Here is a 56,831-nt window from a genome sequence, read left to right as displayed (position 1 = left end):
GGAGTTCGACCGCGAAGAGGGCATTCTGGACGCAGGCCGTCTTGCGCGAGTGGTGGCCAACCCGACCACGCCGCTGAGCTTCAAGGTCGAAAAGGACACCGAATTCCGCGATACGGTGGTGACGCTGCTGCTGGATAACTCCGGCTCGATGCGGGGCCGTCCGATCTCGATCGCGGCGATCTGCGCCGATGTTCTGGCCCGGACACTGGAGCGCTGCAATGTGAAGGTCGAGATTCTGGGCTTCACCACGCGGGCATGGAAAGGCGGGCAAGCGCGTGAGGCGTGGCTGAATGATGGCCGCCCGCAACAGCCCGGACGGCTGAACGACCTGCGCCATATCATCTACAAGTCGGCGGATGCGCCCTGGCGGCGGACGCGGCCCAATCTGGGGCTGATGATGAAAGAGGGGCTACTGAAAGAGAACATCGACGGTGAAGCGCTAGAATGGGCGCATCGGCGGATGGTAGCACGCCATGAGGTGCGCAAGATCCTGATGGTGATCTCGGACGGCGCCCCGGTGGATGATTCCACGCTCAGCGTGAACCCGGCAAATTACCTGGAGAAGCACCTGCGCGACGTGATCGCGATGGTCGAGAAACGCAAACAGGTGGAGTTGCTGGCGATCGGGATCGGTCATGATGTGACGCGCTACTACGACCGCGCGGTAACGATCACCGATGTGGAGCAACTGGCGGGCGCGATGACCGAACAACTTGCCGCGCTCTTCGACAGCGACCCACGCGCCCGCGCGCGGGTGATGGGGATCAAAAGGGCGAGTTGATTCAGCAGCATCGGCAGCAAGAACGGGCACAAAACCGTTCTGTCTCTTGTGCTTGGCGGGGTCTTCTGATGTCTTGGAAATACGGGCGTACCTATCATTTACCGATGTCGCCCGGCGCGACGAGTGACGACAAGATCATGCGGGATGCTGCCACTCTCCAGGCCATGCCCGAGATCATCGCCACGGAAAAGATGGATGGTGAAAACACCACCATCTTCAGCGGCGGTTGCCATCCCCGTAGCCTTGATGCCCGCTATCATCCGTCGCGAGATTGGATCAAAGCCTTGGCGGCGGGCATTTCACCTCAACTGGCATCCAATGAGCGGATTGTCGGTGAGTATCTGTTTGCTCAACACTCGGTCATCTATGATGCCCTTCCATCCTATTTCCTTGGCTTCGCCTGGATCGTTGATGGCGTGGTGCAAGGGTGGGACGAGACACAGCAGCGCTTTGGTGAACTTGGCATCCATAGCGTATCGATTCTGTACCGGGGACCCTATTCCGATGACGCCATCGACACGCTGATATCGAGGCCTGATTGCGCGAAACAGGAAGGCTTTGTCGTTCGCAGTGCTGGTCGTGTCGACGAGGATGAGATGCACGCGCATCTGGCGAAATACGTGCGCGCGGATCATGTGCAAAGCGATACGCACTGGATGAATGCGCAGGTCGGAAAAACGGACTGGCTTAACGACCGGGTTCTTCCGTAAACGACCCATTGGAGCATATCAGGCCATGTGGTGCCGCCTATTTGGCGCCATCGATCAGCTGTTTGAATGGCTTGTAGTCCGCTCCGTAACAAGGGGAGTTCAGACCGGTGACGTCGCGTGTACCCACAACCTCTTGCCCGTCTTCATCCAGAGTGACCTCCCAATAATCGCGACCGATATAGGTGCCTGACGAGTTGTATGCATCCGTCGTGGCACACATCTTGTACCCGCCCTTGACCGGGTAGAGCGGCGAGATTTCCGCCTCGCCCGGTCGATTGGGGTCCTGCATATCCTTCAGCACAGCCTCGGCCGACAGGGCTTCCGCCCGTTGGTCTAAAGGCAGATCGCCCAGTTCTTCCTGCGCAAAAAGCGGTGTCGCCAACAGGGTAGCCGCAAGCAAAAAACATATCCTCATGACACCATGATAGCGGGCCCACCGTGCTTGCCAAGATGCACCGCGCGGTCTGGACATTTTTGATTGCCGCGCTCACCTTCGGGCCACAGTCAAGAGAGCGAGGCGCAGATGTTCCAGAATTTCGAAGTCACCGCCCGGCCGGAGCAAGGCCCGCCGCGTCTGGCATCTCTGCGCGGTGAATTGGACCGCGCCGGCCTGGACGGTTTTCTGATCCCGCGCGCGGATGCCCATCAGGGCGAATATGTCGCCCCCAGCGACGAAAGGTTGGCCTGGCTGACCGGCTTCACCGGCTCGGCGGGGTTCTGCGTGGTGCTGGAAAGCACTGCTGGTGTCTTTGTCGACGGGCGCTATCGCACTCAGGTCAAGGCGCAGGTGGCGGCAGATTTCACACCGGTGCCCTGGCCTGAAATCAAGCTGACCGACTGGCTGAAAGAACACCTGCCCGAGGGTGGCAAGATCGGGTTCGATCCCTGGCTGCATGCCGCGGGGCAGATCAGCAAGGCACAGAAAGACCTCAAGGGCACGGGGATCGAACTGCTGCGCAGTGACAATCTGGTGGACCGGGTCTGGCCCGACCAGCCCGCGCGCCCGATGCAGCCCGTCAAAGCGCACGCGTTGGAATTTTCCGGTGAAAGTGCAGACAGCAAATGCGCGCGGCTGGCTGAGGGTCTGCGCAACACCGGCCAAAAAGCAGCGGTGATTACATTGCCCGATTCGATCATGTGGCTGCTGAACCTGCGGGGCTCGGACATTGCGCGCAATCCTGTGGCACATGGCTTTGCGATCCTGCATGACGACGCGCGGGTCGACCTGTTCATGGCCGCTGCCAAGCTGGACGAGGTGCGCGACCACTTGGGCGACGGAATTACGCAGCATGAACCAGGGGCTTTTCTGGATGCGGTGGCGGAGCTCGACGGGCCCGTAGCCGCCGATCTCAACACCGTGCCGCAGATCGTGGCCGACGCGTTGAGTGACAAACTGGTCGAAGGCGGCGATCCCTGCGCCTTGCCCAAGGCCCGCAAGAACGCCGCCGAAATCAAGGGCAGCGCCGAGGCACATCTGCGCGATGCGGCAGCGGTCGTGGATCTGCTGGCATGGCTGGACGATCAGACCCCAGGAACCGTGACCGAGACGCAGGTAGTGACTCGGCTTGAGGGTGAGCGGCGCAAGGACAACGCGCTGCGCGATATCAGCTTCGATACCATCGCGGGCACCGGACCCAATGGCGCGATCATGCATTATCGGGTGACCGAGGAAAGCGACAGCCTATTACAAGACGGCCATATGCTGGTGCTGGACAGCGGCGGGCAGTATCTGGACGGCACCACCGACATCACCCGCACCATTGCCGTTGGCACGGTAGGTGACGAGGAGAAAGCCTGTTTTACCCGCGTTCTGCGCGGCATGATCGCAATGTCGATGCTGCGCTGGCCGGTGGGTCTGGCCGGGCGTGACATCGAATGCGTCGCGCGCCTGCCGCTCTGGCTGGCGGGGCAGGATTTCAACCACGGGGTCGGGCATGGCGTCGGCGCCTATCTGAGCGTGCATGAAGGACCGCAGCGGTTGGCCCGCACCAGCCATGTGCCGTTCGAACCGGGTATGATCCTATCCAACGAGCCGGGTTACTACCGCGAGGGCGCTTTCGGCATTCGCATCGAGAACCTGGTGGTTGTGGAAAAGGCCCCGCAACTGTCCGGCGGTGACGCGGACCGCGCGATGTTGTGCTGGCGCACGTTGACCTATGTGCCCATCGACCGGCGGCTGATACTGCCCGCGATGATGACAGCTGAAGAAATCGCCTGGCTCGACGCGTATCACCTCGACGTCGCGACAAAGATCGGTCCCAGACTAGGCAGCGCCGCCCGCATGTGGTTGGATGCCGCAACCCGCCCGCTATGAGATCTGCGTGTCACAAGTTAGGTGTCATCTGCTCGCGCAGAAAAGGGGCATGTTGTATGCAACCAGATGCTACTCGGCCCGCGCGACCATGCTATGTCAGGCGACAAGCAGCCCCGCATGACGCGTTAGGGACATATGTAAGATGAAAAACAAGACTCGATAGAAGGAAGAGAATATGGCTGGACCGATCACGATCCGCAAAGCACCCGGCAAGTGGACCGTCCGCTCGGGCGGTGCAATCTTGGGTGAATCGGTGAATGCGCTGGAACTGAGCGAGGGTGATCTGGCCCCGGTGATCTATTTCCCGCGCGAGGATATCGCGATGGCTTTCCTTGACACCTCTGACAAGCGGACCCATTGCGCGGACAAAGGCGAGGCCAGCTATTTCTCGATCGTCAACCGTTCATCGGTGACCGAAAACGCTGTCTGGAGCTATGAGAACCCGACCAAAGCGGTCGCTCAGATCCGCGACCACCTTGCCTTTGTGCTGAGCGATACGGTCAAGGTTGAACAAATCTGAGACCAGGCGACCGGGTAGCTACGTCATTGAAGCCCCCTAAAACGAAATCCAAACGAAGCCCCGGATGCCCCTTTTTGACAGATAGAGGCTTCCTAGCGAGCGCTGGTCTGAAAACGACCATTCGTCCAAATCAAGCCCTGCGACGGCAAAGCGGGCAAAGCACCATTTTGCTGCCGCTGCCCCAAAGTCCGATTCAGTCATATTGCAAACGCAGTAAAAAAGCCTCGAACCCGGAACTTGAACAAGACGACCACACGCACGTGCACCGGTTCGTGAGAGTTTGGGGTGGACGCAAGAAAAGCAATGACATCATAGTTTGCTCCATGATCTTTGAGTTCCACCATGTCGCAATCATCGTCAGTGACTACCAAGTTTCCAAGCAGTTCTATACTGAAACTCTTGGTCTCGCGGTGATCCTCGAAACATATCGGGAAGAACGCCAGTCTTGGAAGCTCGATCTGAAAATCCAAGGCGGCGGTCAACTAGAGATATTCAGCTTCCCGAACACCCCAGACAGGCCGTCCCGTCCCGAGGCCTGCGGTTTAAGGCACCTCGCATTTCGGGTTGTCGATCTTGATGAGACGGTGCGCCAACTGGTGTCCAAGAATGTTTCGGTGGAGCCTGTCAGAATCGATCTGAACACAGGCGCAAGATTCACGTTCTTTGCCGACCCAGACGATCTTCCGATTGAGATTTACGAAGTTAGCAAGTCTTAAGGCGCTGAAATATAGCCCCTAAACCTTCCGACTAAATTACCTCTTGTAGTATTTGGAACGTTCCAGTATCCAAATATGGAACGTTCCAATTCTTTGCGCTTGTAGAGAGGGACACTTGGGGAGGCGCAAATGAGCAAGATCGTTCCAGTCGATGAAGCTGTCAGCCGCATTCAGGACGGTGCCGTTGTGTCTGTGTCCTCGTCGTCGACACTCGGATGCCCCGACGCGGTTCTCAAGGCGATTGGAGCCCGGTTTGAACAAGAAGGCCACCCACGCGACATCACGTCGTTGCATCCTATCGCAGCCGGCGACGTCTACGGCGTCAAAGGAATGGACCATATTGCCAAAGACGGATTGCTGTTCCGTGTACTGGCGGGCTCTTACCCTTCAGGACCGTCCAGCGTTAAGATGCCCGAGATCTGGAAGATGATCGTTGAGGACCGTGTTGCTGCCTACAATGTCCCGTCAGGCATTATGTTCGATATGCACCGGGAAGCTGCTGCGCATCGTCCAGGAGTGCTGACGAAAGTTGGTCTGGATACGTTCGTGGACCCCGTCCAGCAAGGCTGCGCGATGAATGAGGCAGGGGCTTCGGCGCCCATCGTGTCCCGCATTGAATTTGCAGGCGAAACATGGCTTCACTTTCCCAACGTTGTACCAAATGTCGCCATTATACGGGCAACAACGGCGGACGAGCGCGGCAACCTGACCTACGAGCATGAGGGCGCCTATCTAGGTGGCCTTGAGCAGGCGATCTGCGTGCGCAACAATGGCGGCATCGTCATTGCCCAGGTGAAACGGGTCACCGCGGCGGGCAGCTTGCGGCCCCATGATGTCCGCGTTCCCGGCCATCTGGTGGATTGCGTCGTGGTGGACCCCGATCAAAAACAAACAACCGAGACGCTTTTCGATCCGGCGATTTCTGGCCAGGTCATGCGCCCTTGGGACAGTTTTGGGCTGGCCGAACATGGGGTCGAAAAGGTCATTGCGCGCCGGGCTGCGCAAGAGCTGAGCCAAGGCATGACTGCCAATCTGGGATTTGGCATCAGCGCCATGATCCCGCGTATCTTGCTCGAAGAAGGCCATCCGGAAGCGATCACATGGGCCATTGAACAAGGTGCCGTGGGCGGTGTTCCATTAACCGGATTTGCCTTTGGCTGCGCCTCCAACGCGGATGCTTTCATACCGTCGCCACAGCAATTTATCTACTTTCAGGGGGGCGGCTTTGACGTGTCCTTCCTGTCGTTCCTCGAGGTCGATGTCGAAGGCAATGTAAACGTGTCCAAACTGGGCAAGAAGCCCTACCTGACCGCAGGGTGCGGCGGGTTCGTCGACATCACAGCGCGGGCGAAGAACATCGTGTTCTCCGGCTGGTTTGAGGCAGGTGCCAAGATCAACCTCACAGAGGACGGTATCGACATTGAGGCCGGCGGCAAATTCACCAAGATGGTGGATGAGGTGGAGCATGTCACCTTCTCCGGCCGTCGTGCGCGGGAGCAGGGGCAAAACGTCATCTACGTGACAGAGCGTTGCGTGATCCACCTGACGGACAACGGATTGCTCGCGACCGAGATCATGCCGGGCATTGACCCGCAAAAGCACATCGTCGGTCCCTCGCAAGGCCGGGTGCAAGTGGCGGAAAACGCGACTATCATGCCAAAATCGCTTCTGTCCAAAGCTGCGATGGGGTTGGCCCTGTGAGCGCGGTCACCTGCACTTATGAGGGCGGAGTGGCTGTCCTGACGCTCAGCAATGAGGCGAAGCTGAATGCGTTGACGACAGACATGCTGCACCAGCTTGAGACGCATTTGATCGAGCTCGACCGCGCGACAGATGTGCGCGCTGTGATCGTGACTGGGGCAGGTGCCAAGGCCTTTTGTTGTGGTGCCGACATTGTCGAATGGGGGCCGCTTGCCCCAGCCGAATTCGCCCGCAATTGGGTGCGCGATGGCCACCGGGTGTTTGACCGGCTGGCACGGCTATCCAAGCCGACAATCGGGGCCCTGAACGGCCACGCCTTTGGCGGTGGACTTGAGCTTGCAGCCTGCTGCGACATTCGGGTGATGACCGCACGTGCGCTGCTGGCCCTGCCAGAGGCGAAGGTCGGCATTGTGCCGGGCTGGTCTGGAACCCAGCGTTTGGCGCGCCTGATGTCTGAGCCTGTCGTAAAAGAAATGGCGCTGTTTGGCCGTCGTATCTCGGCCGAGCGCGCATCGACTTTGGGCTTTGCAGCGGAGCTCGCCGAGGACGCCCTTGCCGCTGCACATGACGTCGCCGCATCGCTTGTCGATGTGTCCCCGCGTGCCAACGAGCTGGCCAAAGCGATGATCCATGGCGCTGTCGGTGAAGACCGCGCCGCAGCCATTGAAACCTTGGGCAGCGCCGCTGCTGCCGCAAGCGATGACCGAGGTGAAGGCGTACACGCCTTCCTCGAAAAGCGATCCCCGAAATTCAACGGAACTTAGCCCCATGAAAGACCTTACCATCAACGACGCCATCGAGTTCGACCTTCCAGCTCCCTTCAAGGGGCGGCACATGATTGCTGGGGAATGGGTCGAGGGCGCGGAGACGTTTGAGCGCGTGTCGCCCTCCCACGGCACCGTGGTTAGCGTCTCCGCGAAAGGCGGCGAGGTTGAAACGGAACGCGCGATCCGCGCCGCCAAAGACACATTCGACGCGGGGGTCTGGAGCCGTATCTCGGGCAAGGAACGTGCCACTGTCCTGCTGCGAGTTGCCGACCTGATCGAGGCGAATGTGGATCGTATCGCGGTTCAGGAAACGCTGGAAAGCGGCAAGCCGATTTCGCAATCGCGTGGTGAAGCCGGTGGTGCGGCGGACCTTTGGCGCTACGCGGCCTCGCTGGCGCGCAGCGTTCACGGGGACAGTCACAACACGCTTGGCGAGGATATGCTGGGCGTTGTGCTTAAGGACCCGATCGGCGTTGTGTCTATCATCACGCCTTGGAATTTTCCATTCTGGATTCTGTCGCAAAAGCTGCCTTTCGCACTTGCCGCTGGGTGCACGGCCGTTGTCAAACCATCCGAGATGACACCGTCATCGACCGTCATGATGGGCGAGCTTTTGATCGAGGCCGGGTTGCCTGCGGGGGCTTGCAACATCGTTCTAGGCTATGGCCAGCCGGTGGGCAGCCTTTTGTCGACCCATAAAGACATCAACATGGTGACCTTCACCGGATCGACCGCCGTCGGCAAGCTGATCACGCAGGCCTCATCAGGCACGCTTAAGAAAGTTGCGTTGGAGTTGGGCGGCAAGAACCCGCAAGTCATCTGCCCGGACGCCGATCTGGAAAGTGCGGCCGATGCGGTCACCTTCGGAGTCTATTTCAACGTCGGCCAGTGCTGCAATTCATCCAGCCGGATCATTGTGCAGGAGGATATTGCTGAAGAGTTTGTGGCCCGTGTTGTCGCCTTGTCCCGCATGGTCAAATTCGGCGACCCACTGGACCCGGACACACAGGTCGGCGCGATTGTCACCGCAGAACATAACGTCAAGATCGACGGTTATGTCCAAGACGCGATCGCTGACGGCGCAAAGCTTGAGCTTGGCGGAAAGGCACTTCCCGTCTTAGGTTTAGGCGAGCAATTCTACCAGCCAACGGTCGTCAGCAATGTAAGCCCGAACATGGCCATTGCTCGTGAAGAGGTATTTGGACCGGTACTGGTTGTCCTGACCTACCGCACGCTTGATGAGGCGATCGCGCTGGTCAATGACAGTGACTACGGGTTGTCGGCAGGCATTTGGAGCGAGAATGTCCACACTTGCATTGAATTTGCGCGTCGCGCGGAGGCCGGGACCGTTTGGACCAACACATGGATGGATGGCTACCCAGAGCTTGCCTTTGGCGGGGTCAAACAATCGGGGCAGGGCCGCGAGATCGGCCGATATGGATTTGAAGAATTTCTTGAGGTGAAATCATTGGTAATGCGCGTCGGGCGCAACCGGGCACCTTGGGTACAAAGCGACGCTTAAAGAAAGCGTCGAAACGCGACACGCAAACTGGGAGGATACCATGCGTTCATTACTTAAAATGAAGACGGCGATTGCACTTGCGCTGACAGTGACGGCGGGCTCTGCCGTAGCTGAAGGTGACGGAGGTGTGGAAGTACTGCACTGGTGGACATCGGGTGGAGAAGCCGCCGCGCTGAACGTTCTGAAAGACGACCTTGAAGGTCAGGGTATCGGCTGGACCGACATGCCCGTCGCCGGCGGTGGCGGTGAGCAGGCCATGACGGTTCTGCGCGCTCGCGTTACCGCAGGCAACGCACCGACTGCCGTTCAGGGCCTAGGCTTTGACATCATCGACTGGGCCGATCAGGGCGCTTTGGCCAACCTGAACGACGTTGCCGCGGCGGAAGGTTGGGATGACGTCATTCCGGCGGCCTTGCAGCGGTTTGCCAAAGTGAACGGCGAGTGGGTTTCGGCCCCAGTGAACGTGCATTCCACCAACTGGGTCTGGGCCAACAAAGCGGTTCTGGATGCCAACGGAATTGCCGCGCCAGAGACCTGGGAAGACTTCGTCGCGGCGATGGACAAGCTGTCTGCCGCTGGCATCACGCCCATCGCACATGGCGGCCAAGCCTGGCAGGAAGCCACCGTGTTTGATAGCGTCGCAATGTCGGTTCTTGGGCCAGACGGTTACAAGGCAGCCTTCATTGATCTTGACGCTGAAGTCTTGGGCGGCGAGGGCATGAAAGAAGCATTCGAACGCATGGCCACAATCCGCGCCAACGTGGACGACAACTTTTCAGGCCGCGATTGGAACCTGGCAACAGCCATGGTCATCAACGGCGAGGCCGGCTTCCAGATGATGGGTGACTGGGCAAAAGGTGAGTTCATAAACGCGGGCAAAGTGCCTGGCGAGGATTTCTTGTGTTTCCGCTTCCCTGGCACATCTGCTCAAGTCACATTTAACGCCGACCAGTTCATGATGTTTGACCAAGGTGGCGACGTGTCGTCTGAACAGGCAGCGCTGGCGACCGCGATCCTGTCACCTTCGTTCCAGTCCGCGTTCAACGTCGTCAAGGGCTCGGTTCCGGCGCGTACAGATGTCTCGGACGAGGCGTTTGATGCCTGCGGCAAGAAAGGCATGGCAGATCTTGCGGCGGCTGCATCTTCCGGCAACCTGTTTGGATCCATGGCACATGGCCACGCAAACCCGGCGTCGGTCAAGAACGCAATCTACGACGTGGTGACAGCCCATTTCAACGGCGAATATGACAGCGAAACAGCTGTAGTTGAACTCGTCGATGCGGTTGAAATCGCTAAGTAAACCTTTCGGGAAGCGGCAGATTTTGCCGCTCCCCCACCTCTAATTTGCCCCGTCAGATCAGCCCAAGGAGGGTGCGTGATGGCTTTGACCGCCGCCGCAGATTTCAAAACCCGGCTTCAGACATGGCTGCCGAAACTGGTTCTCTCGCCATCGCTGGCCCTGGTGCTGGTGTTTGTCTACGGCTTTATCCTCTTCTCGGTTTATTTGTCGTTTACCGACAGCCGATTGCTGCCGTCATTTGGTTGGGTTGGATGGGAGAACTATTCCAAGCTTTGGCGTCTGAGCCATTGGGAAATCTCGCTCAAGAACATGGGTATATTTGCAGCCCTTTATATTGGGATTTGCACAATGCTCGGCCTTGGCCTTGCGATCTTTCTTGACCAGAAGATCCGCGGCGAAGGCATGATCCGCATGATCTACCTTTACCCGATGGCCTTGAGCTTTATCGTGACGGGCACCGCATGGAAGTGGTTCCTTGATCCCGGGATTGGGCTTGAGAACGTCATGCAAAGCTGGGGCTGGACCAGTTTTGAGTTTGACTGGATCAAGGATCGCGACTTTGCGATTTACACCGTCGTCCTGGCCGCCGTTTGGCAAACCAGCGGGTTTGTCATGGCGATGTTTCTGGCGGGCTTGCGCGGCATCGACAACGAAATCCTGAAGGCGGCCCAGATGGATGGCGCGTCGAACTGGAACCTCTATCGCCGCATCATCATCCCACAACTGCGCCCGGCGTTCCTGTCAGCCTTTGTGATCCTGAGCCATCTGGCGATCAAGACTTTCGATCTGGTCATCGCCCTGACGGGCGGGGGGCCGGGACGGGCCACCGAGCTGCCTGCGACCTTCATGTATTCCTACACATTCTCGCGCAACCAAATGGGCATCGGCGCGGCCTCGGCCACAATCATGCTGATGACCATTGCTGCGATCATGATCCCTTATCTTTACGCCGAACTGCGGGAGAAGAAGTGATGTCAGTCGCAACTCAAGATACTGCCATCCGCACCGGTCGCGTCATGCGCATGCTGATCTACCTCGTGCTGCTGTTATTTGCCCTGTTCTACATGCTGCCGCTTTATGTGATGGTCGTGAACTCGGTCAAACCGCTCGACGAGATCACGGGCGGGGGCATGATGAACCTGCCGCAGGTCTTCACACTGGAGCCTTGGGCCAAGGCGTGGTCCTCCGCCCAGATCGGGGTCGAGCCCACGGGCCTGTCTCCCTATTTCTGGAACTCGATCAAGATGGTGGTGCCGGCGGTGGCCGTCTCTACCGTACTGGGCGCGCTAAATGGTTATGTGCTGACCAAGTGGCGGTTCAAATACGACACTATCGTGTTCGCGCTGATCCTATTTGCCTGCTTTATCCCCTTCCAGATTGTGCTGATTCCCATGGCAAAGATGCTTGGGTTGATGGGGCTTGCTGGGACCACCTGGGGTTTGGTGCTGGTTCATGTGGTCTACGGCGTGGGCTTCACAACGCTATATTTTCGCAATTATTACGCCGTTTTCCCGACCGAGCTGATCCGCGCGGCCCAGATAGACGGCGCCGGGTTCTTCCAGATCTTTTGGCGTATCCTGCTGCCGTCCTCCGGGCCGATCGCGGTCGTTTCGATCATCTGGCAGTTCACCAATATCTGGAATGACTTCTTGTTTGGGGCCTCGTTCGCGGGGGCCGACAGTCAGCCGATGACCGTGGCATTGAACAATCTGGTGCAGGCCAGCCATGGCGTGAAGGAGTACAATGTTCACTTCGCCGGCGCGATCCTTGCCGCACTTCCAACACTTCTCGTCTACATCGTTGCGGGCCGCTATTTTGTGCGTGGCCTGATGGCGGGATCAGTCAAAGGATGAGACCCATGGGTTTTCTCGATATCGACAACACAACCAAGTCCTATGGAACTGTCGAGGTGCTGCATAAGGTCGACATTTCCGTCGAGGAGGGCGAATTTCTTGTCCTTGTTGGCCCGTCCGGCTGCGGCAAGTCCACGCTTTTGAATATGATCGCGGGACTGGAAGAAATCACCAGTGGCGAGATCCGGATCAAAGACGGTGTCATGAATGGGGTCCACCCGTCCAAGCGCAACATCGCGATGGTGTTCCAGTCCTACGCGCTCTACCCCAATATGACCGTGGGCCAGAACATTACCTTTGGTCTGGAGATGCACGGCATCCCCAAGCCCGAACGCGAAAAAGCGATGACAGAAGTTGCTCAGCTGCTCCAGATCGAGCCTTTGCTGGATCGCAAGCCCGGGGCCTTATCCGGCGGGCAGCGTCAGAGGGTTGCGATGGGGCGTGCGCTGGTTCGCAATCCCGATGTCTTTTTGTTTGATGAGCCGCTTTCGAACCTTGATGCCAAACTGCGCGTTGACATGCGCACCGAGATCAAAAAGCTGCACCAGAAGCTCGGCACCACCATCGTCTATGTGACCCATGACCAGATCGAGGCCATGACCCTGTCCACCCGCATTGCGGTCATGAACGGCGGCTATGTCCAGCAATTGGGCACGCCGCAGGAGATTTATGACACACCCGCCAATATCTTCGTGGCGACCTTCATGGGTTCGCCCGCAATGAACGTGGTCCCTGCCAATGTCGCCATGGAAAACGGCCGACCAGTGGCGCAGGTTGCAGTTCACGACGGCACGTCATGCGCACTGCCCTTTAGCCAAGACAATATGGCTGGGTGGGAAGGCAAGGACATCCTGCTTGGCATCCGACCTGAGACGATCACGGATGAGGACGCGGCAGATCGCAAATCCGCCAACATCGCGCAAATGACCAACCGGATCGTGGTCACTGAACCAGCTGGGTCTGATACATTCGTGACGATGACCCTTGGCGGCAAGGACGTGATTGCGCGCATGCGCTCTGACGCCGAAGTGAACCCGGGCGCGGACTTCACCTTTGCGGTGAACATGGAAAAGGCCGTGGCCTTCGACCCCAAGACCGAGACCCGGATTGCACCCTGATGTACCCAGACGTCATCATTATTGGATCTGGCATGGGAGGGGCGACGCTGGCGGCAGCACTTGCCCCCTCTGGACGCCGGATCCTCATCCTTGAACGAGGAGAACAATTGCGCCCATCCCAACATGACCGGGATGCCGCCGCGATTTTTGGGGATGGCGTGTTTCGCTCTGATGAGACGTGGCTTGATGGGACGGATACCGCATTCAGCCCGGGCAATTACTATAACGTCGGCGGCAACTCGAAGTTTTATGGTGCAGCCTTGATCCGGTACCGCGAAGCTGATTTTGAGCCGACCCAGCATGACGGTGGCACGACGCCGGGTTGGCCCATAGCCTACGCGGATCTTGAACCGGACTATCAGGCAGCGGAGCAGCTATACGCGGTCCGTGGTGAGTTGGGCGAGGACCCGTCGGAGCCTGCGCATTCCGGCAGTTATCCATACGGAGCCGTCCCCGACGAGCAAGACATCGCGGACCTCCGCGAGCGACTGAAAGCCGCTGGCCTGCACCCGTCTTCCATCCCATTGGGTGTGAACCTCGCAGATTGGCTGGCGGGGGGACAGACGACTTGGGATGCCTACCCCAACACCTGCGGCGGCAAAATGGACGCCGAAACCTGCGGTCTAAAACTGGCATTGGCGCATCCCAATGTAGAGCTTCGCACAGGCTGTCGCGTCACCGCGCTTACGACCGGGGCTGGGGACCGCATCGACAGCGTTGTCATGCAGACAGAGGGTAAGTCGGAGACCATGACGGCCCCAATCATTGTGGTCGCTACGGGGGCGGTGCAAACGGCGGCACTGTTGCTGGCATCAGCAAATGACAACTGGCCCGCGGGGTTGGCGAACGGTTCAGATCAGGTCGGACGAAATTTCATGAACCACAATTGCTCGGCGGTTCTGGCTTTGCACCCTTTCCGCCGTAACCGCGCCGTCTATCAAAAGACGCTGATGTTCAACGATTATTACCTGGGCTCCGATGGTCAGCCGCCATTGGGGAATGTTCAGATGCTAGGCAAGATCACCGCGCCTATCCTCGCGGCCAATTCGAAGTTGCCTGTATGGGTGGCGGGTTGGGTCGCTGCGCGCGGATTTGATTTTTACGCAATGTCTGAAGACCTGCCGAACCCCGATAGCCGGGTCACGCTGATGGACGGGCAGATCAAGCTTGATTGGAAACGCTCCAATTGGGTGGCGCATCAGCACCTTGTGGCGCAGCTCAAAAAGGTGCTGCGCCGCGCGGGATTTCCGATCGTCCTCTCGCAACCCTTCGACCGGCGGACCCCGTCGCATCAATGCGGCACGGCGCGGATGGGGGCCGACCCAAAGGCAAGCGTCGTTGATACGTTCTGCCGAAGCCACGACCACAAGAACCTGTTCATTGTCGATGCGTCCGTTTTGCCCACATCGGCAGCTGTAAACCCGGCACTTACCATCGCGGCGCTCGCGCTTCGGGCAGGGCGGCACATATTGGAAACGGAGCTTGCTCCGTGACTGACAAAGGATACGATTTCATAGTGATTGGGGGCGGTTCAGCTGGATCGGTGATCGCCGCCCGGTTGTCTGAAAATCCCGATGCGCGCGTGTTGCTGCTTGAGGCGGGTGGCAGTGACCGACATCCGTTTTTCCACTTTCCTGCAGGTTTTGCGAAAATGACCAAGGGGATTGGGTCATGGGGCTGGTCGACCACGCCGCAACGCGCGATGCAGGACAAGGTTTTCAATTATACACAAGCCAAAGTGATTGGTGGCGGGTCTGCGATTAATGCGCAAATCTATACGCGAGGGGCAGCGCAGGACTACGACGAGTGGCGGCAAATGGGCTGTAACGGCTGGAGCTACGCGGACGTTCTGCCCTACTTCAAAAAGTCTGAGGATAACGACACCTACGATGGCGAATTTCACGGCAAAGGCGGGCCGATGGGCGTGTCGCAGCCCGCTGCGCCGTTGCCTATCTGTGACGCGTTTATCGCCGCGGCAGGGCAGGTCGGCATACCTGAGACGAAAGACGTAAACGGTGCCAAACAGGACGGCGCGGGGTATTACCAACTAACCCAACGCAATGCGCGCAGATCTTCGGCGGCAATGGCGTTTCTGTCCCCTGCCAGATCGCGCGCGAACCTGACCATACATATGCAGGCACAAGTGCGTCGGGTCACGGTCGAAAATGGCCGGGCCACTGGGGTCGAAATGGCTGATGGCACCAAGATAACCGCTGATCGCGAGGTGATTTTGTCATCGGGCGCCATTGGGTCACCGCGGCTGCTGCTCCTGTCTGGCATAGGCCCCGCGGATGAGTTGAAGGCGCTTGGCATCAAGGTGGAATTTGACCATGCGGGAGTGGGGGCCAACCTGCAGGACCACCTCGACCTCTATGCAATTTGCGAAGTCACTGGTCCGCACACTTATGACCGCTTTGCCAAACTGCATTTATCAGCCATTGCCGGACTGCAATATCTGTTCACGCGCAAAGGCCCCGTAGCGTCGAGCCTGTTTGAGACGGGCGGGTTTTGGTACGCGGATGAAAACGCACGCTCCCCTGATATTCAATTGCATCTGGGTCTTGGAACTGGGATCGAAGCTGGCGTAGAGGCCATGCCAAATGGCGGGGTGACGCTGAACGCGTGTCATTTGCGCCCACGCTCACGAGGGTCTGTGCGCCTGCAAAGCGATAACCCTGCGGATATGCCGCTGATCGACCCCAACTACCTGTCCGACCCCTACGACAGACAGATGTCGATCAGAGGTTTGAAACTGGTGCAAAACATCCTGAGCCAAGACGCGTTGAAACCCTACGTTTTGGCGGAACGCTTGCCCGGGCCGGACGTGCGCACGGATGAAGACTATTTCAACTTCATCTGCGTTCACTCCAAGACTTCGCACCATTGCGCCGGCACCTGCCGAATGGGCAGCGATGCCGACGCGGTGCTCGATCCACGTTTGCGGTTCAGGGGTATCAACGGCCTTCGGGTCGCTGACGCCTCGATCATGCCGAAGGTAAATTCATCGAACACCAATGCACCGTCGATCATGATTGGCGAAAAAGCGGCCGACATGATCAAACAAGATCAAGGAATGACACTATGATCCGCCATATCGTCCTGACTAAATTCAATTCCGAGACGCCCGAAGACAAGATCGCCTCCATCTATGCGGGGTTGTCGGCACTGGCTGACAAGTTGCCCGGTGCGCAGAGTTTTGTTGGCGGGCGCTCGGAAAGCCCGGAACAGATTGAGCGCGGTTATATGCATGGCTTCGTCATCGATTTTGACAGCTGGGACGCGTTAAAAGGTTACGCCGAGAACGAAGAACACCAAGCCTTGGGTGGCCAGCTTGTAGCCAATGCCATCGGCGGGATAGACGGAATTCTGGTGCTTGATCTGGACGTCTAGAGGCAACCCTGCCTACCAGAGCCGAACGTAATAAGAGGACATGGTGGCGAAATGAAAGATCGACCCACAATCCTGGATGTTGCGAAACAGGCAGGTGTGTCAAAATCGACCGTCAGCCTTGTGTTGCAAGGGTCACCTGCCGTGAAGGAGGCCACCCGCATCTCCGTTCGCGAGGCTATGGCCGAGATAGGCTATGTCTATAACCGCTCCGCGGCGACGTTGCGGTCGTCGTCCTCTGGCTTGATCGGGTTGGTCATCAATGATCTGCGAAATCCGTTCTTCACCGAATTTGCAACGCTCTTTCAAATGGAGCTTGCCCGCAATGGCTTTGCGACTGTGTTAGCTAATTCCGACGAAGATCCGGAGCTGCAATCGCGCATGATATCATCGCTGGTGGAACATGGTGTATCCGGCTTCATTATATCGCCCAGCTATGGCGGCGAGCAGGAGGCGCTTGCGGTATTGAGCGCCTCCAATACGCCGACGCTGCAAGTGTTCCGCTCCTTGAAATCGGGTGATCCCCAATTTCCATTTGTCGCACCCGATTATGATCGGGGCGGGCGACTCGCAGCCGAGCACCTTCTGGAGATGGGATGCAAGCGGATCGCGTTTCTGGGCGGGCTTGAGGGCCGCGCCGTGACCGAGGAACGCATGAGCGGATATCTATGCGTGCTGGCAGAAACTGGGATGGAACCCATTATCCTGACCGGGCAAGCGACACGCGCGTTTGGCAAGGCCACGACAGCCAAGCTGCGGTCGGAATATCCGGAGGTGGATGGGGTGATTTGCTTTAACGATCTTGTTGCCTTGGGCGTGTTGTCAGCCGGTTCGGAACTTGGCGTCAAGATTGGCACGGACCTGCGTGTTGTGGGCTTTGACGACATCGAAGACTGCCAAGACTGCCACCCACCTCTGACCTCTGTCAGCTGCAATATTCCCGACTTTGCGAAATCAACGGCGGAGCAGATTTTGGCTTGGGTCAAAGACGGCAAAGTCCCAAATGTGACCGAGCGCAGCCCGGTTGCACTTATGAGGCGGGCGTCGAGCGGCGCCTGAGTCTTTGGATATGGAAGCTGGGACAGATAGTAGGTTTTTGTGGCCACAAAAAATGGAACGTTCCAAGCGGGCGCGGATGATAGGAGACGGACTATGACAGAAGTAAGGGTTGCAGTTTTGGGCGCATCTGGCTGGATGGGCAGGGTGCACACGATGGCCTACCAGACTTTTCCCCATTTCTTTGGTGACGGTGGCGGAACCGCTCGGGTAGTTGCACTAGTCTCCGCCAATCCGCAGGCTGCACAGGAACTGTCCTTCCGTGCCCCCGGCGCGAAACTCCTGCCTACGTGGCAGGACGCCGTAGCCGACCCTGACGTGGATCTGATCGACATCTGCTTGCCGGACAATCTGCATTACGAAGTGGCGAAAGCGGCGTTACTCGCTGGAAAACATGTCTTTTGCGAGAAGCCCTTGGCGGACACTGCTGCGCAGGCGCGAGAATTGGCTGATATCGCCCATGAAAAGGGGCTGATCACCCGCGTCGGTCATGCCTTCCCGCGCAATCCGGTCCATGACCTCGCAAAGGAGATCATTGATGCTGGCGAAATAGGTGAGATCAAACTGTTCAAGGGCTGCCAACATGTGGACATGTATGGCGACCCGCTGGCCCCGTATATGTGGCGCGCCAATGGCGATCTCGCGCCCACAGGCATTATCGGTGACACCGGCAGCCATGTGTTCAGCTTCATGGAGTTCTTAGTCGGCAAAGTGAGTTCACTGATCGCAGACAACTTCATCGTTACCGAAAAGCGCCCGGTGGTGGATGGTGTCGGCTACGGCGGAGAAACGGCGCTGACAGGTGACGAGCAATGGTCCGATGTGACCAATCCCGACGGGTCCAACATCCTGTGCCACTTTGCTAATGGCGCACGCGGTCTAATTGATTTCAGCCGGGTCGCCACCGGGCGCAAATTCATGCAGACCTATGAGGTCTACGGCACCAAGGGCAGTCTGGCTTACACCTATGACGAGGTAAACAGGCTGCGCTTCTATTCCAACGATGACGAAGTTGGCCGGCGCGGATACCGTGAGATAGACGTGGGCCCCGAACACGAGACCTATCGCGCGTTTCTTCCGCTTCCGAATTTTTCGCTTGGCTACAATGAAAGCAAGATCATCGAGGTGGCCGAGGTGGTGAAATCAATCGTCTCGAACCAGCCGATGTGGCCGACATTTGAGACAGGCCATCACATTTGCCAAATCGTGGATGCCTGTATGGACTCTTCCCGTCAGAGAGCCTGGGTCGAGATCACATGACCCGTAGTTCAGTCGCAAAGAAGATTGACCGATGAGTCTGTCAGTTCCCCAACATATTCTTGACGCGTTGACCGATGTGACCATGCCGCGTCTACCGAGTGAGCCCGCCGCTGTGGATCATCAAGAGGTCGCAGGCTTTGACATCCCGGTGTTCCGCTGTGGGAGTCTGGTCATCGGTAGCGGGGCCGCCGGTTTGCGCGCTGCCGTAGAGATGAAGCGTCGCGGCGTTGATGTCGCCATCATCAGCCAAAGCGCCTGGGGCGGCACTTCAGCGTGTTCGGGGTCGGACAAGCAGACGTTACACACGGCCAATACCAAGGATCGAGGTGACAACTTCCAGGCCATGGCAGCCTCGATCCGGGCGGGCGGGGCCATGGACGAAGACACCGCCTATATCGAAGCCGTCGGTTCCATCCGGGCTATGGCAACCTTGCAATATCTGGGCCTGCCGCTGCCGCAAGACGAACTGGGAGGCACGCTGCGTTATCAGACGGACCATGACGAGGTCGGGCGAGCCACGTCCTGCGGGCCGCGCACCTCGCGTCTGATGGTCAAAGTTCTGGCCGAGGAAGCACTGCGTCTGGACATCCCATTCTATAACCACACGACCGCAGTCAAAGTGCTGACCGAGGGGCAGGGCGATCAGGCTCGCGTTGTCGGGGTGCTAACGATCCGGCCCAAGACGAGCACCAAGGCGAACCCTTACGGTTTGGCGTTGTACCAGTGCGCCGCACTCGTATTTGCCGCCGGCGGCCCCGGCGAGCTTTATCGCGACAGTGTTTTTCCGAACGGTTGTTTCGGTACCTTGGGGCTTGCGCTTGAAACAGGTCTTGAACTGGTCAACATCACCGAAAGCCAGTTTGGCATCGGCACACGGCGCGAGGGGTTCCCTTGGAATCTTTCGGGCACCTATGTGCAGGTGATCCCGCATATTTATTCGCTCGACTCAGATGGCAATGAGCACCATTTCCTCGCGGACTATTATCGCACCACGCAGGAGATGGCATCGAATGTCTTCCGCAAGGGATATCAATGGCCCTTCCACGCGAGCCGCATGCTGGAATACCAATCCAGTCTGATGGATCTGGCGATTTTCCGCGAAAGCCAAAAGGGGCGGCGGGTCTATCTGGATTTTGACCGCAACCTTTTGCCTGTTCCCGAGGATAAGCCGTTTAGTCTGGATCGCTTGGATGACGACGTGGCGGATTATCTGAAGACAGCCGGTGCAGACCACGACCTGCCTATCGACCGATTGCGCCACATGAACCCGCTCGCGATTGAAATCTACAAACGCTACAAGGTTGATATCACTTCAGATCCGCTTGAGTTTGCAGTGAACAATCAGCACATGAATGGTGGCATCGCGATCGACACTTGGGGTCGCTCGAATATCGCCGGGATCTATGCGGTCGGTGAAGCAGCAGGCACCCATGGCGCAACCCGCCCGGGAGGGTCTGCGTTGAATGCAGGTCAGGTTTTTGGCACACGCGTCGCCGAACATGTCGCGGCCAGTGGTCGCGCAAATGCGCCATCAACCACAGATACTGCCGCACAATCGCTGTCAGCAGTTCGCGAAATCAGCGCCGCGCTGAACGTTCAAAGCCAACAAACTATCAAGGATATCCGCGCAGAGGTGCAAACTCGGATGAGCGACCATGCTGGAATCCTGTGTACGGCCAAGGACGTGGGGCAGGCGTATGTAGAGGCCCAGCGGCTTAATGCGGCGATCCGCCAAGACGGCATATCGCTCGCGCGCAATAGTGAAGCGGGCCGCGTCTTGCAATGGCAGCAAATGGCGCTGGCCTCGGAAGCAGTGCTTGCGGCGTTGGATTTCTATATCTCTGCCGGCGGCGGCAGCCGCGGTGCCCGCGCCATTTGCGATCCTGAAGGGACATCCTTGCCAGAGGCGCGGACGGGGTTCCTGCCAGAGGTTCGTTTCCGCCCCGAACGCGACGAGGATAAAGGCTCTCAAATTCTTGTGCGGTTGGATGGTGATGAACTGGTCATAACCACCCGCGCGATCCGGTCGTTCGACGAGGATGCCAAGTCCTTTTTCGAGCGCGACTGGCCTGCGTGGCTGACAGGCGGAATCTTTGATCTGGCTGATACCGACGACCAGCCGTGCTGACGTTTCAGTAAAAAAGAACTTCGCTACCGGTGAGGTGATGATCGAGATGGTAATCATCGGGGATGACACCTAACGCACCAAGCCGTTCGGGTCAGGTTAATTGTCGAAATGCCCTGGATGTCTTGTTCTCGTGGGGAAACACCTACGTGCCTCCTCGGGTGCGCGTTGAGAGCAGACCTTTAGCAGAACTCCACATTCTTCGGTTAACCAGTCCGGATGTGTGCGTCTTCATTGCGGTCACCCAACGGCCGCCAGTGCGATACGAGACCAGCAGAAGCTGAACGGATCCCGAGTGCATTCGACTTGTCGCGCAGAATTGTGGCACCTTTGAAACCTGGATCAGCAAACGCAAACTTCGTACGCGTTTTGATCGAGGGTTTGGGATGGATGAAATTTGACCAAGCATCCCATGCCAGCAAAAAGAGAGCCAGTGTAGCTGAAAACGACCGACAAACAGCGCTCAGTCAGCCGTTGTCCATACACTACTCGACAGTATCACCCCAAACTCGCACTCGCCGCACTTTCAGGCAGTTCCTCGTCAAAGCAGCGCTGGTAGAACTCGGCTACGGTCTGACGCTCCAACTCGTCGCATTTGTTCAGGAAGGACAGCCGGAACGCATAGCCGACATCTCGGAATATCTCGGCATTTTGGGCCCAGTTGATCACGGTCCGGGGGCTCATCACCGTTGACAGGTCACCATTCATGAAGGCAGTCCGGGTCAGGTCCGCCACTGTCACCATCTGGCTAACGATCTTGCGGCCCTTCTCGGTGTTGTAATGCGGCGCTTTCGACAGGACGATCATCGTTTCGGCGTCATGGCTGAGATAGTTCAGCGTTGCCACCAGCGACCAGCGGTCCATCTGCGCCTGGTTGATCTGTTGGGTGCCGTGATAGAGCCCCGTGGTGTCTCCCAGACCGACGGTATTCGCAGTCGCAAACAGGCGGAAATTGGGGTGCGGCGTAATGATCTCGTTCTGGTCCAGCAGGGTCAGCTTGCCGTCATGTTCCAGCACCCGCTGAATGACGAACATCACATCTGCGCGGCCGGCATCATATTCGTCGAACACGATGGCGACGGGGTTGCGCAGTGCCCAAGGCAGGATGCCCTCGTGGAACTCGGTCACCTGCTTGCCGTCGCGCAGCTTGATGGCGTCCTTGCCGATCAGGTCGATCCGGCTGATATGGCTGTCGAGGTTGACCCGCACAGCAGGCCAGTTCAGACGCGCGGCAACCTGTTCGATATGGGTCGATTTACCGGTGCCGTGATAACCCTGGATCATCACCCGGCGGTTATGGGCAAAGCCCGCGAGGATCGCCAGCGTGGTGTCGGGGTCGAACTTGTAGGTGGGGTCGATCACCGGCACCCGGTCGCTGCGTTCGGCAAAGCCTTTCACAACCATCGGCGTGTCGATGCCGAACACCTCACGGACCGAGATTTCTTCGGTTGGTCTTGCGTTGATGTCGATTGCGCCGTCAGCCATGCCCGTGGTCCTTATCCTCTGCCCCGCTCCGGGGTCCGAACCCGCCTGTCGTGCAACATAATGCAGACAAGGGCAAGGGGCAGCGGCGGTCAATTTCCGCCGCCGCCGCTTTCAACTGGTGCTATCGGCGGTAACCCTGCCATTGCGCCGATCACGGTACGCGCGGTGGGTCCTGTGGTTGCAGGCGGCCCTGCAGGAAGGCCTCCATTCTGTGCAGGGCAGACAGGACCGCATCAAACGAATACCCGAACAGGAAGCAGGCCAGAAAGATCAAGGTTGGATTGCTCTGCTCGTTGATGGAGAACACGTTTGCCGGGATAAACAGCATCGAAAGGGTCATCGCCGCAAAGGCCCCGAACAGGATGCGCAGGAAAGCGCGGGCCGGGCCCAGATCGGACAGCGCAGGTGTCAGCACACGCACCAGACAGAACAGCGCTGCCCCGAGCGAGCCATAGATCATCGGCAAGGCAAAGCGATTTGCCTGCGATATCTTGGATTTCAGTTTTTCAGCTGCTTGCAGCAATTCGAGACTGGAAACGATGTGATCGCCAGGGTTCGATAGCGGATTGCGACCGGTCTTTGTCGATATCTGGCGTACGATTTTCAAGAACCCGTCATGTTGCGCCAGCGCAATCTCGACCAGCGGCCGCCGCTTCTCGGTTTCGGCCAATGGGGCGATACTGACCTGGCTCGGGTCAGATGATGCATTGACGTTGACAGTCTCCGCATATGCGGTGACCTCTTCTGTAGCACGTTCGACCTTAATGGTGGTTTCCACGACTTCATCCGTCGAAACCTCTGATTGTGATGCAGCCTCGAAATCGACAGGGTTGACCTCGATCTGTTTCGCGTTGATCGCTTCAGTGCCGGTTGTGGGTTGTCTGGTCCGGTTCTGCGCGCCAGAAGAGCCGGACAGAAATAGCTTGGCGGGAAGCCCGGTGAACACTTCGCGCGTTGAGATCAGTATATCGAAACGCTGCAGCGCCCCGGCGCTTTCCTTGCGCAGCGAATTCTCCTGATAATGATAGGCCTTGAGCCGGCTCATTGTCTCGTTGAACAGTTTCTGCGCGGGCGCGTTTGAGCCGGGGTTTGAGGTTTGTTCGCCATTGGATTCGATGGCTCTTGCAACCACAATAAGATCGCGCACCTCTTCGTGGATATCGGTTGCGATGTGGTCTCCGAGGCGCGCCAGCAATTGATTGGCGGTGAATGTCCAGTGGGTGTAATGCATCGCGAAGATGAACAGTAAAATCGCGATCCCCGGCAGGACCCAGCGTTGCCAAAACCACGGCCAACTTCGCCTTAACCGACCATACAGGTTGGGCAGCCAGGCCGTCCAATGTGTGTCAGGTTCTTCCTCGTTACTAGGGCGACGATACCGGGATGAAGCACCGCTGATACGGACGGGTGGGTCGCCGTCAAGGATCCGGGTCAGCGTGTAGTCATCGATATCGCGGCAGCTATCGCGCATCGCTTTGCGGAGCTCTACAAGATGAGCGGCCTTGACCTGACTGGGATTGCCGTCAAACGGCGCAAGCGCATCAATGAGCTTGTCAGATTTGTCGCCTCCGCGCCCGGTCAACATGCAATAAGTGCGGGTCGCGCGCGCCGCTGTCAAAAGATCGCGAACCTCGGGTTTTTCCGTCAAATTCATGAAAACCTCCGCTCAGTTCTGGACACCCTCCACCCAGCCGTCGTCGGTCAGGCACCAGCAAGGGTCTCCGGGCCATCCGGTATCCTGAGGCAGGCACCATTGGTCAGTCGGCAAGATACAGGCACCGATCGGATAGGACTGGGCAAGAACTGGCGTACTGCCAGCGGCTATTGAGCCAAGAAAAATGGCCAGATACAAAACATGTTTCATCAGGGAACCCCTGGTAAAAGTATCTTCAAAATATGCGTTAAGCTACCGTACGTTGCGATTTTTTGCAAGTTGCCACCTAAATGCGAACCCGTGCGACCCCGAGCAACCAGTATGCCGCAACGCCCGATGAGTCCCCTGAACGGCGTCAATTGCTCGCGCCGGTCGCCCTTGATCTGGTCGCGCGCTCAAAGAAATCGTTGCCTGTGTTTTCTCCGAAAGCAGTGACGGTAATTATCTCTGCCAGCATCAGAACTTTGCCGATTCTGATCAGGCCCGCGCGGCATAGGTCTCGATGACACTCGCCACCGCAATCGCCTTTTCCGCAAGCTCCGGCGCCGTGTCCTGTGCCAAGGCAAGTTTCTCAATTCTGCTGTAAAGCGCCGTGGAAGTGTAGAATTCATAGACCGTGATGTTGCCCGGATGCTCCCAAAACGCGGTGATCCAAATGGATTCATTCCCCGGTCGGCATCCTTTGCACCAATCGCTCCACAAACGCCGAACCAATGTCGCGTCGGGTGTTGCCGCGATCTGGTCCAGCAGGTCGCCCAACGGCCAACCTGCAAGCGCAAACATGCACAAGGTGTCATCCAAGTATTCGGTGTCCCGTTCAATCTCGCGTCTCAGGAAGGCGCGCTGAAACCGATCCAGAACCTGCCATTCGTCGGGTGACCAGTTTTCTGGGTTACCTGTTTCAAAGCGGTTCAGGCTGACTTCCAGTCCGACAGCGGCAACCTCTTCATCAACCGCCAGAATCTCAAGTATGCGGGGCAGAAGATAGCCCCACGTGGCCTTGGCAATCCCTTGAGGATCATAGGCCGCAAAATACCAGTCCTGAACATAATGCAGCGGCAATTCTTCGATCGGGGGCCCAAAAAAATCGGCTTCGATCTCTGCCTCCATGCAACAGCCTTCGCAAACTTCTATGCGCGTTGGCTTTGGGTAGGTGAATACACGATACGCATCTCTGACGATGTCGGAGAACGGATGATCCTGCTTTATCTTCGCCTGAAGCGGTTTTTGTTGTTTGCGCGCCATTGGGCTATTTCCCGAAAGGCATAATAGGATCCGCCGCTGCGCGGGATACCAATGTGACAGGTGGCTCCCAGCTGCGAGCAGACCTTACTTGAAGTTCCGGCTGTCTTTGATCTGATCCCAGGCCCAGACCACTTCCTGCAGCTGTTCTTCTTGACTGCGGTCGCCGCCATTCATGTCCGGGTGCAGCACCTTGATCAGCTTCTTGTATGCCTTGCGCACATCGGCCTTGCTCCAGTGATCCTGCGCTTCCAGAATCTCCACTGCGCGCCGCTCGGTAGGGGGTAGGCGTTTGGTGCCGGTCGATCCGCGACCGGGGTTCTGCGTGGCATTGGCCCCCAGCACCTGATGCGGGTCCTCAATGCCCAACCGCGCCCAGGCCTTGGCCTCGGGGTCACCCATGGGGCGTGTCTTGCGTTCCCAGACCTTGTCCTTGGACATCTGGGCGTTCAATTCGGCCTCGGTGGTGCCGTCAAAGAAATTCCATTTCTGGTTATACTCGCGCACATGCTGCTGGCAGAACCAGAAGAAATCATCCAGAACATCCGGCGCCTTGGGCGCGCGGAACTTGCCGGCCTCCTGACACCCCTCATGATCGCATAGGCGCATCGATGTCTCGGACGCGCCGGACATGCCACGCCGCCCGCGCGGATTCTTCTTCTTGGCAGAAGACACAGACATGTCGAAACCAAACGGATCGGATTTTGACATCAGGGGCACCTTTCGAACACGGCTTCACGACTCGGAGGCAGCAGTTTAATCCAAGTGACGGAAGATAGAAGAGGGAGCGGCAATTATTTTGCCGACTGGCGAAAGATGACCATAACCGACGAAATCCGCAACAGCCTGCAACAGGCGTTTTCCCCGCGAGAGCTGGAGGTGGTCGACGATAGTGAAAGCCACCGCGGTCATGCCGGATTCCGAGAGGGCGGGCAATCGCATTTCAACGTGCGCATCCGGGCGCAGGCCTTTGCCGGTCAGTCCCGCATCGCCCGTCACCGAGCCGTGCACGCCGCTTTGGGTGACATCGTGGGGCGCATCCATGCGCTGGCGCTGGATATTGACGTCTAAGCGGGTCGCTGCCCGGCTCAGCTCTTCGAAGAGCCGCCGTCGCCACTTTCCACTACAGGCTGGGTCACCAGAGGCGGCGTGCGCACGGCACCGTCATCCTCGGAGCGTTTCAATGGCGGGTCATTGACCTCTTCGGCAATCGGGGCTGGCGCGCGCGACGCCTCGGGCGTGGCCTCCGGGCCGGGGATCGGGCGCGCGATCGCGACCCCGTCAGCGTCATGTTTCGGCGCCTCCAGCGGCTGGGTCAGCAGCACCGCGCGCTCGTCTTCGGCGTCGATCAGCCGGCGGAACACCAGCACATTGCGCCAATTCGTGGTCGACCCGGTCAGACCGGCCTTTTCCTCGCTGGGCAGCAATTCGGCCCGCTGATACTCCCAGCCCTCCGCAGCCTGCAGGTTCAGCAGTTCTTCGACGGACAGCGCAAACCGTCCCTCTGGCGTCTTGACGCCTTTTGCCTTTGTGCCCTTTGCGGGGGCGGGGACAACTTTGTACTCGTAGCGGGCCATGACATTCTCCGGTTGCCGGAGCGGTGTAGCAAGATTGCCCCCGCACGAAAAGTCCTGCCGTTGCGCGCTAACGGCCATGCCCCCGGTTTCGCCTGTTCGCCGCAACATGCGCGAAACACCGCCCGTTGCGCCCCCGATCCCGCCCGCCCAAAGCGCAACAGGTGATTTTTCAATGCTTTTCGCCTAAACAGGAGCCGGGTCGAGCGGACCCGGATTATCAGAAAGACCTTGTTCTCATGAATTACACCCCCTTCGCAGCCGCCCTTCTGATCGCAACACTGGGTGGTTGCGACACCAGCCCTCCTTCCGGCGCCGCAAGCTATGGCCCGCCCGAAGCCTCGGGCCTCGTCGCCGCAAGGCCTTACCCGGATGCGGACGGCACCTGTCAGGTGATCGGAGAAAACGAGCTGACCGTCGAATATCTCGGCGACGCCTCGGTCCTGGTCGGCTGCCCGGTAGTGGAGACCGTGCTGATCGAAGAGCGCCTCTCCGAAGGCGCGACCCAGGTCGATACGATCGGTGAATGGGTGTTGCTGATGGTGCCGACGGGGTGAGGTGGACCTGCAACCCCTCGAGTGGGCCGGTCGATCAATCGGGCAGACCGGCCATTTTCAACCCCGAGATCAACTGATCAAGTTCTTCCTGTCGCCGCCACATGTTTCGATACCCGGTGGTTAGGTGTTCGACCGTGTCGGCTGCAACGGCGACGCCACGGCTTGCAAGCTCCTCGCGCCGATGTCGGACAAATGATTTCAGCGCGACGCGCGCTTCCTCGATCCGCCCGGAATGCGCATATGCCGAAACAAGAAACGCCCTGCCAATCGAGTTGAGAAGCGCTTCGCCGATCAACCGCGCGATGGTTTCGTCATAGCGGCCCAGAAAAAAGCAGATCTGCCCCATTATCCAGTCGAGAGCAGGGGGGTGTAACGGGTCCAGCCGCATCGCCTCGGCGACAACTTTTTCCGCCTTTTGGTGATGCCCCAACAAAAGAAACCCATACCCACACCACGCCATCGATTCCGCTTCGTTGACTATCTGCGACAATGTTCTGTCGAACTGGGTTTCCGCCTGAGACCACAGGTGGGCGCAAAGATAGGCATATCCCATCTGGTCCTGGATATAGACATCGCGATTATCAAGTGTCGCGCCTTTTCGGGCGATTTCCAGCGCCATATCGGCGGCCTCGGCCTCGGCGTCGGCAAGACCGAGCCAGATGTCAACAACATAAGTATCCGCCAAGTACATGTAAACGCGTGCATATTCCGGGTCCAGTTCAAGTGCTCTCTCAAGCAGTTGCCGCGCCTTGGCGTTATCTTGTGCGTTCAACCCATCGCGCAACGCCTTGGCCTTCAACAGCAATTCGTTCGCGCGCATGTTCTCTGCAGGTTTTGATGACACCCGATCAGCCACGTCGTGCTGAACACGTCCGGGCAGCACCGCAATGATATTGCGCGCGACCTCGTCCTGAACTGCGAAGACATCCTCCAGTTCGCGATCATATCGCTCGGCCCAGATTTGATTTCCGGTTTCAGCTTCAACCAGTTGAGCGGTGATCCTGATGCGCTTTCCGGAGCGGCGTACGCTGCCCTCCAGCAGATACTGCACGCCAAGCTTTGCACCGATTTCGCTGGCGGTCAGGTCTTTGCCCTTGAGGCTGAAAGCCGATTTCCGGGCTACCACAAACAAGGTTCGAAACCGGGACAGACCGGTGATGATTTCTTCCGAAATCCCATCGCTGAAGAATTCCTGATCGTCGTCGCCGCTCATGTTGGTGAAAGGCATTACCGCAACAGAAGGCTTGTCTCTTGCTGCAGTTGTTGCCGTTGGGGTCACATTGCCAGACGGCTCCCACTTATAGAGCTTGATTGGTCTTGTGAGGTTCTTAAGATTCTGCAGCCCCTGGTCAACAAATCGCTCACCAAGCTTGTTCGCCAAGCTGTCATAGACGATCGAAGAAATGCAGATGCCGCCTGATTTGGCCTCCGCTTCCAGTCTGGCGGCGACATTGACCCCGTCGCCATAGATGTCGTCGCCTTCGACGACGACATCTCCCAAGTGAACACCTATGCGCAGGCTTAGTCTAAGTGAGGTCGCAGCCAACTGCTGTTGAATGTCGACGGCGCAGCGGACGGCCTCCTGAACAGAAGCGAACTCGACCAATGTACCGTCTCCGATCAGTTTGACGATACGGCCATTGAAACGACGCACAGCAGGGTCGAAAACCTCTTCCCGATGGGACTTCAATCGCGCCAGCGTGACCTCTTCATCGGTGGCCATCATATTTGAATATCCGACGACATCGGCCGCCAATATCGCGCTTAATCTTCGCTCCACACACGGGACTCCGGAAAAGGAAGGTGCTTCTAAAGCAGTTACCGCAAAAACGGTGCTCTGGGGAGTCGGTTCGATTCTGAAGGGTCCGTACCCGACCTGCGAACCAACCCGTCCGTGAAAGATAACGAGATGCTACGGGCACAGGATCGGGCCGTGGTGGCTCATAACCGTTTGCTGTCACGCGGTTTTGCCGAAGATTTTCAGAATCCGCCTCTCAGCAGATCTAAAGGCCCGTCCCAGCCTGCCGGTCTCATACTCCTGGCGGACAGGAAGGCATTCCGGCGCTTTCAGTCTCAGTCCCAGTTTGTCTGCGACCTCAGCCCTCGCCTGCGCATATTGCGCGATCTGTTCGCGACTGAATCCCGGTGCCCGGTACTTTGCGCCTGGCAGGGCCATAATCCGGTTCACCTCTTCGGGATCTCTGTTTGGGCTCCCAAGTGGATATTGCCGATTGTATTCATATAGCGCCTCGACTGCGGCATGCGAGATCGACTGGTTCGCAATAATTTCGTCGCCGCCCAATTGGGTGAGCGTCGGGAGGCCGAAGGTTGACAGAAAGGTATCGCAAATTCCCATCTGAATGGCGTCTTCGAAGCGAATGAACGTGGTGTTGTCAGGCCCGAACACGTCGGCGACCCGCAAGGGCATCTCTCGGATTCGCCTGAGCGCGAGGGTGAAGTCGGTGGGCTCTGTTGCAATCCCGGCCTTAGCCATCTCCTGGCTGTTGGACGAGATCCAGCTATCGAGTTCACGGTAGAAAAAAACCGCATTCACAGTGCCGTAGGGTGTCAGGAAACCCCTCAATGCCCGCATTTCCGAAGGTTGAAGCATTGACAGCCGTTCGCTTGAGATAACGATGGTATGTCTTTGGCATCGGGTCAGCCGGGAGCGCAAATCAGCCAAGGTTTGCTGATCGCGCAGCCGGATTTGCTCGGCGTTCAGCTTTGACTGTCTGTTCCAGACAAAGCGCATGGGGTCGTTCAGGAAGGCGGAGTAGAGGTTCCGATAAGGCCCGCCGTGACCGATAAATCGGATGCCACCTGCTCTGAGCAAAGGTCGGTGCTTTGCAAAGTTTTTCTGTAGTGATGTCGAGCCGGTTTTGTGAATGCCCATATGAAGCAGGATCGTGGTTTGGTCCGGGGCTAGCTCACTCTGGGTCACCCTGCCTTACCCCCCTAGCTTCTGTGCCACCAATTGGTTCACCGCCTTTGGGTTGGCCTTGCCGCCGGTGGCTTTCATCACCTGACCCACGAACCAGCCCGCAAGTTTCGGGTTCACCTTGGCCTTTTCCACCTGCGCCGGGTTGGTGGCGATGATCTCGTCCAGGGCGGCCTCGATGGCGCGGGTATCCGTGACCTGTTTCATGCCGCGATCCTCGACGATCTGAGCCGGGTCGCCGCCTTCGGTATAGACGATCTCAAAGAGGTCCTTGGCGATCTTGCCCGAGATCGCGTCGGACGCGATCAGGTCGATGATCCCGCCCAGTTGCGCGGGCGAAACCGGGCTGTCGGTGATCTCGTGATCTTCTTTTTTCAAACGGCCAAACAGCTCGTTGATGACCCAGTTCGCCGCCAGTTTGCCGTTGCGGTCCTTGGCCACGTCCTCGAAATAGGCGGCGGATTCCACCTCGGCCGTCAGCACCGAGGCATCATAATCGGTCAGGCCGAAATCCGTGATGAACCGAGCCTTTTTCTCGTCCGGCAGTTCCGGCAACCCAGCGGCGATGTCATCGACCCAGGCCTGTTCGATCTCCAGCGGCAAGAGATCGGGGTCGGGGAAGTAGCGATAGTCATGCGCCTCTTCCTTGGATCGCATCGAGCGCGTTTCGCCCTTGTCGGGATCATAGAGCCGGGTTTCCTGATCGATCTTGCCACCGCCCTCGACAATCGCGATCTGGCGGCGGGCCTCGACCTCGATGGCCTGCTGGATGAAGCGCATGGAGTTCATGTTCTTGATCTCGCATCTTGTGCCGAGATGCGAGAAATCCTGCGTTTCCTGATATTTCTCATACGTGCCAGGCAGGCAGATCGAGACGTTCACATCCGCCCGCAGGTTGCCGTTCTGCATGTTGCCATCGCAGGTGCCCAGATAGCGCATGATCTGGCGCAGCTTGGCGATATAGGCGGCGGCCTCTTCGGGGCCGCGAATATCGGGGCGGCTGACGATTTCCATCAGGCATACACCGGTGCGGTTGAGGTCGACGAAGGACATGTTGGGGTCCATGTCGTGGATCGACTTGCCGGCATCCTGCTCCATGTGAATGCGTTCGATCCGCACCAGGCGCGCGGTGCCGTCGCCCATCTCGACCAGCACTTCGCCTTCGCCCACTATAGGGTGGTAGAGCTGGGAAATCTGATAGCCCTGCGGCAGGTCGGGATAAAAATAGTTCTTGCGGTCAAAGGCTGACTTCAGGTTGATCCCGGCCTTCAGCCCCAGCCCGGTGCGCACCGCCTGTTCCACGCAGTATTCGTTGATCACCGGCAGCATGCCTGGCATGGCGGCGTCCACGAAGGCCACGTTGGAATTGGGCTCCGCGCCGAACTGCGTCGAGGCGCCCGAGAACAGCTTGGCGTTGGAGGAGACCTGCGCATGCACTTCCATCCCAATCACCAGTTCCCAATCGTGCTTGGCTCCGGCAATGGTTTTGACTTTGGGCGTGTCGTAGGTCAGGTCCAGCATGGGTGCGCCTTTTGTCCGCATCAGATTCGACCCGCCTTCTAGGCCCGGCTCGGGCCATGGGCAAGAGGCAATGCGGTGCGTGCTGGGTTCAGACCGCCTCCAGCCGCAGCCCGTCGCGGGTGAAAGTGACCCGCTGGCCCTGACGGATTTCATCCGCAAACAGCGCCGACAGGCAGCGCAGCGCATCCGCTTGCCCCCGCGCGGCGAATGGTCGGGCAGAGCGCACATGCAGATTGTTGGCGAACTGGTTCGAGGCATGGGCCCAGACCATCGGGTGGATCTCGGTCAGGTGGTCGCGGATCAGCCAGTCGGCGGCGGCCGCGATCCGGGCGCGATTATCGCGACCCGGATCGTTCCCACCGGCCCCACCGGGCAGTGCAACACAACAAAAGGCGGTCAGCAGGTTGACCATCTCCTGATCAGGACGGGCGCGTAAAATGTCGCGCAGCCCGTCGAGGAAAAAGGTGACATCCACCCGCGCGCAGGCCCCTGCATCTAGCGCGATGGCGTCGAAATAGACCCAGGCATAGCCACCAGCTCCCCACATGAACTGGGTGCGCGCAGCTGTCCGGCGCGCCTCAAGCTCCAATGCGGTGTAGCTGCCGAACCAGCGTGGCAACATGTGATTGCCGAGCACGCGCATATGGCGCGGGTTTTCCGGGGCAAGATCGATCAGCGCCTCGTATTCATCGGCGACCACTGTGGCATTTTCCTTGCCACCGGTGCGCGCGGCGCAGCGAGCTGCCAGCATGGCCGGGCTTTGCAAAGCCGTGTCGCAATGGCGCGACAGCAACGTTCCGGCCCGGTCGAAATGGGCTTTGGCGCGGTTTTTGTGCCGCGCCGGGGTGGCTTCTGGCCAGTCGGCACCCCGCCAGGCCCAGCCCAAATCGATATGGGTCAGCGCCACGACAAGCGCGATCATCGGATCGCCACGATGATCCTGCAAGGCGGCTTCGAACCCCATCACGCCGTCCAGCAGAGGCCTTTCGTCCGCCACGGTGCCAGAGGCCAGCGCCCTTTCGACGGTCTCGACCACGTCGGCGCGGGCGCCGAAAGCCAGCAGGTCCACCGCTGGTAGTCCACCCGGGGTGCTGTCGCGCTGCGCCTCGGCCCGGCGCATCTCTTGCGCCAGATCGGACCAACGCTCCTGCCGGACCAGAAACCGGCCCCGCTCGCGGAGGATGTCGGCCTGGATTTCCTCATGCGCGCAGTCGTTGACCGGGATGTTCAGCCGGTCTTCGGCGGCAAAGGCGGGCGCGCAGGCCCCGACCCGCCTTATCAGGGAGTCTGCCGGTTTGCGCGCCCGCAGCCGCGCCGTCAGCGCCCTCAGCCGCAATCCAATCCCTGCCTTGTGTTTCAACATGCCGTTTCCCGCTCGCGCCGTTCTGGTTTCTGCGGCTGAACCTGCGGGCGGTTTGAGGCACAATCGTGGCCCGGAAGGGACGCAGCGGGACAGTCTTTGCGGTAATCTGGAGGTGCCGTTCTGGCATCCGCATCAATCCGTCAAAAGATCGTGAAATGATGCCGTTCCACGTGTAATCCCGCCTGTTGCAAGCGCGTCTCGAGCGCCCGGTGTGGTGGCAGACATTCATGGGGTAGTCGGAGCTTTTTGTCGTTTTGCAGGATCAGCGTGACCCGCACCGACAGGTCCCAGCGCGTATCGAAGCGGGCGGTCTTGATGCGGGCAAGCGGCACCTTTTGGGTCAGCGTGCCGGAGAACCAGCTCAGCTCCTGCCCGGTGAGGGTCAGGCCCGCCCGCCGGTCGGTCAGAAATTCATAGAGCGCGGGCAGGGTGACCAACACGCCAAGCGCGGCGATCCACCAAGCCAGGTCAATCGTGACGATCCCCAGCAGCAGTACGGCATAGACCAAGCCCAGAATGCCCAGCACCCGCCAGCTGCGGCTGCGGTGATGATGGTGGAACACCTCCGTCACCGCCCGCCGGGGGGGGGCAAAGTGGTGGCAATAATTGACCGCGTCTGGCGCATCGCTCAGGCGTCCAGAATGCGGCTGACCATCTCGGTCGTGTCACGCGACAGGTCGGGCGTTGCGGCGATGCGTTCAAGCTGCGTCCGGATCAGCGCGTGCCGGTCGGCGTCATAGCGTTTCCAGGTCTGGAAGGCGGAACACATCCGCGCCGTGGTCTGCGGGTTCACCGGATCGAGCCGGATCAGCCAGTCGGCCAGCAACGCATAGGATTTGCCATCGGCATGGTGAAAACCCGCATGGTTCATCGCCAGCGGTCCCAGAACCGAGCGGAACCGGTTGGGCGTCTTCCAGTGGAAATCGGGATGTTCGGTTAGCTTTTGCGCCACGGCGCAGGTCTGGTCGGGATCGGCCAGCGACACCTGAAGCCCGAACCATTTGTCGATCACCAGCCGATCGGCCTGCCATTGGCTGTAGAACTCAGCCAGTTCCTCCTGCCCCTTGCCCGCGCGCAAGAGCGCACCAAGCGCCGAGAGTTGCAGGGTCATGTTGTCGGCGCGTGCATATTCGCTGGCCGCCAGCTCGCCACCATCAAGCCTGGTGGTCAACGACATAACAACACCACCCAGCGAGCGCTTGCCGGACTGCTCGGCATCCGGTTTATAGCTGGCAATGACGCGCATCTGGCTCTGCAGCCGCGGCAGCACATCCTGCGCGTGTTGCGCCATCGCCTGTTTCAACGTCTCGCTTGCCCTCCAGATCGCCATCGGGTCGGGAGTAAGGCCGCGATCGGCCAACACACCTGCCAGTTCCGATTGCGTCGGCAGCCCCGCCATCAGGGCGCGATAGGCGGGGTCGAGGTCGTCATTGCGCAACACGCTGAGCACACCGTCCAGATAATCGGCCCCGGGGGCTGTGCCATCGGTGATCATGCTGAGCAACGTCTCGGTGGCCAGCACCCGCGCTGCACTCCAGCGGTTGAAGGGGTCGGTATCATGGGCCAGCAGAAAGCCCTGTTCATCGCGACTGACATCATGGTCCAGAATGACCGGGGCAGAAAATTCGCGCAGGATCGAGGCAGTGGGTTTCGCGGCGAGACCGTCAAAGGTGAAGGTCTGGCGCGCCTCGGTCAGTTCCAGCGTCTGCGTCTCGCGCACTTCGTCACCGTTGGGCCCAAGCAGGCCAACCGCGACGGGGATGTGCATTGGTGCCTTGCCGACCTGGCCGGGCGTATCGGGGATGTCCTGCGACAGGGTCAAGGAGTAGGTGCCGTCAGCCCAGTCTTCCTCGACCTTTACACGGGGCGTGCCTGCCTGTGCATACCAGAGTTTGAACTGGCTCAGGTCGCGATCGGTCACATCCTCGAATACTTTCAGCCAGTCTTCGATCGTGCAGGCCTGCCCGTCATGGCGCGCGAAATAGAGGTCCAGCGCCTCGGCATAAGCCTGATCGCCCACCAGTCGCTTGAGCATGCCGATCACCTCGGCGCCTTTCTCATAGACGGTGGCGGTGTAGAAATTGTTGATCTCCTGAAAGCTCTCGGGCCGCACCGGGTGGGCCAGCGGTCCGTTATCCTCGGGGAATTGCCGCGCGCGCAGGTCTATCACGTCGCCGATGCGTTTCACCGGGGCGCTGCGTACGTCGGAGGTGAACTGCGCGTCGCGGAAAACGGTCAAGCCTTCCTTCAGGCAAAGCTGAAACCAGTCGCGGCAGGTGATGCGGTTGCCGGTCCAGTTGTGGAAATACTCATGGGCGATGATCGCCTCGATCCGTTCGAAATTGCTATCGGTCGCGGTTTCCGGGCTGGCCAGAACGGCGGAGGAGTTGAAAACGTTCAGCCCCTTATTCTCCATCGCGCCCATGTTGAAGTCATCGACCGCGACGATGTTGAAGACGTCGAGATCATATTCGCGGCCATAGACATCCTCGTCCCATTTCATCGAGCGCTTCAAAGCGTCCATGCCGAAGGTGCATTTGCCCTCATCGCCGGGGCGGACATAGAGGTTCAGGTCCACCTCGCGGCCCGAGACGGTGGTGAAGTGATCGGAATGGGCCACCAGGTCGCCCGCCACCAGCGCAAAGAGATATGCGGGTTTGGGCCAGGGGTCGTGCCATTCGGCGAAGCCTTCGCCCTGATCCACCGGGTTGCCGTTCGACAGCAGTACTGGAAGGTCGCCGTTCACCCGGACGGTGAAGGTCGACATCACATCGGGGCGGTCGGGGTAATAGGTGATCTTGCGGAACCCTTCGGCCTCGCATTGGGTGCAGTACATGCCGTTCGACATATAGAGCCCTTCGAGCGCGGTGTTGTTTGCCGGGTCGATCTCGACCTCAGCCTCGAAGGTGAACTCACCCTCGGGGACCTCGCAGGTCAGGCCGGTCTCGGTCAGGGTCGGGGTGATCTCTTCGCCGTCTATTGCGGCCCGGATCAGCTTCAACTGCTCGCCATGCAGGAAGAAATCGCGGATTTCAGCGTCCGGTTTTGCGGCGAAACGGATTCGGCTGGTGACCCGCGTGGCGTTTGGGGCAAGATCAAAGACCAAGTTAACCTCGCGCACGTCGAAGCCGAACGGGGTGTAGTCCTTGAGGTAAATCGTCTGAGGTGCTGCGTCTCGCATGATAGGCTCCCTTGGCGTGGTGCAGATAGGTGTATCGCAGGCAGGCAGGGGCGCAAGCGGATTGAGTCGGGGCACATGCAAGGGCGGTTTTGGAAACGCGCAAGTTCACGATTGCATTCGCCCGTTGCCTATCTGAAACTCATTCATTAGATCGAAGTGGATAGAAAACCTTACCAATCGGAGGGCGGCAATGAGCGCGCGGGTTGAGAAGCACGGATTGCAGGTTGCAACCGAATATGCGGAGTTCATTGAGCAGGAGGCCCTGCCGGGCACGGGCGTGTCCGCGGCAACGTTCTGGGCCGGGTTGAGCCGCTTGGCGCATGAGTTCGGACCGGAAAACAGCGCCTTGTTGCAAAAGCGCGAAGATATCCAGCAAGAGATCGATGCCTGGCATGTCGCCCATCGCGACGCGCCCCATGATGCCGGGGCCTATAAGGCGTTTCTGACCGATATCGGCTATCTCTTGCCTGAGGGCGAGGAGTTCGAGATCGACACAGCCAATGTCGACCCCGAGATCGCGCAGGTGCCGGGGCCGCAGCTGGTGGTGCCGATCACCAATGCGCGCTATGCGCTCAACGCCGCGAATGCGCGGTGGGGGTCGCTCTATGACGGGTTTTACGGCACCGATGCGATGGGGTCTGCGCCGCCGTCGGGGGGCTATGATCGGGGCCGGGGCGCGCGGGTTGTGGCGCGGGCACGGGTATTTCTGGACGAGGCGTTCCCGATCAGCGGCACCAGCCATGCGGATGTACGGCGTTACCATGTGAAGGGCGGCGCGCTGCTGATCGACGATCAGCCGCTGATGCAGCCCGAGAAATTCGTGGGATATCGCGGCAATCCCAAGGCGCCGGATGCGGTGCTGCTGCGCAACAATGGCCTGCATGTGGAATTGGTATTCGATCGCGCACATGCCATCGGCAGCCGCGATCAGGCCGGGCTGGCCGATGTGCGATTGGAGAGCGCGATGTCCGCGATCATGGATTGCGAGGATTCCGTCGCCTGCGTCGATGCCGAGGACAAGGTGCTGGCCTATTCCAACTGGCTGGGGCTGATGAAGGGCGATCTGGAGACCTCTTTCCAGAAGAGCGGCAAGACGGTCAGCCGTGTGCTGAATGCGGATCGCGACTTCACCGGCCCAGATGGGGCGTCGGTGGTGCTGAAGGGGCGCGCGTTGCTCTGGGTGCGCAATGTGGGTCATCTGATGACCAACCCGGCGGTGCTGGATCGCGACGGCAGCGAGATTTTCGAAGGTCTGATGGATGGGCTGACCACCACGCTGATTGCCATGCACGACTTGCAACGCAAGAGCGGGAATTCGCTGCATGGCTCGGTCTATATCGTGAAGCCCAAGATGCACGGACCCGAAGAGGTTGCCTTTGCAGATCGCGTGTTCGACGCGGTCGAGGACATCCTGGGCCTGCCGCGTCATACGGTGAAGATCGGCGTGATGGATGAGGAACGCCGCACCAGTGCCAACCTCAAGGAATGTATCCGCGCGGCGAAGTCGCGGGTGGCCTTCATCAATACCGGCTTTCTGGACCGCACCGGCGACGAGATCCACACTTCGATGGAGGCAGGGCCGTTCAGCCGTAAGGACTTCATCAAGCGCAAGGGCTGGATCGGGGCCTATGAGACCCAGAATGTCGATATCGGGCTGGAATGCGGGCTGATGGGCCGGGCGCAGATCGGCAAGGGTATGTGGGCTATGCCCGATCTGATGGCGGCGATGCTGGAGCAGAAGATCGAGCATCCCAAAGCGGGGGCCACCTGTGCCTGGGTACCCAGCCCGACCGCGGCGACCCTGCATGCGTTGCACTATCACAAAGTCGATGTGCTTGCCGTTCAGGAGCGTTTGCGCGCCGGGGGGCGGCGGGCGCATCTGGACGGGCTGCTGGACATTCCGCTGGCCGCGTTCCGCAAATGGACGCCGGAGCAGATCATGCGCGAGGTCGAGAACAACGCGCAGGGCATTCTGGGCTATGTGGTGCGCTGGGTCGATCACGGCGTAGGCTGTTCCAAGGTGCCCGATCTGAACGATGTGGGGCTGATGGAGGATCGCGCGACCTGCCGAATCTCGGCCCAGCATATCGCCAACTGGCTGCATCACCAGGTGGTGGATGCGCAGCAGGTGATGGGCAGCTTGCGCAAGATGGCCGAGGTGGTGGACCGCCAGAATGCGGGTGACCCGGGCTATCGCCCGATGGCGCCCAACTATGACGGAATCGCGTTTCAGGCCGCCTGTGATCTGGTGTTCAAGGGGCGGACGCAGCCCTCGGGCTATACCGAGCCGGTGCTGCATGCGCGGCGGTTGGAACTAAAGGCCAGCCTTTGAGATTGACGGACAGGGCGGGAGCGAGGGGCTGTCTGTCCCTCGCGCTCCCCGAGGATATTTTTTTGCCAGAGGAAAGGACCAGATCATGGCATTGTCACTGAGGCGCGCACGCACGATCATTCGCAAGACGTTGGACAAGGGGCGCGAAATGGATCTCAAGCCGCTGTCGGTCGTGGTGCTGGATGCGGGCGGGCATGTGCAGGCGTTTGAGCGCGAGGACGGCGCGGCGCCGGGGCGATTCGCGATTGCTCATGGCAAGGCCTATGGCGCGGTGATGCTGGGCATGGCCGGGACCGCGCAGATGCAGCGCGCCGAAGGGCAGGCCTATTTCATGGCTGCTGTAAACGGGGTCTATGGCGGGCAGGTGGTGCCGGTACCGGGCGGCGTGTTGGTACGCGACAAGAAAGGTGCGGTGATTGCTGCTATCGGCGTCACGGGTGACACATCGGACAATGACGCCGCGGCGGCCCTTGCGGCGATCGAGGCGGTGGGTCTGACAGGCGAGATTTGATCGTCTTGCTGCAAAAATGGGTGTAGTCTCCGATCATCCGGATTGGGGGGAATACCGATGCTCGAGGGCGCCATGCTGGTTTGGTTTCTGCTCACGGGTGCGAGCACGGCATTCGTGGTTTGGGATTCGCTGTTCAATGGCGTGACAAGCTGGGTGCAGCGGGCGGCCTGGATATTGGTGACGCTCTATACCGGGCCGGTGGGGTTGTTCTTCTACCTCCTGACCTGCCGAAGGCCGTTTCCCGGCGGGCATGACGCCTTCACCAGCGCCACCTGGAAGCAAGGCGTGAACAGTGAGATGCATTGCGTGGCCGGGGACGCCACCGGCATCATCGTGGCTGCAAGCCTGGTGCATTTCCTGGCTCTGCCCAATGGCTGGGATATCGTCGTCGAGTATTCCTTTGGCTTCATATCGGGCCTTTTCATCTTTCAGGCTCTGATGATGCTGCCGATGTTCGGCAGCTATGGCCAGGCAGTGCGCAAGACGATCTTTGCCGAGACCGTGTCGATGAATTTCGTGATGGCCGGCATGATCCCGACGATGGTGCTGCTCTCCGCCACCTGGCCCGGTTCAGAGGATCCACTGACGCCGGAGTTCTGGTTCCGTATGAGCCTGGCGACCATTGTTGGTGCCGTTGTGGCCTTTCCCATCAACCACTGGCTGGTGGCGAACCACCTCAAGCATGGCTGCATGACGCTGCCCGGTGCGGATGGTCCGGCACCGGACGCGGGGCACCGCTCGCCGGAACTGGAGCGGCATGAGGGGATGGAGATGGGCGGCCAAATGGATCATGACATGGGGCACGACCACAAGATGGCCATGCGGTCGCTGCCGACCGGACAGGCTCTGGGCTGGGTCATCGGCACCTACGCGCTGCTGGTTGCGGCGTTGTGGCTGACCGCGCGAGTAACGCCGATCATGTTCTAGGTTTGGTGTAGCGACTCCGCCGCGTTATTGTGCAGCATTCCACACGCGCCTGCGCCATGGCGCAGATTGTGCATTGTTGCGAAGCGGATAGGGCGGCAATACAGTCAATCACAACGTGAAACCCAGTGCAGGAGCATCCATGGCGCGTCCGGTTGTCGGAATCATCGGCAATTCCTACCTGATGAATGATCAGTATCCGACCCATGCGGGCGGAACGATGAATTCGGATGCGGTGGCCAATGTCTCGGAATGCCTGCCGTTACTGATCCCGTCGGACCCGCGCTTTGTATCGGTCGAAGAATTGCTCGCGGTCTGCGACGGCTTTGTGCTGACCGGCGGGCGACCCAATGTGCACCCGGCGGAATATGGCGAGGCCGAGACCGATGCGCATGGCGAGTTCGACCGGGCGCGCGATGCGATCGTGCTGCCGCTGGTCCGGGCCTGCGTCGAGCGGGGGCAGCCGTTTCTCGGCATCTGCCGGGGATTTCAGGAGGTGAATGTCGCCATGGGTGGCACGCTCTACCCCGAAATCCGCGATCTGGCGGGGCGGATGAACCACCGGATGCCGCCCGATGGCACGCTAGAGGAAAAGTTTGCCCTGCGCCACGTGGTGACGCTGCGCGAGGGTGGGGTGTTTCACAAGGTTCTGGGCGCGCGCGAGGTCATGACCAACACGCTGCACGGGCAAGGGATCAACAAGCCGGGTGAACGGATCGTGATCGACGGAGAGGCCCCGGACGGCACGCCCGAGGCGATCTATGTCAAGGGCGCGCCGGGCTTTACCCTGTCAGTGCAATGGCACCCGGAATGGAATCCGGGCAGTGACCCGGTGTCGCGCCCGCTGTTCAAGGCCTTCGGCGATGCGGCGCGGGAATGGTCCGAGTCCCGACGCGGAATCGGATATCAGAAATCTGCCTGATCCGGGAGACAAGGCCGTTCAAACAGCCTTGTACCGGTCTCACACCGCCGGAAGCTCTGTTTTTCGCGTGTTCAGGCGGCGCGGTGTTCGGCGATCACGGGGTCGCTCAGGGGTTCCCGTTGGCCCGGTCGGATCACCTCTGAGTCATAGGGTTTGCGGTCGAACACCTCGCGGACCATGGGCGCGAAGAACTCCAGCGGCAGCGTGTCATAGTCGGGATCGAACGAGGCCTGATCCCAGCGTTCGCAGAACACCTCATTGTCGTCGAAACATGGGTGGCCGCGATGGCGGTCGCGCTTGTTCTGGTCAAACCCGTCCAGGTGATGCCCGTAATAGAGCATCTGGAAATCGCCATGGGTCTGGACCACCCAGGCACATTGTTCGCGCACGAAGGGTCTGAGGATCGTGGCGGCGTATTCGTCATGATTGTAGGGCGCATAGATATCACCGATATCGTGCAGCAGCGCCGAGACGACCCAGTCGGTGTCTGCCCCGTCGCGCCAGGCGCGGGTTGCCGATTGCAGCGAATGACCAAGCCTTGTGACCTGATAGCCTGACAGGCTTTCATCAAGCTCGACCAGCGCCTTGAGCAACCGGTCGGCGGTATGTTTGGTGTGGTCGATTTCATGCGCGGTGAGGAATTCATATTCTTCGCGCGTGCCGTCCTTCATCTGGGTGAACTTGACCTGTTTCATCCCGCATAAACCCCTTTCTTTTCTTTGGCCCCGGCCATCTTGGCGGCAAGCTCAGCCTTCATGACCTCTTCGTAAAGCGCCAGCGAGCGCGGCGCGAACAGGGTTTCGGGCGGTGCCATCAATGTAAAATTGCCATGCCGGTCCGCTCCGCGCGCGAGCATGGCATAGTCGCGGTCGGCCACCTGCTGGGCAATCTCAGGTCGGCAATAACGGATGACCAGGCCGATCCGCCGGTCATCGGTACGGTTTGCGCCCGAGCCGTGGATGGTCAGCCCGTGATGCAGCGACATCTGGCCCGGCTGCAACTCGATCGCAACCTTGTCTTCATCGGGCACATCGACCTTGATCTCCTGTCCCCGGCTCAGGAGGTTGGTGTCGCTGAACGTGTCTTCATGCGGCAGGATCGGGTTCTTGTGACTGCCCGCGACAAAATCCATGCAGCCCGAGGCGGGCGTGGCGGGCGACAGCGCCAGCCAGGCGGTGACCAGCCCGTCGATCTCGCCCAATCCCCAATAAGTCAGGTCCTGATGCATTGTGACGATATGTCGGGTTTGCGGTTCCTTGACGAAGAACTCGACCGCATAGATCAGGATATCGGGACCGAGGATGGGTTCGACCGCGTCCAGTATCCTGGGGTCCATCGCAACCTGATAGGCCATGGGCATCACGCAATGGGCGTTGATTTTCTTGTAGGTGTTGAGAGGGCGGGGCAGGTCGCTATCGGTCCAGTCCTGCTCGATCCGCTGGAATTCGGCGCGCCACCGCGCGGCCTCGTCCGTACCCATCACGGTGAGCGGGAACAGGAAACCGTCCCGCCAATAGGCCTGTGTCTGATCTGTCGTCAGGGTCGCATCTGCCTGTGTCATGGCTCGGTCCTCCGCCCGTTTGCGATTCTGCTGCGATCAGTGTCGTGGGGTGCCTGCGGCGGTGTCCACGCCATCTCCGACATCGAAATGGTCGCATCCGGTATGGTTTGGCCGCGTTGCGCCAGCATATCGCCGCAATTGTGCCCGATCCCCCTGTTAGGCTGTGCTGCATGGTTACAACGGCTCACGGCAACGTTCCTTGTGTGTATCTTGTCACAGACGCACCGGGTGCCCATGATCTAGTATACCTCTATATTGATCCCGCCGAGGCGAGGGGGCGCCGACGCGGATGTCGCAGGAGATTGTTGCCCCTGAGTGTTTGAGAACGGGTGCGGTATGGTTTTCTCACGGCTGAGTAGAAAATTGCTGGGATGGCTTGGAAAGCCGTTGCGTTCCGAGCATTCCGCCGAGACGGCGCATCGCCTGCCGAAGGTGCATGTGATCATCCTTGATGGTACTATGTCGACGCTTGAACCCGGCAACGAAACCCATGCGGGTATGACCTATCGGCTGCTGTGCGAAATGGGCGGTCAAGTGTCGGTATTTTATGAATCCGGCGTCCAATGGCAAAGCTGGCGCGGCACGACGGATGTGCTGTTGGGCCGTGGAATCAATCGGCAGATCCGCCGCGCCTATGGTTATCTCGCCTCGCGCTACAAGCCCGGCGACAAGGTGTTTCTGATGGGCTATTCGCGTGGCGCTTACGGCGTGCGCAGCCTTGCGGGCGTTCTGGACATGGTCGGGCTGCTCAAGGCCGAACACGCGACCGAGCGCAATATCCGGCAGGCGTACCGTCATTATGAATGCAACCCGCACGGCACGCATGCCGCGGATTTCGTGCGTGCCTATTGCCATGACGAAGTACCGATCGAGATGATCGGGGTCTGGGACACAGTCAAGGCACTGGGTCTGCGCCTACCGCTGCTCTGGCAGTGGGCTGAGGCGCGCCATGCATTTCACAACCACCAGCTGGGTCCAAACGTACGCCACGGCTATCACGCGTTGGCGCTGGACGAGTCGCGCGAAGTGTTCGAGCCAGTGCTGTGGAAATGCGACCCCAGTTTCAAGGGCCATGTGGAACAAGTCTGGTTTCGGGGTTCACACGGCGATGTCGGTGGCCAGCTTGGCGGGTTCGAGGCGGCGCGGCCGCTCTCCAATATCCCGCTGCTCTGGATGCTGGATCATGCCAAGGCGCATGGTCTGCCGCTGCCGCAGGGCTGGCGCATGCGGTTTGCCACCGATGCTGCTGCCCCGTCGGCGGGCACCTGGCGGGGATGGGGCAAGATATTCCTGTTACGCGGCAGGCGCCGGATTGGGCAGGACCCGTCGGAGCGGTTGCACGAATCCATCCCGCGTGAGATTCTGGACAAGGCCGAGGACGCACTGTCCTTGCAATCTCATGCGGTCAACTGACGACCTGTCTCAACCCCTTGGCAGTGACAGCACGATGCAGGTGGTTGAGCCGGTCGCATAAAGCCGCCCATCCTCGACGCCACGAATCTCTCCCCGCGCCACACCGGTGGATCGCCCGACATGTTCGGCCAGACCCTCACATTCGACTTCTGTGTCCATCGGGATCGCGCGGATGATGTTAATCTTGTATTCCAGCGTCGTATAAGCCGCCCCGGCGGGCAGGCGGGTCTGCACCGCGCAGGCCATGGCACTGTCGAGCAGCGTGCCGTACCAGCCACCATGAACAGTGCCAAGCGGGTTGCAGGTATCAAAAGTTGGGGCACCGCGAAAGCAGACGCGGCCTTCCTCGACCTCGTGCAATCGATAGCCCAGAGTCTTGCCGATGGGCGGTGCCGGCAGGCTGCCATCGAGAATGCCTCGGATAAATTCCAGCCCCGACATACCTGCCAGATCGCTGGCGCTGATCAATTCGTTGGGTCCTTCCGCGTAGAGCATGACCCCCCCTTCCTGCCGTTTCGAGCTCACATTAGGCGGATAGGGTGACCTGGCAAGGCGTTACGCGACGTTCTGCAGGTCCACCTTCGGCACGATCCCGAGCGCAAAACAGACATCGCGGGTCAGTTCCGGGCGGTTCAGCGTGTAGAAATGCAGCTTGTCGACGCCGCCGTCGATCAGGTTCGAGCAGAGCTCGGTGCAGACCGCGGTTGCCAGCAGGTCCTCGCGCCCGTCGCGGGTCGCCTTGTTGAAGGCGTTGATCAGCCAGTCGGGGACATGCGCGCCGCAGCGCTTGGCAAAGTTCTGCACGCCTGACCAGTTTTCGATCGGCAAGATGCCGGGCGTGATCGGCGCGTCGATCCCGGCCTTTTCACAGGCGTCACGGAAGCGGAAGAAGGTCTCTGCGTCGAAGAAAAACTGGGTCAGCGCTTCGGACGCCCCGGCGTCGATCTTGGCCTTGAGCCAGTCGATGTCGTTCTGGGCATCAATCGCTTCGGGATGCAGGTCGGGATAGGCACCGACGTGGATGTTGAACTTGCCGATGTCTGCCAGCGCCCCGATCAGCTCGACCGAGCTGGCGAACCCGTCGGGATGGGCCCGGAACGGGCCAGCGTTCTTGGGTGGGTCGCCGCGCAGAGCCACGATATCGGTCACGCCGGCCTCGGCATAGTCTTGGGCGATCTGCAGGGTCTCTTCGCGGGTGGCGTTCACGCAGGTCAGATGCGCGGCGACGCTCAGACTAGAGTTCTTGTGCAGGGTCGTCACCGCATCGCGGGTCAGATCGCGGGTGGTGCCCCCCGCGCCATAGGTCACCGAGACAAAACGCGGATCGAGCGGCGCCAGCGTCTGTACAGTATCCCACAGCCGGAACGAGGCCTCCAGCGATTGCGGCGGGAAGAACTCGAAGGAAATGTTTGGCGTACTCATCGCGTATATCCTCAATAGATTTCTCCTCTTGTCGCACATGCAGCATTGTGAAACAATTTCATAACTCTCAAGTATAACATGAGGTAGACATGAGGTTGATCCTGGCGATACTGCTGCCGTTTTCCGTGTTCTTCACGATCAGGCGGCCCTGGCAGGGGCTGTTCTGCCTGCTGCTGCAACTGACGTTGATCGGTTGGATTCCGGCCGCGATCTGGGCGGTTTACTCGCTCAGCCAATACAAGACCGAGCGCAAGATCGAAGACAGTCTCGGGCGCAGGAACTGACACGGCATGCATATCGAATTTCGCCATTTGCGCACCATCAAGGCCATTCATGAATATGGCGGATTGGCGCGGGCGGCTGACCAATTAAACATCACGCAATCGGCGCTCAGCCACCAGATCAAGGGGCTAGAGGATCAGGCCGGAGTCGAGCTGTTCGTGCGGCGCTCGAAGCCGATGCGGCTGTCACCGGCGGGGCAGCGTCTGCTGCGGTTGGCCGAACAGGTCTTGCCGCAGGTCGAGGCGACGCTGTCCGAGTTTTCCTCCCTGCGCGACGGGCGCTCAGGGCGGATGCATATCGCCATCGAATGCCATGCCTGTTTCGAATGGCTGTTCCCGGTACTGGAAGAGTTCCGCAAGAGCTGGCCGGATGTGGATGTCGATATCCGCCCCGGCCTTGCCTTCGATGCGCTGCCTGCCCTGCAGAAAGAAGATGTCGATCTGGTCGTGTCCTCGGATCCAGAAGAGCTGCCCGGTGTCGAGTTCGTGGAACTCTTTGACTATAATGCGGTTTTTGTCGCCGCAGCGACACACCCGCTGGCGTCGAAGTCCTATGTCGAGGCCGAGGATTTTCGCGGCCAGACGCTGATCACCTATCCGGTGGAACGCTCGCGGCTGGATGTGTTCAGCCAGCTTCTGATTCCGGCCAAGGTCGAACCGGCCGCAATCCGCCAGGTGGAGTTGACGGCGGTGATCCTGCTCTTGGTGGCGTCGAACCGGGGCGTCTCGGTCCTGCCGGACTGGGTGGTGCGCGAGGTGAAATACAGCTCTGACTATGTCACGCGCCCGCTGACAGAAACCGGCATTACAAGGCGGCTTTACGCGGCGATCCGGTCGGACGATATGGACAAGCCTTTCGTGCGGGAACTGGTCGATCTGGCGCGGGTTGAGGCGCGCAAGCTGCAGGCACAGTGACGCGCGCAGGCCCGCTATGCAAAACCGTCCCTTGGCAAGGCATTGGGGCCGCTATATACGCGCGCGGTAACCCGGACAGGAGCCTTTGACCAATGAATGGCAGCGCGAACCTCAACATCATGATCAAGGCTGCCCGCAAGGCAGGCCGGTCGCTCGTCAAGGATTTCCGCGAGGTGGAGAACCTGCAGGTCTCGGCCAAGGCAGCGGGCGACTTTGTGTCCAAGGCGGATCTGTCCTCCGAGGCGATCATCAAGGAGGAGCTTCGCGGCGCGCGTCCCACCTATGGCTGGATCGCCGAAGAAGGCGGCGCCGAGGATGGCGAGGACCCGACGCGCCGCTGGCTGGTCGATCCTCTGGACGGCACCACCAACTTTTTGCACGGGATGCCGCATTGGGCCGTTTCCATTGCGCTGGAACACAAGGGTCAGATCGTGGCCGCGGTGGTGTTCGACCCGGCCAAGGACGAGATGTTCGTGGCCGAAAAGGGCTCGGGCGCGTGGTTGAACGAAAGCCGCATCCGGGTGTCCTCTCGTAATCGCATGATCGAGTCGGTGTTTGCCACCGGTCTGCCATTTGGCGCGCGCTCGGGTGATCTGCCCGAGACGCTGCAGGACCTGGCGCGCATCCTGCCGGTGACAGCAGGGGTCCGGCGCTGGGGCTCTGCCGCGCTGGACCTGGCCTATGTCGCGGCGGGCCGCTACGAGGGCTACTGGGAGCGCAGCCTGCAAGAGTGGGATATCGCCGCCGGTATCCTGCTGGTGCGCGAAGCGGGCGGTCTGGTCGAGGCGGTGAACCCGGGCGAGAAGCTGCTGGAAAGCGGCGATGTGCTCTGCGCAAACGAGCCGATCTTCAACCAGTTCGCCAAGGTGATCCGCAACACCTGATCCGCTTAGCGATCTGACGGATGGTTCACGCCATCCGTCCAGGGGATGTCCCCGTGCGTGCGGGGATTGCCGCCGTCGATACAGCCCAGGTTGACGCCGCATTCGCGCGGGTCCGCGCGGCGGCGATGGTGAGTGTAGATGCCGCAGGTCTTGCAGAAGTAATGCTTGGCGGTATGCGTTCCCCAAGAATAGAGTGTCAGATTATCTTGACCTTTCAGAATCTTGAGGGACGCGGCTAATGCAGTGACAGCTGCCGCGCCCCGGCGCAGGCAGAAGGAACAGTCGCAGCGCGTGGCCGAGGCGAGGCCCTCGGGGAAGTCGGCCTCGATCTCAACGGCGCCGCAATGGCAGGTGGCTTTCAGAACGGTCATTTGCGGGGCACTTTCGGGATGCGGCTGGGACTGAATTTGTATTGATGCTCGGGATGTGGCGGGTGGCCGTGGGTCTTGTGCCAAAAGCTCGGCCCGCCCAGTTTCAACCAGAGCGGAATGCTCAGCACCAGCCCGACAAAGAAGCCGCCGGTATGGGCCCAGTAGGCCACGCCACCCTCGTCGGGGTTCGAACCGAGCCCGCCGATGAACTGCATCCCCAGCCAGACGCCCAGCATCACGTAGGCGGGAATGGCGAAGACGCGGAAATAGATGATCAGGATCAGCAGGATATCGACGCGGGCTTTCGGGAAGAGCAACAGATAGCCGCCCATGACGCCTGCAATGGCACCGGATGCACCCACCATCGGCACGATTGAGCCGGGTGCGCCCAGCACATGCAAAAATGCCGCGCCAATGCCGCTGGCAAGATAGAAAATCAGGAAGCCCAGATGCCCCATCTCGTCTTCCATATTGTCACCGAAGATCCACAGGAACAGCATGTTGCCTGCCAGATGCAGCCAGCCGCCATGCATGAACATCGAGGTGACATAGTTGTAAAGCGCCACACCATCCGAGGCGCGGGCCGGGATCAGCGCATAGTCGAAGAAAATGCGATTGATCCGGCGCGGGTCGTCCATCACACCGACATAGCTGAGGAAGAACAGCAGATTGGCCGCCATCAAGGCATAGACCATGTAAGGTGTGCGCCCGGACGGGTTATGGTCGCGAATGGGTAACATGGCGCGACGCTGTGCTGAAACCGGCCCAGCGTCAAGACAGGTTATCCGGCCCCGCCCAATAGCGCAGCGTTCCCGCCTGCCGCCGTGGTGTCGACGCAGACATGCCGCTCGCCGAGCACGCGCGCGCGGTCGGGCAGGCCGGGGATCAGCGGCAGGATGGGCCCCTCACGCTTGGAGAGATGCCGCTCGATGCTGCGCGCGGTCTCCGCATCACCCCACCAGAGCACGCCTGCGATGCCGTCCAGCGTTTCAAGCTGCTCGGAGGGCATCGCTCCGGTAGCACGGATCGCCATGCCGCCCAGATCCATCACCGCTTTTGCCTGCGTTTCGACTGCGGATGCACCTGGGCCAAGGCAGAGAAGTGGCGCGCGGGGGATCTCGCTCAGCCGGTTCGATTCACCGGTGGGACCGGGTAGGGAGCGGGTTGTGATCTCAGCCAGCGGACCGGTCGGGGCGGGCAGTTTGGTCATGGGTTGGTCCCATGCCTCTGTCGTGCTTTTGTGGTCAGGGGAAAGGAACCGGGCCATGTAGTGCGGCCCGCCCGCCTTGGGCCCAGTGCCGGAAAGTCCCTCGCCACCAAAAGGTTGCGAACCGACGATGGCACCGATCTGGTTGCGATTCACATAGATATTGCCCGCATGAACGGCCTCGGTGATGTGCTGCACGCGGTCGTCGATGCGGGTGTGCAGGCCAAAGGTCAGCCCGTAGCCGGTGGCGTTGATCGCGTCGATCACCTGATCCAGTTCCGCGGCTTTGAATCGGGCCACATGCAGCACCGGGCCGAAGATCTCGCGCTCCAGCGCCGCGATGCCGCTAATCTCGATCAACGTGGGCGCAATGAAGATGCCCTCGGGCGGGGTCGGCAACTCTTTCAGCACCCGGCCCTCGGCACGCGCCTTGGCGATGTGATCGGCGATGCCCTGCCGGGCCTGCTCGTCAATCACCGGGCCGCAATCGGTTTTGATCCACCACGGATCGCCGAGGCAAAGCGCATCCATCGCGCCTTGCAGCATGGCCAGCACATCCTCGGCGATGTCCTCTTGCAGGTAGAGGCAACGCAGGGCCGAGCAGCGTTGGCCAGCGGATTGGAAGGCGCTTTCGATGATCGACTGCACGGCTTGTTCGGGCAGGGCGGTGGAATCGACGATCATCGCGTTCAACCCGCCGGTTTCTGCGATCAATGGGCAGCCGGGGGTCATATTCTCGGCCATGGCGGCGCGGATTTTCAGGGCTGTGCTGGTCGAGCCGGTGAAGGCCACGCCACTCACCCGCGCGTCCGAGGTGAGTGCTGCGCCCACCTCCGGCCCGCCCGGCAGTAATTGCAGCACGTCACGGGGCACACCCGCCTCACGCATCAGCTGCACGGCGCGAAAGGCGATCAGCGGGGTTTGCCCGGCCGGTTTCGCCAGAACCGCATTGCCGGTCGCAAGCGCCGCCGAAATCTGGCCGGTGAAAATGGCCAGCGGGAAGTTCCAGGGCGAAATGCAGGTAAAGATGCCTGCCGGGTCACCTGCGGGGATGTTCGCGGCGTAATAGCGCAGGAAATCCACCGCCTCGCGCAGTTCGGCCACCGCGTCTTTCAGCGATTTGCCCGCCTCGCGGGCAAGCAGCGCGAATAACTCACCGTAATTGGCCTCGTAGAGGTCGGCGGTGCGGTTCAGGACCCTCTTGCGTTCTTCCGGTGGGGCATTCCATGGCTTGGCCGAGGTCAGCGCCAGATCCACGTCCGCGCTGCTGGCGGGCGCGAGTGTTCCGGGAGCGTCCTGCGGCAGGGCGGGGTTGACCACCGGTTCGGCTGCGTTTGGTTGGGCCTCTCCGGCCAGCAAAGGCATGGCGGACCATTTGTGGGTCTTGAATGGGGTGCGAGCGGCCTCGATGGTTTCGAGCGTAGGCGCATGCGTCAGATCGAATCCCATGGAGTTGGGGCGTTCAGGGGCGAACAATTCCGGCCCGGTGGGGATCGCCTGCGTATCTGCTCTGATCAGGTCGAACGGATCGGCGGCGACCTCTTCGGGGGGCACGTCCTCGTCCACGATCTGGTTAACGAAGGAGGAGTTGGCGCCGTTTTCCAGCAGGCGCCGCACCAGATAGGCCAGCAGATCGCGATGCGCACCGACGGGGGCGTAGATGCGACAATGGGTGTTGGCCTGTTCCATCACCAGCCCGTGCAGGGTCTCGCCCATGCCATGCAGGCGCTGGAACTCATAGGGCTGCCCCTCGGCCATATGCAGGATCGCGCTGACCGTATGGGCATTATGGGTGGCGAATTGCGGGTAGATGCGGTCGGTCATGCCCAGCAGTTTGCGGGCATTGGCGATGTAAGAGATGTCGGTGGCCGCCTTGTTGGTGAAAACGGGGAAGCCATCGACGCCCTCGACCTGAGCGCGCTTGATCTCGGTGTCCCAATAGGCGCCTTTCACCAGCCGCACCATGATCTTGCGGTCATAACGTTCGGCCATTTCGTAAAGCGTGTCGAGCACCAGAGCGGCGCGGGGACCATAGGCCTGCACCACGATGCCGAACCCGTCCCACCCGGCCAGCGCCGGTTCGCCCATCACCGCGTCGATCACCTGCAGCGAAAGGGACAGACGGTCGGCTTCCTCGGCATCCACGTTCAGCCCCATGCCCGCCGCCTTGGCCAGCAGTGCTAGCGCGCGCAGGCGGGGCACAAGCTCGTCCATCACCCGGGCCTCTTGCGCGACCTCGTAACGGGGGTGCAGGGCCGAGAGCTTGACCGAGATGCCGGGATTGGCGCGGATGTCGTCATGGGTGCAGGCCTCGGCAATGGCCGTGATCGCGCGGGAATAGGACAGGTGATAGCGGGCGGCGTCACCTTCGGTGCGCGCAGCCTCGCCTAGCATGTCGTAAGAATAGGTATAGCCCTTGTCCTCCATGCCCCGGGCGCGCTCCATCGCCGAGTGAATGCTTTCGCCCAGCACGAATTGCCGGCCCATCTCTTTCATCGCATGGCCGACGGCGGTGCGGATCACCGGCTCGCCCAGCCGCTTGATGACGCCGCGCAGCACGCCGACAGGCGATTTGGCCTCGTCCAGCACCTTGCCGGTCAGCATCAACGCCCAGGTCGAGGCATTGACAAGCGAGGAAGAGGACTGTCCCAGATGCTTGCCCCAGTCCGACGGTGCGATCTTGTCTTCGATAAGCGCGTCGATGGTTTCGGCATCGGGAACCCGCAGCAGTGCCTCGGCCAGACACATCAGCGCCACACCCTCATCGGTCGACAGACCGTATTCGGCCAGAAACACCTCCATCATGCCCGGCGCGGTGGTCGCGCGGATGTCGCTGACCAGTGCGGCTGCGGCGGCGCAGATGGCGGTGCGATCCGTAGCGCTCAGGGCGGCGGTCTCGGTCAGGTCGGCCGATGCGGCGACCTGATCGGCATAGGTGTGCTGGTCGATTGTGCGGCGCAGGTCGTGTGTCATGGTTCCTCCAGTCTCTATGTGCAGTATAATCGCAAAAATGAGGGCCAATCGCCTGAATTTAGGGCAATGTCGGTCTATCAGGCCGAATATGGAGGCAAAAGAAGTGCAAATGGATTTTCCCGACCTCGATCGCTTCGATCAGACGATTCTGAAGGTTTTGTCCGGCGACGGGCGCATTTCGATCGCAGATCTGGCGCGCCGTATCGGGTTGTCGAAATCCCCGACACAGGCGCGGCTGCGCAGGTTGGAAAAGGACGGCTTTATCACCGGATATCGAGCGCTGATCGATCCGATCCGGCTGGGGCTGGATCACGTAGCCTTTGTCGAGGTGCGCCTGAAGGACACCCGCGAAAAGGCGCTGGCTGAGTTCAACGCCGCAGTGCGCATGCTGGGCGAGATCGAACAGGCGCATATGATCGCGTCGAATTTCGACTATTTGCTCAAAATCCGGGCTCAGTCGATGAGCCAGTACCGCGCTGTTCTAGCCGAGAAAATCTCGACCTTGCCGCATGTGGCAAGCACCTCGACCTTTGTGGCGATGGAGGCGGTGAAAGAGACCGGGATGCAGGGGCCGCTGTAACGCGGGGCTTGACGCAGGGCCAATCCGCGCCAAGCTTGGAATATGCGACGCCTTGCCGCCTGCCTTCTGCCCTACCTGACCGCGACCAGCCTCGCCGCGGCCGAGACCTGCCCGGTGGCACCCGACCATTCCGCCAGTCTGGATGCGCTGATCCTTGAAGTGCAGCGTGCCCCGACCGAGGCGCAGGCGCGGCTGATCTCGAACCAGATGTGGGAGTTATGGTCCGATGCGCCCAATGAACAGTCGCAGGCGATACTGGATCGGGGCATGACAAGACGCTCGGCGTGGGACCTGCACGGTGCGCTGGAGGATTTCAACCGGCTGGTCGAATATTGCCCGGACTATGCCGAAGGCTACAACCAGCGCGCCTTTGTTAATTTTCTTCGCCACGATTTCGCCGAGGCGCTGGTTGATCTGGACCGGGCGCTGACCCTGTCACCGCGTCATGTGGCGGCGATGAGCGGCAAGGCGCTGTCGCTGATGGCGCTTGGCCGGACCGACGAGGCCAGTCTGGTGCTGGATCAGGCGCTGGAGCTCAACCCGTGGCTGCCCGAGCGCAACCTTGCCATCCCCGGTGGCCCGCTTGAGCGCAAGGGGCAGGACATCTGAACGGAGCCCGCTTTAACACATTGAGATTGCCCCTGTTCCGGTTTACAGCAGCAGAAGTTGCGGGCGTGGTGGAATGGTAGACACAGGAGACTTAAAATCTCCAGGCAGCGATGCCGTGCCGGTTCGAGTCCGGCCGCCCGTACCAGAACTCCAGGATAGTGCTATGAACAGACGGGCTTGTATGACAGGTGCGGCTGACCTATCTCGGAGGTCTGGAATGGAGATTTTATGTCCCGGTAAAGAGGGGAGGCGTCAGGCCTCCCGCTGCAAGATCAACAGCACAAGCGCCTGCTGAACCCGGTTCGGCTGGTCTGTTGGATTGCGTTCTCAGACATCTGTGAGACTATACACCCGAGCATGGCTTGGGACCCGGACATGAAAGTTGACCCAAATGACACGGGACTATTCCGCATTTCTTCCGCCGCACAAGCATGGCCTATTGCAAGACCGGGCCGCCAACTTCCTCGAAACCTATGGCTGGCAGGCGTTTTTTGCCCAGCAGATCAGCATTGAGGCACTTGTTGACACGCCGCCCGTGCGCGTGGTGGAAGTTCACCGCAACGCGCTACACGTGCAGGGCGAAGGCATCGACCGGACCATTCCACCGATCCGCGATGTGACCGTTGGAGACTGGCTGTTGCTGGACCAGACGCAGCCACAGGTCAGCCGGGCCTTGCAGCGCAAGACCGTCATGAAGCGTCGGGCGCCCGGCACCGACCGCCAGGAACAGCTGATCGCGGCCAATATAGACACCTGTTATGTGGTGACCTCCTGCAATCAGGATTTCAACATTGCCCGGCTGGAGCGCTATGTCGCGTTGGCCTTCGACGCGGGGATCGCGCCGGTGATCGTGCTGACAAAATCCGATCAGGTGGCGGATGCGCAGGCCTATGTCGATCCGGCTCGTAAGATTTCGGACCAGGTGCCGGTGATCGCATTGGACGCACGCGGGGACGAACCGCGCACCAAACTGGCTGGATGGTGTAAGCCGGGGCAGACGGTGGCGTTTCTGGGGTCGTCCGGTGTGGGCAAGTCGACGCTGACCAATGCGCTGGCGGGCACCGAGAGGGTGGAAACGCAGGCCATCCGCGAGGATGACGCAAAGGGCCGTCACACCACAACGCGGCGGCAGCTGCATCTGGTGCCGGGCGGCTGTCTGGTGCTGGACACGCCGGGCATGCGCGAGCTGCAACTGGCTGGCGCGGCCTCGGGCATAGACGATCTGTTCGCGGATATTCATGACCTGTCGCAGGCGTGCCGGTTCAACGATTGCACTCATATCACCGAGCCGGGTTGTGCTGTGCTGTCGGCGATCGAGACCGGCGCGCTGGATGCGAAGCGGCTGCAACGCTGGCGCAAACTGGTGGCAGAAGACGCGTTCAACGCGGCCAGTCTCGCCGAACGTCGGAATCGGGACAAGGCCTTTGGCAAGATGGTTCGGCAGGTCATGAAAGAGAAATCTGGTCGTACCCGACGGTAATCTCGACGCGGGCGCATTCCGGTTCTGCCGCAGGTATGCGGCTGCTTTTTTGTGACCACGACCATGCCGTGATCTGATCCGGATCAAAGTGGCACGAAGCCCCGTGGGGTAGGGTCTGCCGAAACCACCTATTCGGAGAGTTTAGCCATGATGCGATTGGCCTTTGCCCTGTTCACCCTCGTCTCAAGTGCCATGGCAGGTACCGGCGTTATCTTAGTGCTGGCCATGGGTAAGGTCAGCCTGCCCGCCATCCTCGGTTCTGCGGCGATCGGGTTCCTGCTGGCGATCCCTGCGACCTGGCTGATTGCCAAGCGGATCTATACCGCCACGAGCGGCTGATCAGGCGTCGAGATAGGCGCGCAGGTTGGCCTCGAATTCACGCGGCTTGTCGGCATGCAGCCAATGGCCGGCACCGGGGATTTTGGCAAACCGCGCCTGCGGGAACAGAGCGCGAATCTGTGCCCGGTGCTCGGGCAATACATAGTCTGATGCCGCGCCCGTCAGGAATAAAGTCGGACCGCCCCATCGGGCAGTGGTATTGGGAAAACCCATGATCTTGGGCATCTCGGCCTCCAGCGCATCAAGATTATAGCGCCAGCGCTTGCCCGCTACGTCGAGGGACTGGGTGAAAAAACTCTGCAGCGTCGGTTCCACGCCCAGTTCACCCAACTGTGCAGAGGCCTCGGATTTGCGTGTAACGGTGTCCAAGTCAACGGCGCGCATCTTCTCGATAAATGGCAATTGCGAGTGGCTGTAGGCCACCGGGGCAATGTCGGCGATGACCAACCGCCGGACCAGATCGGGATGGCTCAGCGCCAGCATCATCGCGGCCTTGCCGCCCATGGAATGGCCCAGCACATCGAAGGGTGCGCCGAAATGCTCGATCACCTCGGCCAGATCTTCGGCCAGCTCCGGATAGCCATGGGCGTCATGCCAGGGGCTGTCGCCATGGTTGCGCATATCGACGGCCACCACTCGACGGCTGTCCGACAACCGTTTTGCGATCACCCCCCAGTTCCGGGCCGAACCATAGAGGCCATGGGCAATCAGCAGCGGAGGGCGGTCGGTGGGGGAGCCGTGCAGGATCATATTCAGCATGGACCTTTGATAGCCATGGCGGATCGCCGCCGCCAGCCCCCATTGTCGCCACACGCGCCCCGGTGTAGTTTGCGCGGCGGAGTGAGAGTGAGATGGCCGAACAGATCAGCGTCGAAGAACAGATCGCGCAGACGATTGCATTGTTGCGGGCAAAGCTTGGCGTGCGCGGCAAGACCTTGGCGGCGGCCCTGCGCCGGGCGCGACACCGGCTGCCGAGGCGGGTCTACAAGCAGGCCCTCCTGCTGGCGCAGGTCGAAGATCGCGCGGCACATCCGAAATTGCGCCTGACCCTGGACAGCCCCGCGCTGGCGGGGGCCGCGGAAAAGGTGCAGGCCCATCTTGATGCGATCAGCCTGACAGAGCGCCGCAAAGGCTGGCTTCTGGGCATGCTGGGCGGTCTGGTTTTCAACCTTCTGATTCTGGCGGTGCTGCTGCTCTTGGTGCTGCTGTGGCGCGGGTTTGTCTAAACACCTGTCATCCATGAAAAAAGGCGACGCTGGGCGCGTCGCCTTCTGGTAGCTTACTTCGGTCCTGTTCAGAGGTTTGGATAGATCGGGAAGCGGGCGCAGAGGTCGGCGACCTCGGTCTTGACCTTTGCCTCGACCGCGGCGTTGCCATCTTCGCCATTGGCCGCCAGCCCGTCGACCACCTCGATGATCCAGTCGGCGATCTGGCGGAATTCAGGCTCGCCGAAGCCGCGGGT

At 60.1% G+C, this 56,831-nt stretch carries 54 protein-coding genes, 1 tRNA gene and 1 pseudogene (1 of these 56 running past the window's edge); 34 read left to right on the top strand and 22 right to left on the bottom strand.

The features are described from left to right. Both cobT and AB1E33_RS13595 read left to right on the top strand, forming a co-directional pair. Positions 1-781, top strand: partial view of a cobaltochelatase subunit CobT gene (cobT, locus tag AB1E33_RS13600; RefSeq protein WP_372577825.1) — the 3' end only. Its footprint begins 1,097 nt before the window's first position; 781 of the gene's 1,878 nt are visible here — the last part of the coding sequence; its start codon lies off the left edge, out of view; it ends in the stop codon at positions 779-781. Beyond that, the gene (locus tag AB1E33_RS13595; RefSeq protein WP_372577824.1) at positions 778-1,491 is read left to right on the top strand and encodes an RNA ligase family protein; all 714 of its coding nucleotides are present in this window, start codon (positions 778-780) and stop codon (positions 1,489-1,491) included. The genes cobT and AB1E33_RS13595 overlap by 4 nt, the downstream gene beginning before the upstream one ends. Before the next feature lie 37 nt (positions 1,492-1,528). Here AB1E33_RS13595 and AB1E33_RS13590 read toward each other — a convergent pair whose 3' ends face one another. Continuing rightward, the gene (locus tag AB1E33_RS13590; RefSeq protein WP_372577823.1) at positions 1,529-1,891 is read right to left on the bottom strand and encodes a hypothetical protein; all 363 of its coding nucleotides are present in this window, start codon (positions 1,889-1,891) and stop codon (positions 1,529-1,531) included. Positions 1,892-2,014: 123 nt separating this feature from the next. Between AB1E33_RS13590 and AB1E33_RS13585 the strand changes: the two genes are divergently transcribed. From AB1E33_RS13585 to AB1E33_RS13510, 16 genes are all read left to right on the top strand, one after another. After that, a complete protein-coding gene (locus AB1E33_RS13585; protein WP_372577822.1) occupies positions 2,015-3,805 on the top strand; it encodes an aminopeptidase P family protein in 1,791 nt (596 codons plus the stop codon). A gap of 175 nt (positions 3,806-3,980) precedes the next feature. Continuing rightward, complete coding sequence (locus AB1E33_RS13580) at positions 3,981-4,325, top strand: DUF427 domain-containing protein (RefSeq protein ID WP_372577821.1); 345 nt, start codon at positions 3,981-3,983, stop codon at positions 4,323-4,325. Between the two features lie 74 nt (positions 4,326-4,399). After that, complete coding sequence (gene gloA2 / locus AB1E33_RS13575) at positions 4,400-5,041, top strand: SMU1112c/YaeR family gloxylase I-like metalloprotein (RefSeq protein ID WP_372577820.1); 642 nt, start codon at positions 4,400-4,402, stop codon at positions 5,039-5,041. A 129-nt stretch (positions 5,042-5,170) separates the two neighbouring features. After that, a complete protein-coding gene (locus tag AB1E33_RS13570) occupies positions 5,171-6,742 on the top strand; it encodes an acyl CoA:acetate/3-ketoacid CoA transferase (RefSeq protein WP_372577819.1) in 1,572 nt (523 codons plus the stop codon). After that, positions 6,739-7,506, top strand: coding sequence for an enoyl-CoA hydratase/isomerase family protein (locus AB1E33_RS13565; RefSeq protein ID WP_372577818.1), 768 nt, complete (start codon positions 6,739-6,741; stop codon positions 7,504-7,506). Before AB1E33_RS13570 ends, AB1E33_RS13565 begins: the two co-directional genes overlap by 4 nt. Before the next feature lie 4 nt (positions 7,507-7,510). Next, positions 7,511-9,031, top strand: coding sequence for an aldehyde dehydrogenase family protein (locus AB1E33_RS13560; RefSeq protein WP_372577817.1), 1,521 nt, complete (start codon positions 7,511-7,513; stop codon positions 9,029-9,031). A gap of 40 nt (positions 9,032-9,071) precedes the next feature. After that, positions 9,072-10,331 carry an ABC transporter substrate-binding protein gene (locus AB1E33_RS13555; RefSeq protein WP_372577816.1) on the top strand — a complete coding sequence of 420 codons (1,260 nt, stop codon included), beginning with the start codon at positions 9,072-9,074 and terminating at the stop codon, positions 10,329-10,331. Positions 10,332-10,409: 78 nt separating this feature from the next. After that, on the top strand, positions 10,410-11,303 hold the full coding sequence (locus AB1E33_RS13550) for a carbohydrate ABC transporter permease (RefSeq protein ID WP_372577815.1): 894 nt from the start codon (positions 10,410-10,412) through the stop codon (positions 11,301-11,303). Next, positions 11,303-12,184 carry a carbohydrate ABC transporter permease gene (locus tag AB1E33_RS13545; RefSeq protein ID WP_372577814.1) on the top strand — a complete coding sequence of 294 codons (882 nt, stop codon included), beginning with the start codon at positions 11,303-11,305 and terminating at the stop codon, positions 12,182-12,184. Before AB1E33_RS13550 ends, AB1E33_RS13545 begins: the two co-directional genes overlap by 1 nt. Positions 12,185-12,189: 5 nt before the next feature. Then, on the top strand, positions 12,190-13,302 hold the full coding sequence (locus tag AB1E33_RS13540; RefSeq protein ID WP_372577813.1) for an ABC transporter ATP-binding protein: 1,113 nt from the start codon (positions 12,190-12,192) through the stop codon (positions 13,300-13,302). Further along, entirely contained in the window at positions 13,302-14,795 is a 1,494-nt protein-coding gene (locus AB1E33_RS13535; RefSeq protein WP_372577812.1) for an FAD-dependent oxidoreductase, read from the top strand. The genes AB1E33_RS13540 and AB1E33_RS13535 overlap by 1 nt, the downstream gene beginning before the upstream one ends. Further along, positions 14,792-16,387, top strand: coding sequence for a GMC family oxidoreductase (locus tag AB1E33_RS13530; protein WP_372577811.1), 1,596 nt, complete (start codon positions 14,792-14,794; stop codon positions 16,385-16,387). Before AB1E33_RS13535 ends, AB1E33_RS13530 begins: the two co-directional genes overlap by 4 nt. Next, a complete protein-coding gene (locus AB1E33_RS13525; protein WP_372577810.1) occupies positions 16,384-16,692 on the top strand; it encodes a Dabb family protein in 309 nt (102 codons plus the stop codon). The genes AB1E33_RS13530 and AB1E33_RS13525 overlap by 4 nt, the downstream gene beginning before the upstream one ends. A gap of 51 nt (positions 16,693-16,743) precedes the next feature. Next, positions 16,744-17,748: a LacI family DNA-binding transcriptional regulator gene (locus AB1E33_RS13520; RefSeq protein ID WP_372577809.1), complete on the top strand. Its 1,005-nt coding sequence runs from the start codon at positions 16,744-16,746 to the stop codon at positions 17,746-17,748. A gap of 93 nt (positions 17,749-17,841) precedes the next feature. Then, the gene (locus AB1E33_RS13515) at positions 17,842-19,005 is read left to right on the top strand and encodes a Gfo/Idh/MocA family protein (protein ID WP_372577808.1); all 1,164 of its coding nucleotides are present in this window, start codon (positions 17,842-17,844) and stop codon (positions 19,003-19,005) included. 31 nt (positions 19,006-19,036) lie between these two features. Further along, positions 19,037-21,133 carry an FAD-binding protein gene (locus tag AB1E33_RS13510; RefSeq protein WP_372577807.1) on the top strand — a complete coding sequence of 699 codons (2,097 nt, stop codon included), beginning with the start codon at positions 19,037-19,039 and terminating at the stop codon, positions 21,131-21,133. 495 nt (positions 21,134-21,628) lie between these two features. Here the strand turns inward: AB1E33_RS13510 and cobS are convergent, their stop codons facing one another. From cobS to AB1E33_RS13485, 5 genes are all read right to left on the bottom strand, one after another. Next, complete coding sequence (cobS, locus tag AB1E33_RS13505; protein ID WP_372577806.1) at positions 21,629-22,615, bottom strand: cobaltochelatase subunit CobS; 987 nt, start codon at positions 22,613-22,615, stop codon at positions 21,629-21,631. A gap of 151 nt (positions 22,616-22,766) precedes the next feature. Further along, on the bottom strand, positions 22,767-24,269 hold the full coding sequence (locus AB1E33_RS13500; protein ID WP_372577805.1) for a hypothetical protein: 1,503 nt from the start codon (positions 24,267-24,269) through the stop codon (positions 22,767-22,769). Positions 24,270-24,281: 12 nt separating this feature from the next. Beyond that, positions 24,282-24,479: a hypothetical protein gene (locus tag AB1E33_RS13495; RefSeq protein WP_372577804.1), complete on the bottom strand. Its 198-nt coding sequence runs from the start codon at positions 24,477-24,479 to the stop codon at positions 24,282-24,284. 267 nt (positions 24,480-24,746) lie between these two features. Further along, positions 24,747-25,379: a hypothetical protein gene (locus tag AB1E33_RS13490; protein WP_372577803.1), complete on the bottom strand. Its 633-nt coding sequence runs from the start codon at positions 25,377-25,379 to the stop codon at positions 24,747-24,749. Positions 25,380-25,598: 219 nt separating this feature from the next. Then, the gene (locus AB1E33_RS13485) at positions 25,599-26,222 is read right to left on the bottom strand and encodes a DnaJ domain-containing protein (RefSeq protein ID WP_372577802.1); all 624 of its coding nucleotides are present in this window, start codon (positions 26,220-26,222) and stop codon (positions 25,599-25,601) included. Positions 26,223-26,327: 105 nt separating this feature from the next. On the opposite strand from AB1E33_RS13485, the gene AB1E33_RS13480 reads away from it, so the two are divergent. Beyond that, the gene (locus AB1E33_RS13480; RefSeq protein WP_372577801.1) at positions 26,328-26,582 is read left to right on the top strand and encodes a BolA family protein; all 255 of its coding nucleotides are present in this window, start codon (positions 26,328-26,330) and stop codon (positions 26,580-26,582) included. A 17-nt stretch (positions 26,583-26,599) separates the two neighbouring features. On the opposite strand, the gene AB1E33_RS13475 is transcribed toward AB1E33_RS13480, so the two are convergent. Further along, positions 26,600-27,088 carry a DUF4177 domain-containing protein gene (locus tag AB1E33_RS13475; protein ID WP_372577800.1) on the bottom strand — a complete coding sequence of 163 codons (489 nt, stop codon included), beginning with the start codon at positions 27,086-27,088 and terminating at the stop codon, positions 26,600-26,602. 236 nt (positions 27,089-27,324) lie between these two features. On the opposite strand from AB1E33_RS13475, the gene AB1E33_RS13470 reads away from it, so the two are divergent. Further along, positions 27,325-27,642 carry a hypothetical protein gene (locus tag AB1E33_RS13470; protein WP_372577799.1) on the top strand — a complete coding sequence of 106 codons (318 nt, stop codon included), beginning with the start codon at positions 27,325-27,327 and terminating at the stop codon, positions 27,640-27,642. Between the two features lie 34 nt (positions 27,643-27,676). On the opposite strand, the gene AB1E33_RS13465 is transcribed toward AB1E33_RS13470, so the two are convergent. From AB1E33_RS13465 to pepN, 6 genes are all read right to left on the bottom strand, one after another. Next, the gene (locus tag AB1E33_RS13465; protein ID WP_372577798.1) at positions 27,677-29,422 is read right to left on the bottom strand and encodes an adenylate/guanylate cyclase domain-containing protein; all 1,746 of its coding nucleotides are present in this window, start codon (positions 29,420-29,422) and stop codon (positions 27,677-27,679) included. A 177-nt stretch (positions 29,423-29,599) separates the two neighbouring features. Further along, positions 29,600-30,583 carry a hypothetical protein gene (locus AB1E33_RS13460; RefSeq protein ID WP_372577797.1) on the bottom strand — a complete coding sequence of 328 codons (984 nt, stop codon included), beginning with the start codon at positions 30,581-30,583 and terminating at the stop codon, positions 29,600-29,602. 6 nt (positions 30,584-30,589) lie between these two features. After that, a complete protein-coding gene (gene gatB / locus AB1E33_RS13455) occupies positions 30,590-32,101 on the bottom strand; it encodes an Asp-tRNA(Asn)/Glu-tRNA(Gln) amidotransferase subunit GatB (protein WP_372577796.1) in 1,512 nt (503 codons plus the stop codon). Between the two features lie 88 nt (positions 32,102-32,189). Further along, positions 32,190-33,464 (bottom strand): hypothetical protein, encoded by a 1,275-nt coding sequence (locus AB1E33_RS13450; RefSeq protein ID WP_372577795.1) that lies wholly within the window; start codon positions 33,462-33,464, stop codon positions 32,190-32,192. 140 nt (positions 33,465-33,604) lie between these two features. After that, positions 33,605-34,027, bottom strand: coding sequence for a hypothetical protein (locus tag AB1E33_RS13445; protein ID WP_372577794.1), 423 nt, complete (start codon positions 34,025-34,027; stop codon positions 33,605-33,607). A 65-nt stretch (positions 34,028-34,092) separates the two neighbouring features. Then, positions 34,093-36,645 carry an aminopeptidase N gene (gene pepN / locus AB1E33_RS13440; protein WP_372577793.1) on the bottom strand — a complete coding sequence of 851 codons (2,553 nt, stop codon included), beginning with the start codon at positions 36,643-36,645 and terminating at the stop codon, positions 34,093-34,095. A gap of 190 nt (positions 36,646-36,835) precedes the next feature. On the opposite strand from pepN, the gene AB1E33_RS13435 reads away from it, so the two are divergent. The 4 genes from AB1E33_RS13435 (at position 36,836) to AB1E33_RS13420 (ending at position 41,334) form a co-directional block, all read left to right on the top strand. Then, entirely contained in the window at positions 36,836-38,977 is a 2,142-nt protein-coding gene (locus AB1E33_RS13435) for a malate synthase G (RefSeq protein ID WP_372577792.1), read from the top strand. 85 nt (positions 38,978-39,062) lie between these two features. Continuing rightward, positions 39,063-39,488, top strand: coding sequence for a GlcG/HbpS family heme-binding protein (locus AB1E33_RS13430; protein WP_372577791.1), 426 nt, complete (start codon positions 39,063-39,065; stop codon positions 39,486-39,488). A 72-nt stretch (positions 39,489-39,560) separates the two neighbouring features. Beyond that, positions 39,561-40,415 carry a DUF4396 domain-containing protein gene (locus tag AB1E33_RS13425; protein ID WP_372577790.1) on the top strand — a complete coding sequence of 285 codons (855 nt, stop codon included), beginning with the start codon at positions 39,561-39,563 and terminating at the stop codon, positions 40,413-40,415. A gap of 139 nt (positions 40,416-40,554) precedes the next feature. Further along, positions 40,555-41,334, top strand: a complete 780-nt coding sequence (locus tag AB1E33_RS13420) for a gamma-glutamyl-gamma-aminobutyrate hydrolase family protein (protein ID WP_372577789.1) — start codon at positions 40,555-40,557, stop codon at positions 41,332-41,334. A gap of 71 nt (positions 41,335-41,405) precedes the next feature. Here the strand turns inward: AB1E33_RS13420 and AB1E33_RS13415 are convergent, their stop codons facing one another. Both AB1E33_RS13415 and AB1E33_RS13410 read right to left on the bottom strand, forming a co-directional pair. Beyond that, positions 41,406-42,029: an HD domain-containing protein gene (locus AB1E33_RS13415; protein WP_372577788.1), complete on the bottom strand. Its 624-nt coding sequence runs from the start codon at positions 42,027-42,029 to the stop codon at positions 41,406-41,408. Further along, positions 42,026-42,895 (bottom strand): phytanoyl-CoA dioxygenase family protein, encoded by an 870-nt coding sequence (locus AB1E33_RS13410; RefSeq protein ID WP_372577787.1) that lies wholly within the window; start codon positions 42,893-42,895, stop codon positions 42,026-42,028. Before AB1E33_RS13410 ends, AB1E33_RS13415 begins: the two co-directional genes overlap by 4 nt. A gap of 336 nt (positions 42,896-43,231) precedes the next feature. On the opposite strand from AB1E33_RS13410, the gene AB1E33_RS13405 reads away from it, so the two are divergent. Further along, positions 43,232-44,308 (top strand): T6SS phospholipase effector Tle1-like catalytic domain-containing protein, encoded by a 1,077-nt coding sequence (locus tag AB1E33_RS13405; RefSeq protein WP_372577786.1) that lies wholly within the window; start codon positions 43,232-43,234, stop codon positions 44,306-44,308. 9 nt (positions 44,309-44,317) lie between these two features. On the opposite strand, the gene AB1E33_RS13400 is transcribed toward AB1E33_RS13405, so the two are convergent. Continuing rightward, positions 44,318-44,803: a PaaI family thioesterase gene (locus tag AB1E33_RS13400; RefSeq protein WP_372577785.1), complete on the bottom strand. Its 486-nt coding sequence runs from the start codon at positions 44,801-44,803 to the stop codon at positions 44,318-44,320. Positions 44,804-44,863: 60 nt separating this feature from the next. Next, positions 44,864-45,730 carry a methylenetetrahydrofolate reductase [NAD(P)H] gene (gene metF / locus AB1E33_RS13395; RefSeq protein ID WP_372577784.1) on the bottom strand — a complete coding sequence of 289 codons (867 nt, stop codon included), beginning with the start codon at positions 45,728-45,730 and terminating at the stop codon, positions 44,864-44,866. An 89-nt stretch (positions 45,731-45,819) separates the two neighbouring features. Here metF and AB1E33_RS13390 point away from each other — a divergent pair, with 89 nt between their 5' ends. The 3 genes from AB1E33_RS13390 to AB1E33_RS13380 all read left to right on the top strand — a co-directional run bounded on the left by AB1E33_RS13390 (position 45,820) and on the right by AB1E33_RS13380 (position 47,810). Further along, positions 45,820-46,014, top strand: coding sequence for a YqaE/Pmp3 family membrane protein (locus AB1E33_RS13390; protein ID WP_372577783.1), 195 nt, complete (start codon positions 45,820-45,822; stop codon positions 46,012-46,014). Positions 46,015-46,020: 6 nt separating this feature from the next. Further along, entirely contained in the window at positions 46,021-46,926 is a 906-nt protein-coding gene (locus tag AB1E33_RS13385) for a LysR family transcriptional regulator (protein ID WP_372577782.1), read from the top strand. A 92-nt stretch (positions 46,927-47,018) separates the two neighbouring features. Then, positions 47,019-47,810: an inositol monophosphatase family protein gene (locus AB1E33_RS13380; RefSeq protein WP_372577781.1), complete on the top strand. Its 792-nt coding sequence runs from the start codon at positions 47,019-47,021 to the stop codon at positions 47,808-47,810. A gap of 5 nt (positions 47,811-47,815) precedes the next feature. Here AB1E33_RS13380 and AB1E33_RS13375 read toward each other — a convergent pair whose 3' ends face one another. The 3 genes from AB1E33_RS13375 to putA are packed head-to-tail and all read right to left on the bottom strand — an operon-like array spanning position 47,816 to position 52,361. Then, positions 47,816-48,181, bottom strand: a complete 366-nt coding sequence (locus tag AB1E33_RS13375; RefSeq protein ID WP_372577780.1) for a GFA family protein — start codon at positions 48,179-48,181, stop codon at positions 47,816-47,818. Beyond that, positions 48,178-48,921, bottom strand: a complete 744-nt coding sequence (locus AB1E33_RS13370) for a rhomboid family intramembrane serine protease (RefSeq protein WP_372577779.1) — start codon at positions 48,919-48,921, stop codon at positions 48,178-48,180. The genes AB1E33_RS13375 and AB1E33_RS13370 overlap by 4 nt, the downstream gene beginning before the upstream one ends. A 41-nt stretch (positions 48,922-48,962) precedes the next feature. Then, positions 48,963-52,361, bottom strand: coding sequence for a bifunctional proline dehydrogenase/L-glutamate gamma-semialdehyde dehydrogenase PutA (gene putA, locus AB1E33_RS13365; RefSeq protein WP_372577778.1), 3,399 nt, complete (start codon positions 52,359-52,361; stop codon positions 48,963-48,965). A gap of 109 nt (positions 52,362-52,470) precedes the next feature. On the opposite strand from putA, the gene AB1E33_RS13360 reads away from it, so the two are divergent. From AB1E33_RS13360 to AB1E33_RS13340, 5 genes are all read left to right on the top strand, one after another. Next, positions 52,471-52,941 carry an Lrp/AsnC family transcriptional regulator gene (locus AB1E33_RS13360; protein ID WP_372577777.1) on the top strand — a complete coding sequence of 157 codons (471 nt, stop codon included), beginning with the start codon at positions 52,471-52,473 and terminating at the stop codon, positions 52,939-52,941. Between the two features lie 42 nt (positions 52,942-52,983). Then, a complete protein-coding gene (locus AB1E33_RS13355; protein ID WP_372577776.1) occupies positions 52,984-53,550 on the top strand; it encodes a tetratricopeptide repeat protein in 567 nt (188 codons plus the stop codon). Positions 53,551-53,609: 59 nt separating this feature from the next. Next, positions 53,610-53,695, top strand: a tRNA-Leu gene (locus tag AB1E33_RS13350). Positions 53,696-53,941: 246 nt separating this feature from the next. After that, the gene (gene rsgA, locus AB1E33_RS13345) at positions 53,942-55,030 is read left to right on the top strand and encodes a ribosome small subunit-dependent GTPase A (RefSeq protein ID WP_372578162.1); all 1,089 of its coding nucleotides are present in this window, start codon (positions 53,942-53,944) and stop codon (positions 55,028-55,030) included. Between the two features lie 147 nt (positions 55,031-55,177). Further along, positions 55,178-55,369, top strand: coding sequence for a hypothetical protein (locus AB1E33_RS13340; protein ID WP_372577775.1), 192 nt, complete (start codon positions 55,178-55,180; stop codon positions 55,367-55,369). On the opposite strand, the gene AB1E33_RS13335 is transcribed toward AB1E33_RS13340, so the two are convergent. Further along, the gene (locus AB1E33_RS13335) at positions 55,370-56,128 is read right to left on the bottom strand and encodes an alpha/beta fold hydrolase (RefSeq protein WP_372577774.1); all 759 of its coding nucleotides are present in this window, start codon (positions 56,126-56,128) and stop codon (positions 55,370-55,372) included. A 92-nt stretch (positions 56,129-56,220) separates the two neighbouring features. Here AB1E33_RS13335 and AB1E33_RS13330 point away from each other — a divergent pair, with 92 nt between their 5' ends. After that, positions 56,221-56,595: a hypothetical protein gene (locus AB1E33_RS13330; RefSeq protein WP_372577773.1), complete on the top strand. Its 375-nt coding sequence runs from the start codon at positions 56,221-56,223 to the stop codon at positions 56,593-56,595. A 68-nt stretch (positions 56,596-56,663) separates the two neighbouring features. Here the strand turns inward: AB1E33_RS13330 and glyA are convergent. Then, positions 56,664-56,831, bottom strand: a pseudogene (glyA, locus tag AB1E33_RS13325) (serine hydroxymethyltransferase); the annotation flags it as partial.

This window comes from Ruegeria hyattellae, assembly GCF_041537925.1.
Taxonomy (GTDB): domain Bacteria; phylum Pseudomonadota; class Alphaproteobacteria; order Rhodobacterales; family Rhodobacteraceae; genus Ruegeria_C.
Note: the sequence above shows the minus strand (reverse complement) of the source record. Positions and strands in the feature narration are given on the sequence as shown.

Bases quoted from the DNA above. Each gene is read 5' to 3' on its own strand.
- AB1E33_RS13585 (WP_372577822.1), top strand. From the start codon at position 2,015: ATGTTCCAGAATTTCGAAGTCACCGCCCGGCCGGAGCAAGGCCCGCCG.
- AB1E33_RS13580 (WP_372577821.1), top strand. From the start codon at position 3,981: ATGGCTGGACCGATCACGATCCGCAAAGCACCCGGCAAGTGGACCGTC.
- AB1E33_RS13570 (WP_372577819.1), top strand. From the start codon at position 5,171: ATGAGCAAGATCGTTCCAGTCGATGAAGCTGTCAGCCGCATTCAGGAC.
- AB1E33_RS13560 (WP_372577817.1), top strand. From the start codon at position 7,511: ATGAAAGACCTTACCATCAACGACGCCATCGAGTTCGACCTTCCAGCT.
- AB1E33_RS13555 (WP_372577816.1), top strand. From the start codon at position 9,072: ATGCGTTCATTACTTAAAATGAAGACGGCGATTGCACTTGCGCTGACA.
- AB1E33_RS13550 (WP_372577815.1), top strand. From the start codon at position 10,410: ATGGCTTTGACCGCCGCCGCAGATTTCAAAACCCGGCTTCAGACATGG.
- AB1E33_RS13545 (WP_372577814.1), top strand. From the start codon at position 11,303: ATGTCAGTCGCAACTCAAGATACTGCCATCCGCACCGGTCGCGTCATG.
- AB1E33_RS13540 (WP_372577813.1), top strand. From the start codon at position 12,190: ATGGGTTTTCTCGATATCGACAACACAACCAAGTCCTATGGAACTGTC.
- AB1E33_RS13535 (WP_372577812.1), top strand. From the start codon at position 13,302: ATGTACCCAGACGTCATCATTATTGGATCTGGCATGGGAGGGGCGACG.
- AB1E33_RS13525 (WP_372577810.1), top strand. From the start codon at position 16,384: ATGATCCGCCATATCGTCCTGACTAAATTCAATTCCGAGACGCCCGAA.
- AB1E33_RS13520 (WP_372577809.1), top strand. From the start codon at position 16,744: ATGAAAGATCGACCCACAATCCTGGATGTTGCGAAACAGGCAGGTGTG.
- AB1E33_RS13515 (WP_372577808.1), top strand. From the start codon at position 17,842: ATGACAGAAGTAAGGGTTGCAGTTTTGGGCGCATCTGGCTGGATGGGC.
- AB1E33_RS13510 (WP_372577807.1), top strand. From the start codon at position 19,037: ATGAGTCTGTCAGTTCCCCAACATATTCTTGACGCGTTGACCGATGTG.
- cobS (WP_372577806.1), bottom strand. From the start codon at position 22,615: ATGGCTGACGGCGCAATCGACATCAACGCAAGACCAACCGAAGAAATC.
- AB1E33_RS13500 (WP_372577805.1), bottom strand. From the start codon at position 24,269: ATGAATTTGACGGAAAAACCCGAGGTTCGCGATCTTTTGACAGCGGCG.
- AB1E33_RS13495 (WP_372577804.1), bottom strand. From the start codon at position 24,479: ATGAAACATGTTTTGTATCTGGCCATTTTTCTTGGCTCAATAGCCGCT.
- AB1E33_RS13490 (WP_372577803.1), bottom strand. From the start codon at position 25,379: ATGGAGGCAGAGATCGAAGCCGATTTTTTTGGGCCCCCGATCGAAGAA.
- AB1E33_RS13485 (WP_372577802.1), bottom strand. From the start codon at position 26,222: ATGTCAAAATCCGATCCGTTTGGTTTCGACATGTCTGTGTCTTCTGCC.
- AB1E33_RS13480 (WP_372577801.1), top strand. From the start codon at position 26,328: ATGACCATAACCGACGAAATCCGCAACAGCCTGCAACAGGCGTTTTCC.
- AB1E33_RS13475 (WP_372577800.1), bottom strand. From the start codon at position 27,088: ATGGCCCGCTACGAGTACAAAGTTGTCCCCGCCCCCGCAAAGGGCACA.
- AB1E33_RS13470 (WP_372577799.1), top strand. From the start codon at position 27,325: ATGAATTACACCCCCTTCGCAGCCGCCCTTCTGATCGCAACACTGGGT.
- gatB (WP_372577796.1), bottom strand. From the start codon at position 32,101: ATGCTGGACCTGACCTACGACACGCCCAAAGTCAAAACCATTGCCGGA.
- AB1E33_RS13450 (WP_372577795.1), bottom strand. From the start codon at position 33,464: ATGTTGAAACACAAGGCAGGGATTGGATTGCGGCTGAGGGCGCTGACG.
- pepN (WP_372577793.1), bottom strand. From the start codon at position 36,645: ATGCGAGACGCAGCACCTCAGACGATTTACCTCAAGGACTACACCCCG.
- AB1E33_RS13435 (WP_372577792.1), top strand. From the start codon at position 36,836: ATGAGCGCGCGGGTTGAGAAGCACGGATTGCAGGTTGCAACCGAATAT.
- AB1E33_RS13430 (WP_372577791.1), top strand. From the start codon at position 39,063: ATGGCATTGTCACTGAGGCGCGCACGCACGATCATTCGCAAGACGTTG.
- AB1E33_RS13425 (WP_372577790.1), top strand. From the start codon at position 39,561: ATGCTGGTTTGGTTTCTGCTCACGGGTGCGAGCACGGCATTCGTGGTT.
- AB1E33_RS13420 (WP_372577789.1), top strand. From the start codon at position 40,555: ATGGCGCGTCCGGTTGTCGGAATCATCGGCAATTCCTACCTGATGAAT.
- AB1E33_RS13415 (WP_372577788.1), bottom strand. From the start codon at position 42,029: ATGAAACAGGTCAAGTTCACCCAGATGAAGGACGGCACGCGCGAAGAA.
- AB1E33_RS13410 (WP_372577787.1), bottom strand. From the start codon at position 42,895: ATGACACAGGCAGATGCGACCCTGACGACAGATCAGACACAGGCCTAT.
- AB1E33_RS13405 (WP_372577786.1), top strand. From the start codon at position 43,232: ATGGTTTTCTCACGGCTGAGTAGAAAATTGCTGGGATGGCTTGGAAAG.
- AB1E33_RS13400 (WP_372577785.1), bottom strand. From the start codon at position 44,803: ATGCTCTACGCGGAAGGACCCAACGAATTGATCAGCGCCAGCGATCTG.
- metF (WP_372577784.1), bottom strand. From the start codon at position 45,730: ATGAGTACGCCAAACATTTCCTTCGAGTTCTTCCCGCCGCAATCGCTG.
- AB1E33_RS13390 (WP_372577783.1), top strand. From the start codon at position 45,820: ATGAGGTTGATCCTGGCGATACTGCTGCCGTTTTCCGTGTTCTTCACG.
- AB1E33_RS13385 (WP_372577782.1), top strand. From the start codon at position 46,021: ATGCATATCGAATTTCGCCATTTGCGCACCATCAAGGCCATTCATGAA.
- AB1E33_RS13380 (WP_372577781.1), top strand. From the start codon at position 47,019: ATGAATGGCAGCGCGAACCTCAACATCATGATCAAGGCTGCCCGCAAG.
- AB1E33_RS13375 (WP_372577780.1), bottom strand. From the start codon at position 48,181: ATGACCGTTCTGAAAGCCACCTGCCATTGCGGCGCCGTTGAGATCGAG.
- AB1E33_RS13370 (WP_372577779.1), bottom strand. From the start codon at position 48,921: ATGTTACCCATTCGCGACCATAACCCGTCCGGGCGCACACCTTACATG.
- putA (WP_372577778.1), bottom strand. From the start codon at position 52,361: ATGACACACGACCTGCGCCGCACAATCGACCAGCACACCTATGCCGAT.
- AB1E33_RS13360 (WP_372577777.1), top strand. From the start codon at position 52,471: ATGGATTTTCCCGACCTCGATCGCTTCGATCAGACGATTCTGAAGGTT.
- AB1E33_RS13355 (WP_372577776.1), top strand. From the start codon at position 52,984: ATGCGACGCCTTGCCGCCTGCCTTCTGCCCTACCTGACCGCGACCAGC.
- rsgA (WP_372578162.1), top strand. From the start codon at position 53,942: ATGACACGGGACTATTCCGCATTTCTTCCGCCGCACAAGCATGGCCTA.
- AB1E33_RS13340 (WP_372577775.1), top strand. From the start codon at position 55,178: ATGATGCGATTGGCCTTTGCCCTGTTCACCCTCGTCTCAAGTGCCATG.
- AB1E33_RS13335 (WP_372577774.1), bottom strand. From the start codon at position 56,128: ATGCTGAATATGATCCTGCACGGCTCCCCCACCGACCGCCCTCCGCTG.
- AB1E33_RS13330 (WP_372577773.1), top strand. From the start codon at position 56,221: ATGGCCGAACAGATCAGCGTCGAAGAACAGATCGCGCAGACGATTGCA.